General features: G+C 69.4%; 53 protein-coding genes and 1 tRNA gene (1 of these 54 cut by a window edge). 14 read left to right on the top strand and 40 right to left on the bottom strand.

Annotated elements, in window-relative coordinates:
• Positions 1-122: 122 nt before the first annotated feature.
• The 3 genes from DCE93_RS13905 to DCE93_RS13915 all read right to left on the bottom strand — a co-directional run bounded on the left by DCE93_RS13905 (position 123) and on the right by DCE93_RS13915 (position 2,175).
• Positions 123-614 carry a DUF2017 family protein gene (locus DCE93_RS13905; RefSeq protein WP_108596400.1) on the bottom strand — a complete coding sequence of 164 codons (492 nt, stop codon included), beginning with the start codon at positions 612-614 and terminating at the stop codon, positions 123-125.
• Complete coding sequence (gene clpS / locus DCE93_RS13910) at positions 611-901, bottom strand: ATP-dependent Clp protease adapter ClpS (RefSeq protein WP_108596401.1); 291 nt, start codon at positions 899-901, stop codon at positions 611-613. The genes DCE93_RS13905 and clpS overlap by 4 nt, the downstream gene beginning before the upstream one ends.
• Positions 902-1,026: 125 nt before the next feature.
• The gene (locus tag DCE93_RS13915) at positions 1,027-2,175 is read right to left on the bottom strand and encodes a class I SAM-dependent methyltransferase (protein WP_108596402.1); all 1,149 of its coding nucleotides are present in this window, start codon (positions 2,173-2,175) and stop codon (positions 1,027-1,029) included.
• Between the two features lie 158 nt (positions 2,176-2,333).
• Here DCE93_RS13915 and DCE93_RS13920 point away from each other — a divergent pair, with 158 nt between their 5' ends.
• On the top strand, positions 2,334-2,999 hold the full coding sequence (locus DCE93_RS13920; protein ID WP_244284188.1) for a hypothetical protein: 666 nt from the start codon (positions 2,334-2,336) through the stop codon (positions 2,997-2,999).
• Positions 3,000-3,019: 20 nt separating this feature from the next.
• On the opposite strand, the gene DCE93_RS13925 is transcribed toward DCE93_RS13920, so the two are convergent.
• The 5 genes from DCE93_RS13925 to DCE93_RS13945 all read right to left on the bottom strand — a co-directional run bounded on the left by DCE93_RS13925 (position 3,020) and on the right by DCE93_RS13945 (position 8,026).
• A complete protein-coding gene (locus DCE93_RS13925; RefSeq protein ID WP_108596404.1) occupies positions 3,020-3,436 on the bottom strand; it encodes a heat shock protein transcriptional repressor HspR in 417 nt (138 codons plus the stop codon).
• A 9-nt stretch (positions 3,437-3,445) separates the two neighbouring features.
• Positions 3,446-4,441, bottom strand: a complete 996-nt coding sequence (locus DCE93_RS13930; protein ID WP_108596405.1) for a DnaJ C-terminal domain-containing protein — start codon at positions 4,439-4,441, stop codon at positions 3,446-3,448.
• A gap of 109 nt (positions 4,442-4,550) precedes the next feature.
• Positions 4,551-5,183, bottom strand: a complete 633-nt coding sequence (locus tag DCE93_RS13935; protein ID WP_108596406.1) for a nucleotide exchange factor GrpE — start codon at positions 5,181-5,183, stop codon at positions 4,551-4,553.
• Between the two features lie 2 nt (positions 5,184-5,185).
• Positions 5,186-7,054: a molecular chaperone DnaK gene (gene dnaK / locus DCE93_RS13940; RefSeq protein WP_108596407.1), complete on the bottom strand. Its 1,869-nt coding sequence runs from the start codon at positions 7,052-7,054 to the stop codon at positions 5,186-5,188.
• A gap of 297 nt (positions 7,055-7,351) precedes the next feature.
• The gene (locus DCE93_RS13945) at positions 7,352-8,026 is read right to left on the bottom strand and encodes a TetR/AcrR family transcriptional regulator (protein WP_108596408.1); all 675 of its coding nucleotides are present in this window, start codon (positions 8,024-8,026) and stop codon (positions 7,352-7,354) included.
• Between the two features lie 235 nt (positions 8,027-8,261).
• Between DCE93_RS13945 and DCE93_RS13950 the strand changes: the two genes are divergently transcribed.
• Positions 8,262-8,750 (top strand): DUF6326 family protein, encoded by a 489-nt coding sequence (locus DCE93_RS13950; protein WP_108596409.1) that lies wholly within the window; start codon positions 8,262-8,264, stop codon positions 8,748-8,750.
• Between the two features lie 179 nt (positions 8,751-8,929).
• Positions 8,930-9,484 (top strand): hypothetical protein, encoded by a 555-nt coding sequence (locus tag DCE93_RS13955; protein WP_108596410.1) that lies wholly within the window; start codon positions 8,930-8,932, stop codon positions 9,482-9,484.
• Between the two features lie 27 nt (positions 9,485-9,511).
• Here DCE93_RS13955 and DCE93_RS13960 read toward each other — a convergent pair whose 3' ends face one another.
• Complete coding sequence (locus DCE93_RS13960; protein ID WP_108596411.1) at positions 9,512-11,095, bottom strand: MFS transporter; 1,584 nt, start codon at positions 11,093-11,095, stop codon at positions 9,512-9,514.
• Positions 11,096-11,399: 304 nt separating this feature from the next.
• Here DCE93_RS13960 and DCE93_RS13965 point away from each other — a divergent pair, with 304 nt between their 5' ends.
• Together DCE93_RS13965 and DCE93_RS13970 are read left to right on the top strand one after the other, a co-directional pair.
• Positions 11,400-12,305 carry a serine protein kinase RIO gene (locus DCE93_RS13965; protein ID WP_244284189.1) on the top strand — a complete coding sequence of 302 codons (906 nt, stop codon included), beginning with the start codon at positions 11,400-11,402 and terminating at the stop codon, positions 12,303-12,305.
• Positions 12,306-12,406: 101 nt separating this feature from the next.
• Positions 12,407-13,813, top strand: coding sequence for an MFS transporter (locus DCE93_RS13970; protein ID WP_108596412.1), 1,407 nt, complete (start codon positions 12,407-12,409; stop codon positions 13,811-13,813).
• A gap of 30 nt (positions 13,814-13,843) precedes the next feature.
• Here DCE93_RS13970 and dcd read toward each other — a convergent pair whose 3' ends face one another.
• Positions 13,844-14,449 (bottom strand): dCTP deaminase, encoded by a 606-nt coding sequence (gene dcd / locus DCE93_RS13975; protein WP_108596815.1) that lies wholly within the window; start codon positions 14,447-14,449, stop codon positions 13,844-13,846.
• Positions 14,450-14,529: 80 nt separating this feature from the next.
• Here dcd and DCE93_RS13980 point away from each other — a divergent pair.
• Both DCE93_RS13980 and DCE93_RS13985 read left to right on the top strand, forming a co-directional pair.
• Positions 14,530-14,603, top strand: a tRNA-Gly gene (locus DCE93_RS13980).
• A gap of 91 nt (positions 14,604-14,694) precedes the next feature.
• Positions 14,695-15,246: an RNA polymerase sigma factor gene (locus DCE93_RS13985; RefSeq protein ID WP_108596413.1), complete on the top strand. Its 552-nt coding sequence runs from the start codon at positions 14,695-14,697 to the stop codon at positions 15,244-15,246.
• A gap of 46 nt (positions 15,247-15,292) precedes the next feature.
• On the opposite strand, the gene DCE93_RS13990 is transcribed toward DCE93_RS13985, so the two are convergent.
• Complete coding sequence (locus tag DCE93_RS13990; RefSeq protein WP_108596414.1) at positions 15,293-15,673, bottom strand: YybH family protein; 381 nt, start codon at positions 15,671-15,673, stop codon at positions 15,293-15,295.
• Positions 15,674-16,411: 738 nt separating this feature from the next.
• Here DCE93_RS13990 and DCE93_RS14000 point away from each other — a divergent pair.
• On the top strand, positions 16,412-17,116 hold the full coding sequence (locus DCE93_RS14000) for an SOS response-associated peptidase (RefSeq protein ID WP_168186236.1): 705 nt from the start codon (positions 16,412-16,414) through the stop codon (positions 17,114-17,116).
• Positions 17,117-17,142: 26 nt separating this feature from the next.
• Here DCE93_RS14000 and DCE93_RS14005 read toward each other — a convergent pair whose 3' ends face one another.
• The 5 genes from DCE93_RS14005 to DCE93_RS14025 all read right to left on the bottom strand — a co-directional run bounded on the left by DCE93_RS14005 (position 17,143) and on the right by DCE93_RS14025 (position 24,071).
• Positions 17,143-18,591, bottom strand: a complete 1,449-nt coding sequence (locus tag DCE93_RS14005; RefSeq protein WP_108596417.1) for a DUF2252 domain-containing protein — start codon at positions 18,589-18,591, stop codon at positions 17,143-17,145.
• A gap of 35 nt (positions 18,592-18,626) precedes the next feature.
• Entirely contained in the window at positions 18,627-20,249 is a 1,623-nt protein-coding gene (locus DCE93_RS14010; protein WP_108596418.1) for an MFS transporter, read from the bottom strand.
• 169 nt (positions 20,250-20,418) lie between these two features.
• A complete protein-coding gene (locus DCE93_RS14015) occupies positions 20,419-21,267 on the bottom strand; it encodes a class II glutamine amidotransferase (protein WP_108596419.1) in 849 nt (282 codons plus the stop codon).
• Positions 21,268-21,358: 91 nt separating this feature from the next.
• Positions 21,359-22,684 (bottom strand): serine hydrolase domain-containing protein, encoded by a 1,326-nt coding sequence (locus tag DCE93_RS14020; RefSeq protein WP_108596420.1) that lies wholly within the window; start codon positions 22,682-22,684, stop codon positions 21,359-21,361.
• Between the two features lie 79 nt (positions 22,685-22,763).
• On the bottom strand, positions 22,764-24,071 hold the full coding sequence (locus DCE93_RS14025; RefSeq protein ID WP_108596421.1) for an ATP-dependent DNA helicase: 1,308 nt from the start codon (positions 24,069-24,071) through the stop codon (positions 22,764-22,766).
• A 137-nt stretch (positions 24,072-24,208) separates the two neighbouring features.
• Between DCE93_RS14025 and DCE93_RS14030 the strand changes: the two genes are divergently transcribed.
• On the top strand, positions 24,209-25,255 hold the full coding sequence (locus tag DCE93_RS14030; RefSeq protein ID WP_146185014.1) for a hypothetical protein: 1,047 nt from the start codon (positions 24,209-24,211) through the stop codon (positions 25,253-25,255).
• Between the two features lie 31 nt (positions 25,256-25,286).
• On the opposite strand, the gene DCE93_RS14035 is transcribed toward DCE93_RS14030, so the two are convergent.
• From DCE93_RS14035 to DCE93_RS14075, 9 genes are all read right to left on the bottom strand, one after another.
• Positions 25,287-27,272, bottom strand: a complete 1,986-nt coding sequence (locus DCE93_RS14035) for a bifunctional copper resistance protein CopD/cytochrome c oxidase assembly protein (protein ID WP_205647440.1) — start codon at positions 27,270-27,272, stop codon at positions 25,287-25,289.
• Positions 27,273-27,408: 136 nt separating this feature from the next.
• Positions 27,409-27,696 (bottom strand): HU family DNA-binding protein, encoded by a 288-nt coding sequence (locus DCE93_RS14040; protein ID WP_056007305.1) that lies wholly within the window; start codon positions 27,694-27,696, stop codon positions 27,409-27,411.
• A 271-nt stretch (positions 27,697-27,967) separates the two neighbouring features.
• Positions 27,968-28,273, bottom strand: coding sequence for a 30S ribosomal protein S14 (rpsN, locus tag DCE93_RS14045; RefSeq protein WP_108596423.1), 306 nt, complete (start codon positions 28,271-28,273; stop codon positions 27,968-27,970).
• Positions 28,274-28,276: 3 nt separating this feature from the next.
• A complete protein-coding gene (rpmG, locus tag DCE93_RS14050) occupies positions 28,277-28,444 on the bottom strand; it encodes a 50S ribosomal protein L33 (protein WP_022892462.1) in 168 nt (55 codons plus the stop codon).
• Complete coding sequence (gene rpmB, locus DCE93_RS14055) at positions 28,444-28,680, bottom strand: 50S ribosomal protein L28 (RefSeq protein WP_108596424.1); 237 nt, start codon at positions 28,678-28,680, stop codon at positions 28,444-28,446. Before rpmB ends, rpmG begins: the two co-directional genes overlap by 1 nt.
• A gap of 232 nt (positions 28,681-28,912) precedes the next feature.
• Positions 28,913-29,974, bottom strand: coding sequence for a LacI family DNA-binding transcriptional regulator (locus DCE93_RS14060; protein WP_108596425.1), 1,062 nt, complete (start codon positions 29,972-29,974; stop codon positions 28,913-28,915).
• Positions 29,975-30,056: 82 nt separating this feature from the next.
• Complete coding sequence (locus DCE93_RS14950) at positions 30,057-33,503, bottom strand: NPCBM/NEW2 domain-containing protein (protein ID WP_108596426.1); 3,447 nt, start codon at positions 33,501-33,503, stop codon at positions 30,057-30,059.
• Between the two features lie 104 nt (positions 33,504-33,607).
• On the bottom strand, positions 33,608-34,672 hold the full coding sequence (locus DCE93_RS14070; RefSeq protein WP_108596427.1) for a LacI family DNA-binding transcriptional regulator: 1,065 nt from the start codon (positions 34,670-34,672) through the stop codon (positions 33,608-33,610).
• Between the two features lie 64 nt (positions 34,673-34,736).
• Entirely contained in the window at positions 34,737-35,969 is a 1,233-nt protein-coding gene (locus DCE93_RS14075) for a Gfo/Idh/MocA family protein (protein WP_108596428.1), read from the bottom strand.
• Between the two features lie 223 nt (positions 35,970-36,192).
• On the opposite strand from DCE93_RS14075, the gene DCE93_RS14080 reads away from it, so the two are divergent.
• The 3 genes from DCE93_RS14080 to DCE93_RS14090 all read left to right on the top strand — a co-directional run bounded on the left by DCE93_RS14080 (position 36,193) and on the right by DCE93_RS14090 (position 39,364).
• A complete protein-coding gene (locus tag DCE93_RS14080) occupies positions 36,193-37,434 on the top strand; it encodes an ABC transporter substrate-binding protein (protein WP_108596429.1) in 1,242 nt (413 codons plus the stop codon).
• 77 nt (positions 37,435-37,511) lie between these two features.
• On the top strand, positions 37,512-38,447 hold the full coding sequence (locus tag DCE93_RS14085) for a carbohydrate ABC transporter permease (protein WP_108596430.1): 936 nt from the start codon (positions 37,512-37,514) through the stop codon (positions 38,445-38,447).
• The gene (locus DCE93_RS14090) at positions 38,444-39,364 is read left to right on the top strand and encodes a carbohydrate ABC transporter permease (protein ID WP_205647441.1); all 921 of its coding nucleotides are present in this window, start codon (positions 38,444-38,446) and stop codon (positions 39,362-39,364) included. The genes DCE93_RS14085 and DCE93_RS14090 overlap by 4 nt, the downstream gene beginning before the upstream one ends.
• Here the strand turns inward: DCE93_RS14090 and DCE93_RS14955 are convergent.
• From DCE93_RS14955 to DCE93_RS14140, 10 genes are all read right to left on the bottom strand, one after another.
• Positions 39,333-40,205, bottom strand: a complete 873-nt coding sequence (locus DCE93_RS14955) for a YrhK family protein (RefSeq protein WP_276329506.1) — start codon at positions 40,203-40,205, stop codon at positions 39,333-39,335. The genes DCE93_RS14090 and DCE93_RS14955 overlap by 32 nt on opposite strands.
• A gap of 13 nt (positions 40,206-40,218) precedes the next feature.
• Complete coding sequence (gene gad / locus DCE93_RS14100; protein ID WP_108596431.1) at positions 40,219-41,589, bottom strand: glutamate decarboxylase; 1,371 nt, start codon at positions 41,587-41,589, stop codon at positions 40,219-40,221.
• A 221-nt stretch (positions 41,590-41,810) separates the two neighbouring features.
• Complete coding sequence (locus tag DCE93_RS14105; protein WP_108596432.1) at positions 41,811-42,698, bottom strand: glycine betaine ABC transporter substrate-binding protein; 888 nt, start codon at positions 42,696-42,698, stop codon at positions 41,811-41,813.
• Between the two features lie 134 nt (positions 42,699-42,832).
• Positions 42,833-43,756, bottom strand: a complete 924-nt coding sequence (locus DCE93_RS14110; protein WP_108596433.1) for an ABC transporter permease — start codon at positions 43,754-43,756, stop codon at positions 42,833-42,835.
• Positions 43,753-45,228, bottom strand: coding sequence for a quaternary amine ABC transporter ATP-binding protein (locus DCE93_RS14115; RefSeq protein ID WP_108596434.1), 1,476 nt, complete (start codon positions 45,226-45,228; stop codon positions 43,753-43,755). Before DCE93_RS14115 ends, DCE93_RS14110 begins: the two co-directional genes overlap by 4 nt.
• A 336-nt stretch (positions 45,229-45,564) precedes the next feature.
• The gene (locus DCE93_RS14120; protein ID WP_108596435.1) at positions 45,565-45,981 is read right to left on the bottom strand and encodes a Fur family transcriptional regulator; all 417 of its coding nucleotides are present in this window, start codon (positions 45,979-45,981) and stop codon (positions 45,565-45,567) included.
• Positions 45,978-46,820 (bottom strand): metal ABC transporter permease, encoded by an 843-nt coding sequence (locus tag DCE93_RS14125; RefSeq protein ID WP_108596436.1) that lies wholly within the window; start codon positions 46,818-46,820, stop codon positions 45,978-45,980. Before DCE93_RS14125 ends, DCE93_RS14120 begins: the two co-directional genes overlap by 4 nt.
• Complete coding sequence (locus DCE93_RS14130; RefSeq protein WP_244284191.1) at positions 46,820-47,686, bottom strand: metal ABC transporter permease; 867 nt, start codon at positions 47,684-47,686, stop codon at positions 46,820-46,822. The genes DCE93_RS14125 and DCE93_RS14130 overlap by 1 nt, the downstream gene beginning before the upstream one ends.
• A gap of 46 nt (positions 47,687-47,732) precedes the next feature.
• Entirely contained in the window at positions 47,733-48,524 is a 792-nt protein-coding gene (locus DCE93_RS14135) for a metal ABC transporter ATP-binding protein (RefSeq protein ID WP_205647442.1), read from the bottom strand.
• 5 nt (positions 48,525-48,529) lie between these two features.
• The gene (locus DCE93_RS14140; protein ID WP_108596439.1) at positions 48,530-49,570 is read right to left on the bottom strand and encodes a metal ABC transporter substrate-binding protein; all 1,041 of its coding nucleotides are present in this window, start codon (positions 49,568-49,570) and stop codon (positions 48,530-48,532) included.
• A 153-nt stretch (positions 49,571-49,723) separates the two neighbouring features.
• Here DCE93_RS14140 and DCE93_RS14145 point away from each other — a divergent pair, with 153 nt between their 5' ends.
• Positions 49,724-50,209, top strand: a complete 486-nt coding sequence (locus DCE93_RS14145) for a GNAT family N-acetyltransferase (protein WP_168186237.1) — start codon at positions 49,724-49,726, stop codon at positions 50,207-50,209.
• A 55-nt stretch (positions 50,210-50,264) separates the two neighbouring features.
• Here DCE93_RS14145 and DCE93_RS14150 read toward each other — a convergent pair whose 3' ends face one another.
• The 4 genes from DCE93_RS14150 to DCE93_RS14165 form a co-directional block, all read right to left on the bottom strand.
• Positions 50,265-51,743, bottom strand: coding sequence for a dihydrolipoamide acetyltransferase family protein (locus DCE93_RS14150; RefSeq protein ID WP_108596441.1), 1,479 nt, complete (start codon positions 51,741-51,743; stop codon positions 50,265-50,267).
• Positions 51,744-51,806: 63 nt separating this feature from the next.
• Positions 51,807-52,766 (bottom strand): alpha-ketoacid dehydrogenase subunit beta, encoded by a 960-nt coding sequence (locus tag DCE93_RS14155; protein ID WP_235825216.1) that lies wholly within the window; start codon positions 52,764-52,766, stop codon positions 51,807-51,809.
• 98 nt (positions 52,767-52,864) lie between these two features.
• Complete coding sequence (locus tag DCE93_RS14160) at positions 52,865-54,010, bottom strand: thiamine pyrophosphate-dependent dehydrogenase E1 component subunit alpha (protein ID WP_108596443.1); 1,146 nt, start codon at positions 54,008-54,010, stop codon at positions 52,865-52,867.
• 16 nt (positions 54,011-54,026) lie between these two features.
• Positions 54,027-55,151, bottom strand: a complete 1,125-nt coding sequence (locus DCE93_RS14165; RefSeq protein ID WP_420836979.1) for a histidinol-phosphate transaminase — start codon at positions 55,149-55,151, stop codon at positions 54,027-54,029.
• 49 nt (positions 55,152-55,200) lie between these two features.
• Here DCE93_RS14165 and DCE93_RS14170 point away from each other — a divergent pair, with 49 nt between their 5' ends.
• A complete protein-coding gene (locus tag DCE93_RS14170; RefSeq protein WP_108596445.1) occupies positions 55,201-55,587 on the top strand; it encodes a phage holin family protein in 387 nt (128 codons plus the stop codon).
• Here DCE93_RS14170 and DCE93_RS14175 read toward each other — a convergent pair.
• A protein-coding gene (locus DCE93_RS14175; RefSeq protein ID WP_108596446.1) for an alpha/beta fold hydrolase crosses the window boundary here: on the bottom strand, positions 55,550-56,350 show its 3' portion. 741 nt of this gene lie beyond the right edge of the window; only the last 801 of its 1,542 coding nucleotides appear in the window; the start codon falls outside the window, past its right edge — the gene reads right to left on this strand; it ends in the stop codon at positions 55,550-55,552. The genes DCE93_RS14170 and DCE93_RS14175 overlap by 38 nt on opposite strands.

Below are 56,350 nucleotides of genomic sequence, written 5' to 3' on the forward strand. Positions count from 1 at the left end.
CGCCCCCGCCTGGATGCACCGGGCGACGACGGTGACTCGGCATCAGCATGCCAGCGGGGCGCCCGCTTCTCCGGGAGGCGAGCGGTGCGGCGCGGGCCGAGGCTCACCCGGCCGGCCGTGGATCAGCCCTTGATGGGGTCGAGCACCTCGAGCATCGAACCCTGCACGAAGCCGGCCCACTCGTAGGCGGCCCGCAGGTAGTCGTCGCGGGTCTCGTCGGACTCCGTCTCGTCTTCGTCGACGATGCCGACCCGCTCGGCGAGGATGAGGCGCAGGTCGGTGAGGAAGGTCAGCCAGCCCCACGCCTCGGATTGGTCGAGCTCGATCTGCACCACCCCGCCGTGCTCGTCGACGGCGGTCGCATCGCGCACCCGCTGAGCCGCCTGGCGCTTGCCGTCGACGAGGTTGTCGCGGGTGTAGCGGGTGAAGTCGTGGGCGGCGGCCTGATCGTCGGGGTAGGCGTTGGGCAGCAGACGACCGAGCGCCGGGTCGTCGGCTTCGCCGAGCAGCAGCACCGAGTCGACCTGGTCGGCGAGTTCGGAGAGCAGCATCGCCTCTTCGGTCTCGAGCACGATGCGCACGCCTTCGCCGCCGCCGAGCCCCGCGACGATCATGGCTCGTCCCTTGCGACCGTGGCCTGCAGGCCGTAGCCGTGCATCGCCTGCGCGTGTCGCTCCATGGCCTCGCGATTGCCGACGGCCACGATCGCCCGACCCTCGGTGTGCACGAGCAGCATGAGCCGCTCGGCCTCGTCGCGCTGGTAGCCGAAATAGCTGCGGAAGACGTAGCTCACGTAGGTCATGAGGTTCACCGGGTCGTCCCACACGATCGTGCGCCACGGCAGCTCGACCACGGCGCGCAGGTCGCCTTCGGTGTCGAGTTGCTCGAGCGTCGTCGTCATTCCTCAAGCCTGACACGATGTGCCGGTGCCCGCACCCCGCAGGTGGCGTCGAATGGCGACTCGACGCATCGATGTCGCGGTCGTCGGGCTCGCCGCCCCAGATCCTCCGCTGGTCGCGACCGTCGTCAGCCCGCGCGCTGCGACGCCGTGACCGTGAACTTCGCGTTGCGGGCGATCTGCCGGGTCGGGCCGACGCTGCGTTCGAGCAGCGGCCGGTAGCGCAGGTGCGAGTTCCAGACGCACCAGAGCTCACCGCCGGGCGCGAGCACCCGGGCGGCATCGGCGAAGAGATGCGCGGCGATGCCGGTCGAGATCGCCGCGTCGCTGTGGAAGGGCGGGTTCAGCACGATGAGCCGTTCGCTCGCGTCGGCGAGGCTCTCGAGCCCGTCGGCGCGGGCGACCTGCACACCCTCGGCGACGCCGTTCGCCTCGGCGGTCAGCAATGCGGATGCCGCGGCCGACGCCGAGCGATCGGTCGCCGTCACCCGCAGGCCGGGTCGCGCTCGCGCGAGCCACGCTGCCACGACGCCCGTGCCGCAGGCGAGATCGACGGCGGTCGCGGCATCCGGAACCGCATCGCCGAGCTGCGCGAGCAGGAACCGCGTGCCGATGTCGATGCCGGTGCCCGCGAAGACGCCGCCGTGAGCGACGACCGTGAGGCCGAGGTCGTCGTGGCGGGCACTTCGCGGCCACTCGCCGCCGGATGCGATCACGGCACCGGTCGACGAGTGGGCCGCCTGGGGTTCGCGCGCGATGAGCACCCGTGACTTCTGACGCGCGAGGCTCACGTCGAGTCGCTCGAAGCGGCGGCGCAGCACCTCGTTCATCGCGGGCGACATGTGCTTGAGGCGGCCGCCGCCGACCACCACGACATCGGGCCGCGCGTGCGCCGCGATGAGCGCCGACACCTCGTCGAGCCGGTCGAGCGAGCGCGGCAGGCGCAGCAGCACGAGCCGTGCCCCGTCGAAGAGTTCGCCGCCGAGCGGCATCGACGAGACGGCCGCCGCGGGGCCCTGCCGGCCCGCGTTCTCGGCGAGCGCGCGCTCACCGGTGATGAGGTCCTGGTGCACGCGGATGCCCCGTGCGCCGGCATCGGCCGCGGCGAGCGCGAGCGCCCCGTAGGAGTCGTCGACGACGACGATCTCGCCCGGTCGGGCCTCGCCGATGAGCGCGGCGGCCTCGTCGAGGATCAGCCGGTCCGCGGCATCCGATGCCTCGAGCCCGGGCCCCTCGACGTCGGGGTGGCGACGCAGGGCGCCGAGGTCGAGGGTCATGCCCCAAGGCTACGCGGGCACGGGCGCTCGAACCGGCGCTCCTGATCACAGCCGGATTCCTGGATGCGACTCCTGGCGGGGTTTGCTACCCTCGGTGCCGCATGCAGCACGCACAGCCAGGGGGACGGGCGGCGGCGCGACACGGAGTCGCGACGCCCGTGACGCGTACCCCGCGCAGCGCCCCGTCGCGCTCGCCCCGGCACTCCCTCGCTGTCGCCGCGGTGCTCTCGGTCATCGCGCTCCTCGCGGGTCTCGCCGTGGTTCCGCTGCCCCCGTCGGGCGCGGCGCTGCCGCTCGCGGCGGCCGATGCGCCGCACGTCGGCGAGGTGCAGGCCCTCAGTGTCGCGGCGGATGTCGCCGCCCCGGCGGTCTCGCACGAGTCGTATGTCGCGACGACCGGCGAGCAGACCCTCGTCGCCGGCGGCACGAACGTCGACTGGGCCAAGCTCGTGCTCATCGAGGGCGACTGGCCGGTGACCGAGGAGAACATCACCTTCATGCTGCGGTGGATGCGCCAGGAGAACGGCGCCGACAACTGGTGGAACCGCAACAACCCGCTGAACAACGGGCAGGGCTCCGGCGGCGGCTCGGGACTCGGCAGCTACCCGACCCTCATCGAAGCCGCCTTCTACGCGGCCGAGAACCTGCAGTCGGGGCGCTATCCGGCGGTGGATGCGGCGCTCGCCCGCGGCGATTCGGCCGACGCGACGGCGCAGGCGATCTGGGCCTCGGCGTGGGCGTCGAGCCACTACGGCTACGGCACCCACTGGAGTTCGCGCCCGTACGACGTCATCGAGGCGCCGGCCTCAGCGTGGGGTCGCTGACGCCGCTCGCAGCTCGGCCGTCACTCCCGCTCGAGGGGGCGCCAGACGACGACGGCGTTCTCACGGCGCGCGCGGGTGCCCGTGCGAAGCGAGATGACCTCGCCCGCCGACCCGGCGGCGAAGACGCGGCGGCCGGGGCGATTCAGCATCTCGTCGGCGAGTGCGGCTTCGAGTTCGCGCACGCGGGCGCGAAGCACGCTGACCTCGTCTTCGAGCCCGAGCACCCGACGGATGCCTTCGAGGCTCACCCCGTCGCTCGAGAGCTGGGCGATCTCACGCAGCTGCGCGACGTCGCGCATCGAGTAGCGCCGCGACTTGCCGGCGGTGCGGGTGGGTGACACCAGCCCGAGCCGGTCGTACTGGCGCAGCGTCTGCGGGTGCATCCCCGCGAGCTCGGCGGCGACGGAGATGACGAAGAGCGGACTCATCTCGTTCATCTGCGCCGCCTAGCCCCTCGACTTCGCAAGCAGCTCGTCGCGCGGGTTCTCGTCGGGCAGCAGCGCCGCGAACTCCTCGAGCTTCTCCTTCGCCTCTTTCGAGAGGTGCGACGGCACGGCCACCTGCACGATGGCGAGCAGGTCTCCGGTGCCCTTCGACGTCTCGACGCCGCGACCCTTCACGCGCAGCACACGGCCGCTCGGGGTGCCGGGTGCGACGCGCACCTTCACGGGGTCTCCGCCGAGGGTCGGCACCTGGATCGTGGTGCCGAGCGCGGCCTCGGCGAACGTGACGGGCACGTTGACCCGCAGGTTCAGGCCGTCGCGCTCGAAGACGGGATGCTTGCGCACGGTCACGGTGAGCACGATGTCGCCGGGCTCGCCGCCGTCGGGCGAGGGGTGGCCCTTGCCGCGCAGGCGGATCTTCTGCCCATCGGCGACGCCCGCCGGGATGCGCACGGTGATCGGCTTGCCCTCGGAGGTCTGCAGGGTGATCTGGTCGCCCTTGGTCGCGGTGACGAAGTCGAGCGTCGTCGACGCCGAGACATCCCGACCCTTGGTGGGGCCGCCGGTGCCGCGGTAGCCGCCGGTCGTCTGGCCGAACCGGCCGCCGCCGAAGAGGCCGCCGAGCAGGTCGTCGTAGTCGCCGCCCTGCTGGAAGGTGTACGACTGGCTGCGCCCGCCGCCGCCCTGGCCGAACATGCCGCCGAAGACGTCTTCGAAGCCGCCGGCGCCGCCGGCACTGCCGGGCGCGGTGAAGCGTGCGCCCGAGCCCATCGCGCGCACGGCGTCGTACTCCTTGCGCTGCTCGGGATCGGAGAGCACGGAGTGCGCTTCGCTGATCTCCTTGAACTTCGCCTCGGCGGCAGCGTCACCGGGGTTGGAGTCGGGGTGGTACTTGCGGGCGAGCTTGCGGTACGTCTTCTTGAGTTCCGCGTCGCTCACGTCTTTGGAGACGCCGAGCACCTTGTAGAAGTCCTTGTCGAACCAATCCTGACTGGCCACTGGCACCTCCTCTCTCGAGTCTGTCTGAAATCTGTCTTGAGTCTGTCGGATGACCGTGACGGCCGGGCCGCGACATCCGCCGAAGGGATGCCGCGGCCGGCCGAGCCGGTTACTGCGGGGTCTTCACGACGACCTTCGCCGCACGAAGCAGCGTGCCGCCGAGGGTGTACCCGGTCTCGACGACATCGGCGACCGTGTCGGTCTCGACGTCGTCTGCGGGCTGCTGGAAGATCGCCTCGTGCCGCTGCGGGTCGAAGACCTCGCCCACCTCGCCGAACGGGGTGAGGCCGAGCTTCTCAACCGCACCGCGCAGCTTCGCCGCGATCGTCGCGAACGGTGCATCGCTCTCGAGATCGCCGTGCTTCTCGGCCCGGTCGAGGTCGTCGAGCACGGGCAGCAGCGCGGCCACGGCCGCGCCGACGGCGCGCTCGCGCTCGGCCTCGCGGTTCGCCTCGGTGCGCTTGCGGTAGTTGGCGTACTCCGCTGTGACGCGCTTGAGGTCGGCGAGGTGCTCGTCGCTCGGCTCCTGCACTTCGGCGTTCGCCGCGTTCAGGATGTCGTCGACCGTGAGCTCCTCGTCGCCGGCAAGGGATGCCGCGGCATCCGCTGCCTCGGGGGCACCCTGCTCGGGTGCCCCTTCGGCCTCGGCGCCCGGCTTCCGAACCTCACCGGTCTCGGGGTCGATCCTCCGCTTGTCGCGGAAGACCGGCTCGTCGTGGTTCTGGTTCTTGTCGTCGGACATGGTTACTTCTTGTCTTCCTCGTCGTCGATGACCTCGGCGTCGACCACGTCTTCGTCAGACGAAGCCTCGGCGCCGGTGGCCGTCGCGTCTTCGCCGGCGGGGGCGCCCGCGTCGGCCTGCTGGCCCTGCGAGTAGATCGCCTCGCCGAGCTTGCCCTGCGACTGCGAGAGCTTCTCGAAGGCCGACTTCACGGCCTCGTCGTCTTCTCCGGCGAGCGCGGTCTTCAGCGCGTCGACATCGCCCTGCACCTCGGACTTGACGTCGGCGGGAAGCTTGTCGTCGTTGTCCTTGATGAGCTTCTCGACCGAGTAGGCGAGCTGCTCGGCGGAGTTGCGGGTCTCGGCCGACTCGCGGCGGGCCTTGTCTTCGGCGGCGTGCTCTTCGGCCTCGCGCACCATGCGCTCGATGTCGTCCTTCGGGAGGCTCGAACCACCCGAGATCGTCATGCGCTGCTCCTTGCCGGTGCCCTTGTCTTTCGCCGACACGTGCACGATGCCGTTGGCGTCGATGTCGAACGTGACCTCGATCTGCGGGATGCCCCGCGGCGCCGGCGCGATGCCGGTGAGCTCGAAGGTGCCGAGCGGCTTGTTGTCGCGGGTGAACTCGCGCTCGCCCTGGAAGACCTGGATCGCGACCGACGGCTGGTTGTCGTCGGCGGTCGTGAAGGTCTCGCTGCGCTTCGTGGGGATGGCCGTGTTGCGCTCGATGAGCTTCGTCATGATGCCGCCCTTGGTCTCGATGCCGAGGCTGAGGGGGGTGACGTCGATGAGCAGCACATCCTTGCGCTCGCCCTTGAGGACGCCCGCCTGGAGGGCCGCGCCGACGGCGACGACCTCATCGGGGTTGACGCCCTTGTTGGGCTCCTGGCCGGTCTCTTTCTTCACGAGCTCGCTGACCGCGGGCATGCGCGTCGAGCCGCCGACGAGCACGACGTGCGCGATGTCGGAGAGCTTGACGCCGGCCTCGCGGATGACGTCTTCGAACGGCTTCTTGGTGCGGTCGAGCAGGTCGCTCGTCATGTTCTCGAACTCGGCGCGCGTGAGCGTCTCGTCGAGGTTCGCGGGGCCGTTCTCGGTGAGCGAGAGGTAGGGCAGCTGGATGCTGGTCTTCATGTTCGAAGACAGCTCCTTCTTGGCCTGCTCCGCGGCCTCCTTCAGGCGCTGCTTGGCGATCTTGTCGTTCGAGACGTCGACGCCGGTGGTCTCCTTGAACTTCTTGATGAGCCAGTCGACGACGCGCTGGTCCCAGTCGTCGCCGCCGAGGCGGTTGTCGCCGGCGGTCGCCCGCACCTGGATGGTCGAGAAGTCGTCGTCTTTGCCCACCTCGAGGAGGGACACGTCGAAGGTGCCGCCACCGAGGTCGAAGACGAGGATGAGCTCGTCTTCCTTGCCCTTGTCGAGGCCGTACGCGAGTGCGGCCGCGGTGGGCTCGTTGATGATGCGCAGCACGTTGAGGCCTGCGATCTCGCCGGCCTCCTTCGTGGCCTGGCGCTCGGCGTCGTTGAAGTACGCCGGCACGGTGATGACCGCGTCGGTGACCGTGTCGCCGAGGTACTGCTCGGCGTCTCGCTTCAGCTTCTGCAGGATGCGCGCCGAGATCTCCTGCGGCGTGTAGCGCTTGCCGTCGATCTCGGCGGTCTTCCAGTCAGTGCCCATGTGGCGCTTGACCGACGCGATGGTGCGGTCGACGTTGGTGACCGCCTGGCGCTTCGCGGTCTCGCCGACGAGCACCTCGCCGTCTTTCGTGAATGCGACCACCGACGGGGTGGTGCGCAGGCCCTCTGCGTTCGCGATGACCGTGGGCTCGCCGCCCTCGAGGACCGCGACGACCGAGTTGGTGGTGCCGAGGTCGATTCCTACTGCTCGTGACATATGTGTTTCTCCTTCTCCCCGCCCGCCGCCCGAGCCGCACGCGAGTCGCGCACGGTTCGTGTTCAGCAGGGCCGGATACCGGTTCGACCCTTCCTGGCCCGCAACCGAAGTACCTGTGAGCAAGACTTGAGCCTTGCCGACTCAAGCCTCTCAATGCCTCTGAACCCTGTCAAGTCGAGGCGGTGAAACTTGAGTGTACTTGACTCAACTCAGGCCGGGTGCCGGGTATTCCTGCGGGTTGAAACTGGGCGCGTGACGGCGTCGCCTGCGGGCGAGATCGACGGTCCGTGAGCGTCGCTATGCGGAGGCTCTCAGGGGCTCGAGGGCGGCTAGGACGAGGTCGAGGCCGAAGGTGAACTCCTCGGCTGGGTCGTAGCCGGCAGCGACGAGCGCCGCGGCGGACTCGTTGAGGTAGGGGAACTCGTCAGGAGGAAGCTGGGGCAGGTAGACGTCCTCGCCCATGTTCGCGAACTCATCGGCTGTGTCGAACGGCAGGCTGGCTTCCTGCAGGGCGAAACCGTAGACATAGCTGTCGAGCAACCAGTTGGCGTGCGTCGCCATCAAGACCGTGAAGCCGGCCCTCCGCAGGCAGGCGGTGACCGCTTCGTGGTGGCGGAGGTTCGCGGGGCCCGGCGATGTCCGCGACTCCAACAGGCCGATCGCCCACGGGTGGCTTGCGAGAACCTGTCGAGCGGATACTGCCCGACGTCGCATCGCCGACTGCCAGTCGGTCTCTTCGGGCGGGAGCTCGATCTCCTCGAACATGAGGTCGACCATGGCGTCCAGCAGCTCGTCCTTGCTCGCCACGTAGTGGTAGAGCGACATCGCGCCCGCGCCGAGCGCGCCAGCGAGCCGGCGCATGCTCAGCCCGTCGACTCCCTCGCGGTCGGCGAGCCGGACCGCCTCGACCACCACCCGCTGCTTGCTCAGCCCCGCGTCTGACGCGACCTGGCGTTGTTCCTTCGCAGACACGGGTCCCCTCGCTCTCTCGATCGGCTTGACAATCGTACAGCGTACGCGTAATAGTACGGTGTACGCGTACGGTGTACGCGTACGGTGTACGAGCCGGCGAGAGTCGCACACCCGAGGGAAAGTCGTCGTCACCGTCTGACGACCGCACCGACGAGAACGACCCATCCCGTGCGTATGCACGCCCAGACCTGCCGCCACTCCGGCGGACGGACCGCTCCTCTCGAAAGAAGAACCGATGACCATCCGAACGAACACCCCGCACCTGCTCGACAACCCGCCGATCCCCGTGCAGGCCAAGCTTGCCGCCGCATGGACCAGCTTCATGTTCCTCTACATCTACGTCGACTTCTTCAACCTCTACAAGCCAGGCGTCGTCGACGGCATCCTGAATGGCCTCGTCTGGAGGTTCGACGTCAGCTCGACGTTGTTGACCATCATGCTCGCGTCCGTGGCGATCCCCGCCCTGATGGTGGTGCTCTCCATCACGCTGCCCGCCCGGGTGAACCGCGCCACGAACCTCGTCGTGGCATCGCTCTACATCCCATACTCGGTGTTCAATGCGGCAGGGGCGACCTGGGAGTGGGCCTTCTTCTACGGCCTCTCCATCGGAATCGAGGTGCTGCTCCTGGCCTTCATCCTGCGCTCCGCCTGGACCTGGCCTCGAACCCCCGCCGTCCCAGCCGGTTCCGCGACGACCGACCTTCGACAGGACCTTCGACAGTAGGTATCCGTGTGAAGGCCTACGGCGTGATCCCGCCGTCCATCACCCGGCCCATCGGTGGATCCAGGCTTTGCCTGCACTTCCCTCCTCGTGAGGCGGCACGGTCGACGAACCGGCGGGTGCTGCACATCGGGGACTGCCCTGATAGACGGTCGACACGGGGCGACCATAGGCTCTCGATCATGACCCGACGCCCTGCTTTCGGCGGCGCCCTGCTGGCCGCCCTCGCCATCGTTCTCCTCAACGGATGCACGCCCGCCGTCGTCGACGGCACCACGGAGCCGACGCCGTCGTCAACCCCTGCCTCGACGACGGAACCGGCACCATCGGCGACGCCGGGCGCGGCACCCGCTGCGACGTGCGACACCGTGCTCGCAACGGAGGGCTACGCGAAGCTCGCCGACGACGGCCTCCAACCACTCCCCTCGCCCCAGGTCTTCGACGCCCTCGCCGCCCGCATGGTGGAGGCGGGCGGCCTCGCCTGCGCCTGGGGAAAGCCGAACACCGACCTCGTGCTGACGGTGGTGGAGATCGGCATCACCCCCGCCGACGAAGCCGCCTGGTCGGGGGCGCTCGGCGAGACGGGATACGTCCTCACCGACCAACCGACCCCTGGCGCGTACACCGGACCGGTGGAACCGGGCAGCGGCATCAGCCCCGTCGCCGTGCTCGCCGATGGAACGCTGACGTTCGTCAGCGCCCCCGCGTTCGCGACGATGCTCGCCCCGACGGCGTAGCGGGTGCCGTGGGCCGCACGTCGCGACTCAGCCGAGCATCGTCCCCTCGGCCGACGCCGACGGCTTCGGATCCGGCAGCCGGCGCATCCGCAGCGCATTCGCGATGCCGAGGAGCCCCGCGAGGATCGGCACCAGCAGGGCGACCTGCAGTGCGATGAAGCGCGAATCGGTGTTGATGCGGAGGATCTCCTCCTGCACCTCGGGCGTCTGATCGACGAGGAGCTCCTCGAGCCCGGTGTTCGTCATGATCTCGGCGTCCTCCTCGAGCACGGTCGAGACCTGCTGCTGCTGCTCGGAGCTCAGCACCGAGCTCCCGTCGGCACTCGCGGTGAACGTGAAGGCGAGGGTCGCGAGCATGATCGCGCCCGCGAAGGCGAGGCCGAAGGAGAGGCCGAACGATCCCGCGGCCGAGTTCACTCCGGCGGCCTCGCTGACCCGCTCGTCGGTGATCGGCGAGAGGGTGTAGTTGTTCAGTTGCGAGACGAGCAGGCCGAGGCCGCAGCCCGAGATGATGAGCGGCACCGTGAGGTACCACCCCGAGTCGGCGATGGGCACGATCGGCACGAGGATGGCGAGGCCGGCCACGAGGAGCACGAACCCCCACATGATGATGCTCGACGGTCGCCGCTTGAGGCCGCGACCGGCGAGCAGCGCCACGGCGAACATGCTGAGAGACAGCGGCGCGATCGAGAGGCCCGCCTGCAGGGCGTTGTACTCGAAGACCATCTGCAGGTAGATCGGCAGCACGATCATCGTGCCGCCGAGGGCGATCTGCTGCAGCAGCTGCCCGCTCGCGCCCGCGCGGAACATCTTCGACTCGAAGAGCGCGGGGTCGAGCAGGGTGGGCTTGCCGCGACGCTTGCGGCTGCGCAGCCAGAACACGAGGAGGCCGAGGCCGAGCACGCCGATGCCGATGATGAGACCGACGTAGCCGCCGCCCTCCTGCCACACGAGGATGCCGGTCACGACTCCGCCCATGCCGACGATCGACAGCAGTGCGCCGACCAGGTCGATCGAGCGATCGCCGTGGTACGGCACGTCTTTCACGAGGCCGATGCCGGCGAGCACGACCGCGATGATCACGGCCTCGAGCGCGAAGCCGACCCGCCAGGAGAGGAAGGTCGTGATGAACCCGCCGAGGAGCGGCCCGACCGCGGCGGCGATGGCAGCGGATGCCCCGACGAGGGCGTAGACCCGCTTCTGGTGGTCGCCCTCGAAGTTGCCGTGGATGAGCGACTGCATCGCGGGCAGCAGCAGCGACGCCCCGATCCCCCCGATGAACGCCCAGAAGATGATGATCGCGGTGAGGTTCTGCGCGAACACCATCGCGATCGCGCCGACTGCGTAGCCGAGCAGGCCGAGGATGTAGGCGAGCTTGCGCCCGATGAGGTCGCCGGTCTTGCCGCCGATGAGGATGAACGCCGCCGAGACGAGCGCCTCGAGGGCGATCGCCCCCTGCACGCCGCTCACGGTGGTGTCGAGATCGCGCACGACCGCCGAGATCGACACGTTCATGAGCGAGGTGTCGACCACGAGCACGAACATCGCCATCGCGAGCAGGAAGGCCAGTCGGGCGTTGAATCGCCCCCCGGCTGCTCCACGCGGATCCATGGCTCACCCAACCACATCCCCGGCTCCTCCGGAAGAGGACGGATCGCGAACCTGACCCCAATTCTGCGAACGGGAGGAATCTGTCTCGCATCCGGTGGCTCGGCCGAGGCGGACCCTGGACGCGATCGCCCAAACGCCCTAAGCTGCCGAAGCTGCGTCATTCGCGCGGCATCAGGTCCGGTGCATCCGGTGAGGAGAGGAGTCGATCATGGCTGTCGTCGTCGTGAACCTCCACGTTCCCATCACCTGCGAGGCCTCCTCCCGCTAAGGGCCCGGTGGCCTCCGCGATCCTCGGAGATCCACCTTGCACATCACCTCGTCACTCGACGATTCCGCCGTCGTGCGTGCGCACGCGGCATCCCACGCCTTCACGACCCCGCGCTTCGACGCGGGCGACCTCGCCTTCCAGACCGCGGAACCCGGCGAGGACCAACGCTGGTCGACCTGGCCGGCGACCACCCCCTCCGAACGCGGCCCGCAGCCGCGGCCCGATTGGCTCGTCACGGATGCCGCGGCGATCGACACCGAACTCGGCGTCGTGAAGACCGGCAAGGAGGCCGACCTCAACCTCATCGAACGCGCCGTGCCGGGCGCCGAACCCGGCACGCTCGGCCGAAGCGTGCTGCTCGCGGCGAAGCGGTACCGCGGCAGCGACCACAGCGACTTCCACCGCTCCTCGGTGTACACCGAGGGGCGCGGCACCCGTCGGAGCCGCGACGCCCGTGCACTCGCGAAGGGCACGACGTTCGGCCGGGAGGTCGCCCGGGTGCAATGGGCCTACGCCGAGTTCGAGGCGCTGACGCGACTCACCGAACTCGGGGCGTCGGTGCCGTATCCCGTGCAGGTGAACGGCACCGAGGTGCTCATGGAGTTCATCGGCGACGGCCGCGTCGCCGCACCCCGGCTCGCGCAGGTGCGCGCGAAGCCCGACGAGCTGCGCGAGCTGTTCCACCAGATCGTCGAGTTCATGCGCACGCTCGCACGATCGGGTCTCGCGCACGGCGACCTCTCGCCGTACAACCTGCTCGTGCATGACGGCCGCATGGTGGCGATCGACCTGCCGCAGGTCGTCGACGTGGTCTCGAACCCGCAGGGCTTCGACCTGCTGCACCGAGACTGCGTGAACGTCTGCGACTGGTTCACACGGCAGCGCCTCGAGTGCGACGCCGAGCAGCTCTTCGGCGAGCTCGTGGGCGAGGTCGGCTTCTGAGCGCGTACACGGGCGCGTGCGCGTGCCTCGAGCGGCACGGTGCACGTCGGCGATACAGTGCCCACCACCCGCTGTTCATCTGAGAGAACGAGACTGCAGCCATGACCGACCCCGACGCGCCTGGCTCCAACGAGACGCCCCGCAACTTCCCGCCGTCGCACCTCACCCCGCCCGACGGGGCGGCCGCGACGATCGGCGTGGGGACAGCACAGGTCACGGCGGTCACCGAGGCCGGCGCACGCAAGGGGCGCATCCTCGCGTGGGGGCTCTGGGACTGGGGCTCGGCCGCGTTCAACGCGGTCGTCACGACGTTCGTGTTCACGGTGTACCTCACGAGCGAGTCGTTCGGCCCGAAGGGAACCGTCGAAGCGCAGCTCGGCTGGGCCCTCGCGATCGCCGGCCTGCTCATCGCACTGCTCGCGCCGATCACGGGCCAGCGTTCCGACACGAGCGGCCGGCGCAAGCTCTGGCTCGCGGTGAACACCTACATCGTCGTCGCGATGACGGTGGCGATGTTCTTCGTGCTGCCCGCGCCCGAGTACCTGCTGCTCGGCCTCTTCCTGGTGGCCGCCGGCAACGTGTTCTTCGAGTTCGCCGGGGTCAACTACAACGCGATGCTCGTGCAGGTCTCGACGCCGCGCTCGATCGGCAAGGTCTCGGGCTTCGGCTGGGGCATGGGCTACGTCGGCGGCATCGTGCTGCTGCTCATCGTGTACTTCGGCTTCATCCAGCCCGAGGTCGGCCTCTTCGGCGTGACCGGCGAGAACGGCCTCGACGTGCGGGTGACGATGCTCGTCTCCGCGCTGTGGTTCGGCCTCTTCGCCCTGCCAGTGCTCTTCGCGGTGCCCGAGTACCGCAACCCCGCCGCGGTCGACCGCGAGAAGATCGGCTTCTTCGCGTCGTACGCCCGCCTCGGCCGAGACATCAAGCGCCTCTGGAACGAGCAGCGCAACACGGTCTGGTTCCTGCTCGCGAGCGCCGTCTTCCGCGACGGGCTCGCCGGCGTCTTCACGTTCGGCGGAGTCCTCGCGGCATCCGTCTTCGGGTTCTCGGCCGGCGAGGTCATCATCTTCGCGATCGCCGCCAACGTCGTCGCCGGCATCTCGACGATGGCCGTCGGCGCGCTCGACGACCGGCTCGGGGCGAAGCCCGTGATCGTTGCGGCGCTCATCGGCCTCGTCGTGAGCGGGCTCATCGTCTTCTTCATGCACGACGGCGGCCAGATCGTGTTCTGGACCGCGGGCCTGGCGCTCTGCCTCTTCGTCGGCCCGGCGCAGTCGGCGAGCCGCACCTTCCTCGCGCGCCTCATTCCGGCGGGCCGCGAGGGCGAGGTGTTCGGCCTCTACGCGACGACCGGTCGCGCGGTGAGCTTCCTGGCACCGACCGCGTTCGCGCTCTTCGTGACGATAGGCGGCGCACCGTACTTCGGCATCCTCGGCATCGTGCTCGTGATCGCGCTCGGTCTCGCGCTCCTCATCCCCGTGAAGGCGAGCGCGCCCACCCGCTGATTCGCGGGATGCCCACTGGGCCGTACGGCGTCAGTTGCCCTGCGAGCCGGCGTCGGTCACACCGACATCCGTGCGATGGAAGTTGTGGAATGAGCGCGACGCCGTCGGACCGCGCTGCCCCTGGTAGCGCGAGCTGTACTCGGCCGAGCCGTAGGGCCGCTCGCTCGGCGACGACAGCCGGAAGAAGCACATCTGGCCGATCTTCATGCCCGGCCAGAGCTTGATCGGCAGGGTCGCGACGTTCGAGAGTTCGAGCGTGACGTGCCCGGTGAAGCCCGGGTCGATGAAGCCGGCCGTCGAGTGCGTGAGCAGGCCGAGCCGGCCGAGCGAGCTCTTGCCCTCAAGTCGCGCGGCGACGTCGTCGGGCAGCGTCACCGCCTCGTAGGTCGACGCGAGCACGAACTCGCCGGGGTGCAGGATGAACGCCTCGTCGGGCCGCACCTCGATGAGGCGCGTGAGCTCGGGCTGGTCTTCGGCCGGGTCGATGAACGGGTACTTGTGGTTGTCGAAGAGACGGAAGTACCGATCGAGTCGAACGTCGATCGACGACGGCTGGATCATGCCCGGTTCGTAGGGCTCGAGGCCGATGCGGCCCGCGTCGAGTTCGGCCCGGATGTCACGATCTGAGAGCAGCACGCTGCCAGCGTAGCAACGCACTTGCTAGGATGACTGACGTTGCTTCTGCAGCCGTTTCCAACGGCCGGCGGATGCCGCGTGCGGATGTAGTTCAATGGTAGAACTTCAGCTTCCCAAGCTGATAGCGCGGGTTCGATTCCCGTCATCCGCTCCATATACGCAGCCGCAGCCCTCAGGCTCGTGCCAACCACAACTCAGTTCTGCGCGATGTTCGAACGAGCTTGCGCTGTCGGCTCGGGGGAATCATGCACGTCGAGAACTCGGGCGCACACGACGACGGTCGTCGCGCCTCATTCGTCACGATGATCGCCGATGACCCCCAACGTCTGCGCAGGCGCAGCATCTCGCTGGGCGTCGCCCCCGATGACGCGGACGACGTCGCGCAGACCGTTCTGCTTCGGGCGTGGAGGTCGATCGAGCACCTCAACGCACCAGAACGCGGGCAGATGTGTTCCTGGCTGGACACGATCGCCCGGAACGCGGCGACCGATCTCGCCCGACAGCAGTCACGTCGCCGTGCCGTGCCCCTCGATCATGATGTGGCCGATGAGTCGAGCGTGTCCGGAGACGTCGAGATGCGCGTGATCCTCGACGGAGCCCTGCAGGCGATCCACGCCCTCCCCGAAGCCCTGCGCGAGCCGCTGCTCATGAGCGTCGCCGACGAGCTCTCCGCAGCGGAGATCGCCGAGCGGCTCGGGATCACCCCTGCTGCAGCCAGGCAGCGGATCGCCAGGGCACGGAAGGCGCTCGCCGCATGCCGAGACGCCGGGATGTCCGCGTCACCGCGGATGACCTGAAGGCCGGCCGCCGCATCAGGACGCGGCGGCCGACCATCCGGATGCCTCAGGCAGTGCCGAACGGGTTGTCGATCACATAGCGCCATCCGTGCTGCTCGTCGTAGGCGGCGACGTCGGCGGTGGTGCCGGCGAGCGCGACCTCCGAGCCATCGGGGCCGATGCCGCTGATCGTCCAGTCGGCGACGACCAGACCGGTGTCGCCGCTCTGGAAGACGTGACGGACCGTCATGGTGATCGGCAGGTTGAGGCCGAGGAACTGCTCGAGCGCGCCGCGGACGGACGCCTCGCCCTGCACCGGCTGGCCTGGAGCGGGGACGAAGACGACATCGTCGGTGTTCAGTGCAAGCAGACTTTCGAGGTCGCGAGCGTTGAATCGATCGGCGAACGCGAGATTGAGCTGGTCGAGCGCGGCAACAGGGGTGGCCATGGGTGTTCGGTCCTTTCACAGTGGACGGAGGCCGGCCTGTTGCCGACCTCCATTGAGAAAGACGCCGCGCGACGCGAGATGTGACATCCGCTTCGCGTCGGGTTCAACCTGCGATCGAGTTGCGTTCGCAGCATGCCTACTCGGCCGAACCGGCCGAACCGGCCGACCCGGCCGAACCGGCCGACCCGGCCGATCCGGCAGCTCGAAACATACGTCACACATGCGCGGCGGTGCACTTCGGCGACAGCGGCGGATGGTATCCTCGTCGCACTGTCACAGCGGCGGCGGCTGCGATTCGGGTTCGCAGCCTCCTCAGTACCGTTCGTGATAGCCGGACGGAGAGAAGGAGGGGGCCAACCGCTCTTCGCCCTTGAAACGACGCGCACGCACTGCGTGCGCCATCGATGAGACCGCGACCTACCCGCGTCGGTTGTCGATGGCCGGGCCGGTGATCCCCTTCATCGGCCCGGCGGCCCCTCTCCCCGTGCCCTGAAGTGGGGAGTTTCGAGACCCGCGCCCCACCGCGACAATCGTCGTGGTGGCACGCTGCAATCCCGACTGACCGATGCTCGACACCATGGCCCTCGATCGATGGCCCGGCAGGCAGAGTCCATCCAGACTCGTCCTCTCCCGTATGGCAGCCCATGCTCGGGAGGGGGCGAGTCTGGCCGACAGCGACGAGTACCGTGCCATCGCCGCACCGTACCGCCTGTCGGTGGGCGGGTGCAGACTGGGTGCATGTGCGGGCGATTCGCGAACGATGCCAAGATCGACGAGCTCATCCAGGAGTTCGTCGCCGAGGGCAACGACTACCGCGACTGGAGGCCGCAGTACTCCATCGCCCCGACCGAGCTCGTGCCGATCGTGCGAGAGCGACAGCAGAAGCAGACGGGCGAGATCACCCGGTCGATCGACGCCGCGGTGTGGAACTTCCACCCCTCGTTCATGAAGGATTCGAAGCGCCCGCAGTTCAACACGCGCATCGAGACGGTTGCCACCAACGGACTGTGGAAGGGCGCGTTCGCGTCGTCCCGCTGCCTCGTGCCGATGCGCGGCTACTACGAGTGGACGGGTGAGCCCGGGCACAAGCAGGCGTTCTTCCTGCACGGTGAACGGCCCCTGCTCGCTGCCGCGGGCATCTACACGACCCGCAAGGTCGGCGACGAGTGGGAGGTCTCGACCTCGATCATCACTCGAGAGGCGAGGGATGCCTCAGGCGAGGTGCACGACCGCATGCCGGTCTTCCTCGAGCGCGACGTGTGGAACGAGTACCTGGCTCCGGTCAAGCTCTACGACGACGGCAGAGCCGAGATGGTCGCACTGCTCACGAGCGAGTCCGAGCGCGTCGCCTCGACGATCTCGCACTACGAGGTCGACCGGCGGGTCAACAACTCTCGCGCGGTCGATCCCGCCGACCCTACCCTCATCGAGCCGATCGACTGACGCGGGCCGGAAGGCCGACAGGCTGGTCAGGCCGACGCGGCCGCTTCGAGCCGGCCGGAGGCGACGGCCGCGACGAAGGTCTCGTAGTCGCGGTCGTTCTGGTCGGCATACGAGACCGCGAAGTCGGCGATCGCCTCATCGAACCGGTCGCTGCCGCCGAGGTACGCGGCGATCGCCACACGATCGCCCGAGCGGGCATGGGCGCGAGCGAGCGTCTCGCCGCACATCCGCGCGTACAGCTTCGCTCCGGATGGCACGGCGCCCTCGACCTCGAAGGCCCCTTTCCAGTCATGCAACTGCCGCACGTAGAAGTCGCGCTCGCCCCCGTCGGGGAGGCCCACCCGCTGCCAACCGAGGAAGAGGTCGCTGGCGGCCTGCATGAGGCGCTGACCTCGCACGACACGCTCGCCGTGCTCGGCGTACCGGCTCGGCGCGAGGAAGCGCTCGAGCACCGACGCCTGCGCCTCCTTCGCCTGGAGCAGCAGTGGGTCGCCGTTGTCGCGGCCGCGCAGCAGCACGATCCAGACCCGGGTGCCGACACTGCCGACCCCGACGACCTTCCGGGCCATGTGCACGTAGGTGTACTCCTGAAACGGATGCCGGGACAGTGAGAGCGTCGTCTGGAACTCCTTCAGCAGATCCCGCATCCACAGCTCGTCCTGCTCGGGCGCGCGGCCGTCGGGCCAGAGGTCCTCGACGGGCACGATCAACGGCGGGTCGGCCGTGATGCGCAACTCGCCGTCGACGACGTCGACGAGTTTCGAGAACGCGCGCATGCTGTCGCGTGTGCGGGCCTTCGCAAGGATGGCCTCGGTGCGCTTCACCTGCTCCTTCTGCAGGTTGTCCGCCCGCTGCTCCGCCCGCACCCAGTCCGTGATCTGCTCGGCGTCGAGTCGGTCGTACCAGGCGTCGAGCACGCGGGAGGCGGCGGCCCGACGCATCCGCTCTCGATAGCCTCGCACCGCCTCGACGGTGACCTCGCGGCATTCGGCGCCGCTGAAGCCGAGGTGCCGGCCCGCCACCTCGAAGCTCGCGGCGAGCCGCTTGACGTCCCACTCCCACGGGCCTGGCAGCGTCTCGTCGAAGTCGTTGATGTCGAAGACGAGCTTGCGCTCGGGCGTGCCGAAGACGCCGAAGTTCGAGAGGTGGGCGTCGCCGCAGAGCTGCACCGTGATGCCGGAGTCGGCCGTGCCCGCGAGGTCGGCGGCCATGATGAGGGCGGCGCCGCGGTAGAAGGTGAACGGCGAGACCATCATGCGGGCATGACGGATCGGGATGAGCTCGGCGACCCGGCTCGTCGCCTGTTCCTCGAGCAGCGCCACGGGGTCGGGCCGGTCGGCGGCCGGGCTCCAGTCGGCGTGGTCGGTTCGCGGCGAACGCCGCCGCGCCGCGCGTCCCCACTCCTCCCGGGCCGCGAAGTCGGTGGGGTCGGGCAGCGGCTCGACGGCATCGGATGCCTCGTGGTGCGTGTTCATGGTGCTTCCCCGTTCCTCGTCGTCACCGGCCGGTTTCACTTCGCCGCCGGTGCATCCTCTGCCTCCAGGCGCCGGCCGAGCACCTCTGCGGGGATGCCGCGTGAGAACAGCAGTGACGCCAGCGCGATCGCGATGAGCGCGAAGAACGCCGTGCGCAGTGACGAGACCTGCGACTCGGTGTAGACGCGGGAGAGTTCTTCGCCCTCTGCCTCGCTGAGCCCGGCGTCCTCCGCGATTCCCGGCACATCGGCGGCGGGCACGATCGCGACGCCGGCATCCGTGCGCTCCTGCACGATCGATTGCGCTTCGGCGGGCAGTTCGCTCGCGGCCACCCCCGAAGCGAACGAGGTCGCGAGGGCGCCGATCAGCACCGAGCCGATGAGCGCGGTGCCGAGCGACGATCCGAGGTTCTGGAAGACGCCCTGCAGCCCCCCGACCTCGCTCGTCTGCGACTCGGAGACACTCGACATGTTGACATTGCCGAGCTGCGAGGCGAGCAATCCGAGCGCGGCGCCTGCGACGAACATGCCGAAGCCGAACGCGAAGCTCTGCAGCTCCAGATCGACCGACGCGAGCAGCAGGATCGAGCTCAGCACGAGCGCGATCTGACCGACGCGCACGATGCGTCGCGGCGACCAGAGCTGCGCGAGCCGTGTGCCGACGATCGAGAAGAGGATGAGCGAGATCGACAGCGGGAAGATCTTGAGACCCGTCTCGAGCGCGTCGAATCCGAGCGTCATCTGCAGGTACACCGGCACCATGAAGAAGAGGCCAGCCGTGATCGTGTACTGCGCGCCGAGCACTGCGAGGCCACTGCGGAGTCGCGTGATCCCGAAGAGCGCGACATCGACGAGCGGCTGCCGCCCGGCGGCCGAGAGCCGGCGCTGCCGGCGCACGAACAACGCGAGCAGGCCGCCGCCCGCGACGATCAGCCAGGCGCTCAGCGAGATGCCGAGCGGCGCGATCTCGACGCCGGCGATGACCGGCGACTGCAGCGGCGTGATCCAGCCCCAGGTCTTGCTCTGCAGCATGCCGAGCACCACGAAGACGAGCCCGACGGCAGAGAGCAGCACGCTCCAGAGGTCGATGCGCACCGCCTGCCGCGTGGTGCGGTCGGCGATCACCCGAGTGAAGAGCACGACGCCGATCATGATGACGACCTCGCCGATGAACACGTAGCGCCAGCTCGCGTAGGTGGTCAGGAATCCGCCGATGAGCGGCCCGGCCGCGACGGCCGCGCCGGAGACGGCCCCGATGATCGCATAGGCCGTGATGCGGTCGGCGCCTTCGTAGTTGTCGGCGATGAGCGCGGCGACCGCCGGAATCACGAGCACCGCGCCGAGGCCTTCGATGATCGACCAACCGAGGAAGAGGAACTGCACATTCGGGCTCAGCGCGGTGATGAGCGAGCCGACGGCGTAGATGCACGATCCGATGACGAACGCTCGTCGCCGGCCCCACACATCACCGAGCTTCGCACCGAGCAGCATGAGCGCCGCCATGGTGAGCGTGTAGAAGGTGATCGCCGTCTGCATGGCGGTGACCGTCGTATCGAGATCGACGACGACGGTCGAGATCGACACGTTCATGACGGTGCCGTCGAGCACCATGACGAACTGGGCGGACCCGAGGATCGCGACGACCGACCACTTGTTCATGTGACCCCGCTTCCGACGACGACGTGGAATGAGCGGTCGGGCGGGCCGGCTGACCTGGGCGACCTGTGGGGTCAGTATGGCAGTGGATGCCGCGTGGCGGGCGGTTTTCGTTCGCACGCCGAACGCGCAGTGCACGAGTCACCCGCTGCGGCGAACCGGCCGCGTGGGTTCAGCGCACCCCGGCACCCGCCATGAACGGCTCGTAGTGGTATCCCTCCGGCCCGAGGATCGCGACGACCGACTCCGGCACCTCGACGAACGCACCGGGCAGGTCGTTGAGCGGTTCGGAGACCACGACGCGCGCGTTCTCGCCGAAGAGTTTCAAGCGCGGGACATCCGGATACATCTCCTGCAGCGTCGGGATGTCGACGGAGTGGAAGAGGGTGCGCGACCGACCCTCCGACGAGTAGCGGAACGCCCAGATCGTGGCGCCGTCGGCGAGCGCGATCGTGCCCTGCATCGGGTAGCCGATGCCGTGCTCGCGGCCGGTCTGCTCCACGAACTGCACCGCCCTCGTCATGCCCGCGATCGGATCGTCGAGGAGGCCGAAGGTGAGGGCGAGGTGGAACAGCACCTCCGAGTCGGTCGTGCCCTGGATGTCGGGGTAGAGCGAGGGGTCGACTGCGAAGGTGAGATCGCGCTTCATCGCGTGGAAGCCGTGGATCACCCCGTTGTGCATGAAGAGCCAGTTGTGATGGCGGAACGGATGGCAGTTGGTGCGCTGGATCGGCGGCCCGGCGGCCGCGCGCACATGGCTGAGGAAGAGCGGGCTCTCGATCGCGTCGGTGATCTCGCGCAGGTTCTCGTCGTTCCATGCCGGTTCGACGCTGTGGAAGGTCGACGGGTGGCTTCCCGCCGTCGAGCCGACGGGATACCAGCCGAAACCGAAGCCGTCGCCGTTCACCGTCTCGGCGCCGAGCGGCGAATCGAGCGACTGCGCGACGAGCGAATGCTGCGCGTCGAGGATCACGAGAGAAGGTTGCAGCGGTTCTCCCGAGTATGCGAGCCAGCGGCACATACGCCTCATCTCCTTGGTCGGCATCGGCGTGAGGATGCGGTCAGCCTAGTGCCCGTGCGAGCATTCCTCACCTCATTGCCCCGAATGGAGGTCAGCCGGCGGGCGCCGGCTCCGCCTGGGTGGCCGGTTGCGCCGCGGGATCCGGCAGCGGGCACTTCGCCAGCTCGCGCATCTTCGTCGTTGCCTGCTCGAACGACCACGGCAGTTCGACCAGTGGCTGATCGTGGTCGGCCGCGGGGCTCGCCTTCGAGGCGAGCGATGCGAGCGCGAATGCGGTCTCCCGCGCGAAGTCGGCGCCCGAGGTCGAGTTGTTCAGGGCCACGACGACGGTGAGGCCGCTCTTCGGATCGGTGAACGCCGCCGTCAGCGCTCCGGTCGACTCGCCGGCCAACCCGCGCATCGGTCCGTACTCGGCTCCGCCGAGACCATGGCTCTGCCACGCGGGCGCGTCGCCGCCGAACGGGATCGAGGTCCACTGCTTCCGCGCGGTGCCCTCGTCGAGCAGTGCGCCGCTCGCGAAGGCCGCATTCAGGCGGCGAACGTCTTCGAGGCTCGACACCGCCCCGGCCGCGGCCCCGCCCATGGAACTCGACTGCGAGGTGTCGTCGCGACGCACGGCGCAATCGATCGCGCCGTCGGGCGCGATCGCGGCGGAGTACCCACCCAGCACACCGTCGAGTTCGGTGTCGCTCGGCGCCGGCAGTGACGTGTCTTCGAGCCCGAGCGGCTCGAAGACGTACCGCTCGGCGAGCTCGTTCCACGACGTGCCCGTGCGTCGCTCGAGGGCCATCGCGAGCAGCAGCACGCCGGTCCGGGAGTGCGACCAGTGCTCGCCGGGGGCGCCCGTGCGCGGCAGCGCCATGCCGCTCGAGATCAGCTCGTTGGCGGGCCAGATGCGCTCAGGGTTGGCGACGAAGTGGCTGCGCAGTCCGGGGTAGTAATCCGCGATCCCCGACGTGTGCCGGCAGAGCTGGTCGAAGGTGATGCCGTCGAGGCCGGGCATCCAGTCGACCGTGGCGGCGACCTCGTCGTCGAGCTTCAGCTGCCCCTCGTCGACGAGGCGCAAGAGAACCGTGCAGGTCACCTCGGTGGTGAGCGGCCCCATCCGGAACCCGGTGTCGACGCCGACCGGCACGGCCTGCTCATCGAAGTCGACGGTGCCCGATGCACCGGTCCACTCCCCCGACCATGGCGACCAGGCTCCCGCGACTCCGCCGCTCGATCCGCTCAGCGCCACGGCCTCGTCGAGCACCCCCTGCAACTGGCCGGCGAGATCCTCGCCGAAGGCTGCGTCGACCGGGTCGAGATCTGCCAGCGGGTCGACTGTTCCGCCGGTGCACCCCGAGAGCCCGAGCGCGCCGACGAGGACGACAGCGAGAAACCCGTGCCGTAAATTGACGCTCGTCTTGCTAGCCACCAAGCTCCCCTCAGCCTTGTGTCCGCTGAAATTGTAACCCGACCGCGCGGCGAATCCCGCTACGACCGTTCGACTGTCGTCAACCCTGGGGTGACGTGACCTCGCGGTTCGCGCCCATCATGAAGCGTTCGACGTTGCGGTCGACGATGATGTCGCTCGGCCGCAACGGGCGCGCGAGGTAGAGGCCGTCGAGCGAAGTGAGCCGGCTGAGCGCAACGTAGGTCTGCCCGGGGCTGAAGACGCGCTGCCCGAGATCGACGATCGCGGTGTCGTAACTCGCACCCTGCGACTTGTGGATCGTCACCGCCCAAGCCAGTTTCAGCGGGAATTGCGTGAACTCGGCGACGATCTGCTTCTCGAGCTTCTTGCGCACCGGATCCCACGTGTACTTGTACTTCTCCCAGGTGACCTGCTCGACCTCATGCTCCTCGCCGTCGACGTCGACGCGAACCGCCCGATCGAGCGAGGTGACCGTGCCGATCGTGCCGTTCACCCAGCGCTGGCCGTCGGGGCCGATCGCCGTGTCGTTCCGCAGGAACATCACCTGTGCGCCGATCTTCAGCTCGAGGTTCTCGTCGGCCGGATACGCCCGGCCGCCGAAGTCGCCGGCCACCTCGGCCTCGTTGCCCTGCGAATGCCCGGGCAGCCGGTGGAGCTGCGTGCGGTTGATGCGGTTGACCGTGTCGTTGCGGGTCGCGAGGGTGATGGCGCCCTGCTCGGGCAGCGGCCGCCGAGCACCGACGCTGTTGAGCACCCCGGCGATCTCGGCCGTGACCCGGCCGTGACGAACGGCGTTCAGCATGAGCTTGAACTCGTCGTCGTGCTGGCGGTGGATCTCGCCGAGCTCGAAGATGCGCAGCTCGGCCTCGCGCCACACCCTCGCATCGAAGAACCACATCGACTCGTAGGTGTCGGCGAAATACGCGCGTTCGTCGCCGTCGCCCGGCACCGGCGCGAGCTGGTACGGGTCGCCGAAGAGCACGACCTGCGCACCGCCGAACGGCTCGAGCGGCCGCTGCCTGGCCTGCCGCAGCGAGCGGTCCATCGCATCCAGGAGGTCGGCGTTGACCATCGACACCTCGTCGATGACGAGTGTGTCCATCGCGTTCAGGATCTTGCGCACCGTGTCGTTCTGCTCGATCTCATGGTCGGCGATGACCCCGATCGGCAGACGGAACAACGAGTGGATGGTCTGGCCGCCGACGTTCAGCGCTGCGACGCCCGTGGGAGCGCAGATGACGATCTGCTTCTGCGTGTTCCAGTTGAGGTGGTTCAGCAGGGTCGACTTGCCGGTACCGGCGCGGCCGGTGACGAAGACGTGCTCGCGAGTGCCCTCGATCGCTTGGAACACCGCGGCCTGTTCACGGCTGAGGGTCACGTTCTGCACGGTGCGCTTTCGATTCGGCGAGGATGCCGCGTGGCGGGCGCCGGCGGCGCTCCAACTGTAACCGCCTCGCCGAAGACCCGTGCGGGCGCTGGGGATATCCTCAGTTCCCGTTGCCGTCGCCCCGTACACTTGGGCGGATGGGGAGTTCCGGGGTGCGCGACAGTCGAGTTTCGCCGTTGTCGGTCGCCGGTTGGGCCGGACTCGCGGTGCTCGTGGTCGGCGCGTTCTTCGCCGCCCTCGGCGCACTGAACCAGACGGTCTACGGCGCGTCGAGCTTCATCGAACGCTATCTCTCGGCCATCGCTGCAGACGACATCGCGACCGCGTCGACGACCCCCGGCGTCGCACTCGACGCGACCGAACTCGAAGCGCTGGGGCTCCCGGCCGATGTGTCGACGGCCATGCTCCGCACGGGCGTCGTCGACTCCGGCCCCGAAGACGTGCGCATCATGAGCGACATCGCGCACGACGACGGCACGCACACCGTCACGGCCAGTTACCGGCTCGACGCCGCGATCGTGCAATCCTCCTTCGACGTGCGCCCCATCGAACCGCTCTACGGCGTGTTGAACCGGTGGGAGTTCGCCGTCAGCCCGCTCGCGGTGGTCGACGTGACCGCTGCGCACAATCCGTTGTTCACGGTGGGCGCGCTCACGCTCGACGCTCGCGCCACGAAGTCGGGTGACGAGCTCGCCGCGTTCACCCAGGTCACGCCGTACCTGGCCATCGCCCCGGCGGTCTACGAGTTCTCGTACAGCTCGGGGCTGCTCGAAGCGGTGCCGGTGACCCTCCAGGCGGATGCCGCGGCGCGCGCCGCGGTGACCGTCGACGCCCAGCCGACCGCGGCGTTCGTCGAACGCGTGCAGGTGAACGTCGACGAGTTCCTCGCGGAGTGCGCCACCCAGACGGTGCTGCAGCCCGCGGAGTGCCCCTTCGGCATCGAGATCGACGACCGGGTGGTCGGCCCGCCGCAGTGGAGCATCGTGACCGAGCCGCAAGTGACGCTCACCCCCGGCGAGTCCTCCTTCGACATGCCCCCGACCGAGGGCGTCGCCCACATCTCGGTCGAGGTGCAGTCGCTCTTCGACGGGGACCGCTTCACGCTCGAAGAAGACCGTCCGTTCACGTTGGCGCTCTCGGCGACGATCAAGCCCGACGACAGCATCTCGATCCAGCTGAAGTAGGCGGCGGCGCGACGGGTCGGGCAGCGGCGGGTTACTGCCGGCGTCCGTCGCGCTCGGCGATCGCGGCGAGCTGCGCGTTGTACGCGTCGAGTTCGGCATCCCCCGTGCGGTCGGCGTGCCGGTCGCGGCGCTTCGACTCCTTCTCGTCGCTTCGCGCCCACTGCACGGCGACGGTGATCGCGAGCGCGACCGTCGGGATCTCGCCGATGGACCACGCGATGCCGCCGCCGAGCTGCTGGTCGACGAGCGCATCGGTGCCCCAGCCCATCGCTCCGTACCAGTCGGCGAGCAGCAGGCCCGTGCTCGACATGATCGCGAGGCCGAAGAACGCGTGGAACGCCATCGTGCCGAGCAGGAGCAGCAGCCGGAACGCGTACGGCAGCCGGTAGGGCACCGGGTCGATGCCGATGAGCGACTGCACGAACAGGTACCCGGTGATGAGGAAGTGCACGATCATCCACTCGTGCCCGATGTGGTCGAGCATCGTCCAGCGGAAGAGCGGTGAGTAGTAGAAGACCCAGAGAGAGCCGGCGAAGAGCACGGCGGCCACGATCGGGTTGGCGATGATCGACGCGAACTTCGAGTGCACGGCGAGCAGGATCCACTCGCGGCCGCCGCGACTGCCGTCTTTGCGGGCACGGATGGCGCGGGCCGCGAGCGTCACCGGCGCACCCGGCACGAGCAGCACCGGCACCGCCATCGTGAGCACCATGTGCGCGAGCATGTGCGCTGAGAACAGGTACTGCTCGTAGACGTTCACCCCGCCGTTGGTGACGTAGGCGAGCAGCAGCAGGCCGGCGACCCAGAGCACCGTGCGATAGATCGGCCAGTGGTCGCCGCGTTTGCGCAGACGACGCACGCCGGCCACGTAGAAGAAGATGCCGAAGCCGCAGGCGAGGAGCCAGATGAGGTCGGGGTTCCACTCGGTGAAGAAGCGCGTCCACTCGGGCCACGGCGGCAGCGGTTCGCCCGTGAGGATCTCCGCGGGCGTGCGCGCGAGCGAACCGGCCTGCTCCTCGGAGACCGGAGTCGCCGTGCGCGCGAGCGCGGCGGCGACACCCGACGCGAGGCCCATGAACGCGAGCTCGGCGACGACGAGCCACCAGAACGCGCCCGCGCCGGAGCCCGGTTCGCCCGCACCACGCGACATCCGCCCGATCAGGAACCGGCGCTGGGCCGCACCGAACAGCCCGAGCGCGATGAGCGCCGCGACCTTGACGACGACCAGCAACCCGTACGGCGTGCCGAGTTGATCCCAGTCGCCGATGCGCAGCGCCGCGCTCGCGTAGCCCGAGAGCGCCACGACGATGAAGCAGACGAGCGCGACCGTCGAGTATCGGGCGAGCACGACGGGCAGTCGCTTCGCGCCGAGCTCGCGCTTCAGCAGCACGATCGTGACGAGTCCGCCGAGCCACACGCACACGAAGACGATGTGGAGGCCGAGCGCGGTGATCGCGGCGGCATGCCCGGCCGCCCCGGCCGCGTGGCCCTGCTGTGCGAGCGGCACGAGCGAGGCGGCGGCGAGCACGGTCACGAAGACGAGCGCCGTCTGGTTGCGCACGGCGAAGCACAGCACCGTGACAGCGGCGGCCACGAGCGTCGTGGTGAGCCACGCCTGACCGAGCTCGATCGTCGTGACGAACTGCCCGAGCTTCTGCCCGAACGCGTCGCTCAGGTCGAACGGCACGGCCGTGACGAGCAGGAAGGTGAAGAGCCCGGTCGCGGCGCTCGCGACGGTCATGATGGCAGCGGATGCCGCGGCCACATCGAGCGCCAGATCGAACTCGCGTCGCTTCGGGCTGAGCGCCCAGACGGCGAGCACGAGTGCGCCGATCATGCCGGCCGCGCCGAGGTTGACGAAGAGCTTGGCGAGCGGCACGCCGTAGCGGGCGATCGGGCCGGGATCCTGGATCAGCTGCTCGGCCGCTCCCCCGCCGAAGGCGAGGCCGGCGAATGTCGCGGCGAGGGCGACGGCGATGAGTGCGGCTGGGCCGAGCACTCGCACGGAGCGGGGCACCGAACCAGCCTAGACGCCGTCACCCGAACGCCGGCCCAGAGCGACCCGCCCGCGGCATCCACTCGCCCAGTCGCCGCCTGCACCGACGACGAAGGGGCGCGCGGCTCACGCCGCACGCCCCTTCGGGAAGTCGTGGTTACTTCGCAGCAGCCTTGAGCTTCGAGCCGGCCGAGACCTTGACCGAGTAGCCGGCCGGGATCTGGATCTCGGCGCCGGTCTGGGGGTTGCGGCCGGTGCGCGCAGCACGGTGCGTGCGCTCGACGGCGAGCCAACCCGGGATGGAGACCTTGGTGCCCGAGCCCACGGACTCGGCGAGCGCCTCGAAGAGGCCGCCGAGCACGGCGTCGACGGTAGCCTGGCTCTGTCCGGTCGACGCTGCGACCTTCGCGACGAGCTCGGTCTTGTTGAGCGACTTGTCAGCCATTGAATGTCCTCCTCGGACCTTCGCTGTTCGGTACAGCAGTTGTGAGTTCTCGGGAACGATCGTTCAACCGCCCCCGTGGCCGATCAGGCCGCCTTGAATGTAGCAGAGTTCCGCGGAATCTCGCGGATTTCCGGGACTTTCGGACACCTTCGCCCCGGCGTGTCGCCCCTGCCGCGACCGATTTCGGCCCGCGTCCGCTCGGCGGGGACGCCGAAAGGGGGCGCCCCGGAGATCCGGGACGCCCCCTTCGGTGAAGCGTGAAGCCTGGTGCTTACCAGCTCGACTTGGTGATGCCGGGCAGCTCGCCACGGTGCGCCATGTCGCGGAAGCGAACACGCGAGACACCGAACTTGGTGAGCACGCCACGGGGGCGGCCGTCGATGGCGTCGCGCGAACGCAGGCGAACCGGCGACGCGTTGCGGGGAAGCTTCTGCAGGCCACGACGAGCGGCCTCACGGCTCTCGTCGGTGCCGTTGGGGTCGACGAGCGCCTTCTTCAGCTCGAGACGCTTCGCGGCGTACCGCTCGACGATCACTTCGCGCTGCTTGTTGCGTGCGATCTTGCTCTTCTTCGCCATGTCTTAGCGCTCCTCTCGGAAGTCGACGTGCTTGCGCACTACAGGGTCGTACTTCTTGAGCACGAGGCGGTCGGGGTTGTTGCGGCGGTTCTTGCGGGTCACGTAGGTGTACCCGGTGCCGGCGGTCGACCGAAGCTTGATGATCGGCCGGATGTCTTGTGCCTTCGCCATTAGAGCTTCACCCCACGTGCCTGCATGTCCTTGACCACTGCCTCAATGCCACGAGCGTCGATCACCTTGATGCCCTTGGCGGACACGTTGATGGTGATGCTGCGACGCAGCGACGGCACGAAATAGGTCTTCCGCTGCACGTTCGGGTCGAAGCGGCGCTTCGTCCGGCGGTGCGAGTGCGAGATGTTGTGTCCGAAGCCGGGAACGGCTCCGGTCACCTGGCACACTGCTGCCATTGGTTTCCTCCAATACCGAGGGGCGGATGCCCCTCCCAAGGTCTCTTGTCTGCTGACGTTCCCCATGCGGATGCCCGCGATTTCTCGCGTGGATTCGAAGGGGAGTGTCGCGGCATGGGCAGTGGAAGTGCCCAGCCAACGAGCTAGCTTACCAGACGGAGGCACCGGCGACCGAACCGAGCGGATGCCGCGGCTCGCGTCGCTGCGACGCAGCCGACGGTGCGCGACTCGTTCAGGCACGCCCGCGCGAGCGAACGGGCCCGGTCGACGCGCGCAGCCGCAACTCGGGTTCGAGGTACTCCTCGTCGGTGGGCACGTCGCGATCGCCGATGAGGGCGACGATGCCGCGGGCGGTGTGCTCGGCGAGCCGGTCGACGGGTTGACGCACGGTCGTGAGCGGCGGATTCGTGAAATCGAGCAGCGGCGAGTCGTCGTAGCCGATGACCGAGATGTCGCCGGGCACCGAGAGGCCGCGCCGCTGGATCGCCCGCACGGCGCCGAGCGCCATCTCGTCGCTGCCGGCGACGATCGCGGTGACCCCCGCCGGAATCAGCTCCTCGGCCGCGTACCGACCGCCCTCGACGTTGTAGTGGTGGCGCACGACGAAGTCTTCGGGGTCGGGCAGCCCGAGTCGGTCCATCACCTGCACGAAGCCCTCGACCCGCCGGTCGGCCGGCGTGTTGCCGACCGGGCCGGCGCACATGCCGATGCGGCGGTGCCCGAGGTCGAAGAGGTGCAGCACGGCGAGCTCGGCGGCGCGCCAGTCGTCCGACGAGAATGCGGGCGCCGCGGCATCCGAGAACCCGCCGTTGACGCTGACGTAGGGGATGCCGCGGGATTCGAGCATCTCGCGAGCGCCGGGGTCGGTGTTGCGCAGCGTGTTCATCGAGGAGAGGAAGACGACACCGGCGATGCCGGTGTCGGCGAGCGAGGCGACGTAGTCGCGCTCCTGCACTGTGCCGGGGTGCACCGGGCAGAGCACCGTGCGCAGCCCATGCGGCGAGAGCTCGGACTCGATCGCGTTGCAGAGCTGGGCGAAGATCGGGTTCACGAGGTCGGGCACGAGCAGCAGCACGAGCTCGCCACGCACCTCGCGGGCGAACCCGAGGCTGCGCATCGAACGCTCGACGGCCTCACGGGTCGACACCGACACCCCGTACTTGCGGTTGATCACCCGACTGACCGTGGCCTCGCTGACGCCCGCGTGCGCGGCCACCTCTGCGAGGCCGACCCCGCCCGAGAGTGCGCGCTGGCGGGGCTTCGCGCTGCCCGCGGCATCCGCTGTTCGTGGCATCCGGTACCTCCTCGGCCCACCCTATCGGCGGGGCCGGCGGCGGCCCGGGCGAGGGGAATCGACACCCCGCCCGGGCGACCGGTCAGCTGCCGGGCAGACGCACGACCTTCGCGTCGGCCCAGTCGGCGTGATCACTGTTGTTGGTGTTGCCGGCGTCGGTGACCTTCAGCACCAGGCGTTGCACGCCGAGCACGTCGAGATCGATCACCTTCGGCGGCGAGTACGGCTGCGCCCGCATGAGGCCGCTGTCGAACACGACCTCGCCGTCGGCGATCACCTGGAACACCACCGACGCGTTCGGCGAGGTGCGCTGCGCGTCGTCGATGCCGACGACGGCGTGGAACTTGGCATCGGCCGGTTCGAGGTCGTAGACGATCTCGGAGTTCGCGTGCGTGCCGAGCCCCTTGGCGTACGTCGTGCCGTTGATGCGCAGCGGGTTGCCCGAGACCGCGAGGTCCTTCAGCACCGTGCGCCAGCCCGAGCTCGCCGAGACCCACGGGCGGTCGCTGAGGTGGGCGACCGGTCCGTCGGCGGGCGCCGGCTGCTCTTCGGCGTTCGTGCCTGGGCCCTCGCCGAGCTCGTTCGACGAGGTCAGCCGGTAGCGGTAGGTGCCACCGGATGCCTCGCGGTCGAGGTACGACGTGCCGGTGAGGTCGGTCGCGAGCACCGTGAAGTCCTCGGTTCCGGCGGGGGCCCGGTACAGCGTGGCGGTCAGCGCCCGCGTCGACGTGGTCCACGTGACACCGACGACGTCGCCGTTGCGGTACGCGTTCACGGCGCTCGGCGCGGGGGGAACGGCCGCCGGCATGGTGCGGAAGCGCCATTCGCCGGCCGGGACGACGAGCCGCTGCCCGGTGCGGTCGTTGATCGCGGCGACCTCCCAGAAGTACGTGTGCCCGGGCTCGAGTTCGTCGACGATCGCCCTCGTGTGCTTCGTCGTCAGCTCGGCGACGAGGTCGGTCATGGCCGCGTCGCGTGCAACCGTCACGCGGTACGAGGTGGCCTTCGGCGAGGCGTTCCACGTCAGCTCGGCCCCGTCGGCGTCGACGCCGGTGGCATCGGCCGTCGGCGACAGGAGGGTGAAGTCACCGGGGTGGGTGACGATCGTGTCGTCGAGCTTGTTGTCGCCGCCACTCGGCGCCACGGTGATCGAACCGCCGACCGGAACGGTGACGGTGACGACGGAGACCGCTTGGCCGTTGACGTGCGTGTACGTCGGCTTCATCGGCTTGCCGTCGACCTTGAGCTTCGTCCATCCGCCGGGGAACTCGACCGTCACGGTGAGCGGCTGCGACCCGGAGTTGTGGTTCACCACGGTCTTGCTCGTGCCGTCGTGACGCACCCCGAAGTCGTGGTCGCCGACCTGGATGTGGTCGAGGTCGAGCCATCCGATCTCGGAGGGCAGGTGCGAGCGCACCGACACCGCGTGCTCGGGCGCGTTGGGACGCACCCCGGCGAGGCCCTCGACGGTCTGCGACACGAGCGTGTAGCTCAACTCGGGGTAGTCACCGTTGACGCCCTGCGTGCGCACCTCGTGCGGCAGGTGGAGCTTGGAGATGATGTCCTTCATCCACGCCCACGCCTGCTCGTCGTGCCCGTAGTTGAAGAGCGCGTCGGGCACGTAGGTCGTCGCCTCGATGTTCGGCGGCCGGTCCTCCTTGTACATGCGGTCGAGGTAGTCAATGTAGTCCCACGTGCGCTTGTCGTCGGGGTCGAGGATCTCCTTCAGTGCGAAGAAGACGGAGTTCTCGCGGCCGAATCCGGCGTAGGGCTCGTTCGACGGACCGCGTCCGCGGACGAACTCCCACGCATCGCGCGTGATGCCCCAGTCTTCGGTGAAGAACTGCTGCAGCTCCTCGGCCTTCGCGCGGAAAGCCTCAGCGGTCGCGGTGTCGCCCTTCGCCTCGGCGAGGTCGGCGTACGCGACGTAGCCGCGGTACTGCGAGGCGAGACCGTCACCGGCCTCGATGACGGCGTGGTCGCTGCGCTCGTTGTAGCTCGCGGCGCCCTGGAAGATGCCCCGTCCGGTTCCCTCGGCGACGCCGTTCGGGATCTGGGTGTCGTGCAGCGCGACGAAGTCGGTGACCGCCTTCGTGTAGTACTGCCAGAGCACCGGGTCGTTCAGGTAGTCGGCGTCGCCGGTCCAGCGGTACTGGTCGTCGGCCTCCTGCACGAGCTCGAAGACGGCCGGCACCTCGCGCACGAAGTTCGTGTCGCTCTTGTAGTCGATCGTGTAGGGGCTGCCGTCGAAGTTCAGGGCCCACAGCGGGTACCACTTGCGCGACTGGTTCGCGGTGCCCGCGAACGCCTTCAGCATCGACTTGTTCTCGGCCTCGAGGCCGAGCAGGTGTCCGCCGGCGGCCTGGTGCACGAAGTCGCGCGAGTAGAACGCGGTGCGGTGCGCGTAGCCGGCCCAGTACGAGGGCAGGTAGTCGACGATCTTCGGCCCGGGGGTGCCGCCGTTGACGTTGACAGGGCCGCTCTTGCCGGTCTGCACGTGCAGACGTGCGCGCCACTTGGCCCAGTTCACGGCGTCCACGAGCTCTTGCGAGGAGCTCGCGATGGTGACGGTCTCGGCTTCCTCGGTCACGGTGACGGTCCATTCCGTCTCAGTGCCGGATGCTTCGGTGACGGTGAACGCGACGGGCTGCGTGTAGTTCTGCACCGCCGCCGGGTCGGGTGAGATCGTGGCGCCGCGGGGGATGCCGGCCGCGCCGGTGAGCGCCGAGACATCCGTCTCGAACGGCACCTGGAGCGTGACGGTCTTCGCCGTCTGGTCGATCTTGGCCGGGCCCTGCTGACCGGAGAGGTCGAAGCCGAAGAGGGAGCGGGTGTCGAGGGGCAGCGCGACGTCGTCGAGGTTGGTCCACCCGGTGCCGCCCGTGAAGAAGACCTCGACCACATCGCCGGCGTCGAGGCCGACTGGCGCGAGGGTGTACAGGCGGTAGGCGGTCTGCTGCGGCAGCGGCACCGAGGCGAGCACCTCGCCGCCGACCGTGCGGAGCCCGAACACTCCCCCGGTGCGCTGCGAGGCGACCCACGCCTCACCGGTGTAGGTGCCCGTCTGTGCGACCGTCACGCGCTGCGAGAGCGTGTTCGCGGCGCCGGCGTTCACGAAGGCGAGGCGCGTGCCCGACTTCGGGTTGTTCGTGGCGATGCCGGTGCCTGCGCCGAACTGCCACCCCTCCGTGCCGGACTCGAAGCCGCCGTTCACGACGAGCGGCCCGGCAGCGGCAGCCTGCAGCGTGGCGGGTTCGGGCGTCTCGGTGACGTCATCGCCCGTGGATGTCGGCGCCTCGGGAGCCGGCGACTTGGAAGCCGGCGCCTCGGGGGCCGGTGTCCCGGTGGCCGGCGGCGTCGTCGGCTCGGTGGTCGGCGCCGCGGGCTGCACGGTCGGCTCGGGACTCGGTTCGACGGCGTTGGCCGCGGGGGCGGTGACCGTTGCGACGGCGAGCGACGCCAGCAGGGCGATCGCAATGCCGGCGGTGGGACGTCGCCGCCTGAATCGTAGGTGGGGTGTGGTGCGCATGGCTCTCCTCCTCGAGAACTCGGCGAGCGCGGACTCCCCCACCGCTCACTCGGTCGACGGAGAAGCCGGCACGAAAACGTGCCTTGCAAGAGATTATTGCAAATTTACAACGAGAGGTCGAGATGTGACGTCGAATCGACCTCGACCAGGCCCGCGCCGACACCGGAGACCCCGGCGGCGCACCCGCACGACTCCCGCACGACGAGCTCGGTCGGGAAGGTCGTGAGCCCCGGCGTGAGCACGCCGGTCACCAGTTGGCGGATCGCCTCGTCGGCCATCGCCGCGATCGGCTGGGCGACCGTGGTCAGCGGCGGCCAGGTGTAGGCGGACTCCATCGTGCCGTCGAAGGAGACCACCGCGATGTCGTCGGGCACGCGCAAGCCGGCCCGGTGCAGCGCGGCGAGCAGGCCGACCGCGATCTGATCGGATGCCGCGAACACGGCCCGCGGCCGGCGCTCCGACTCGGCGAGCGCGAGGCCCGCCTCGTACCCGCCGGCGTACGAGAACGGCGCGTGCAGGCGCGGTCCGAGCGGCAGCCCGGCCTCGCTGAGCGCGTCGGACCAGCCGCGTTCGCGTCGATCGATCGCGAGCGCACTGCCGACGAACGCGATGTCGCGATAGCCGTGCTCGATGAGGTGCTCCACCGCCGACTTCGCTCCGGCGCGGAAGTCCACGCCGATCGCCGGGGTCTTGCTCGCCCCCGTGTACTGGTTGATGAGCACCACCGGGATGTCGAGCGATTCGATGATCGCCTGCTCCACCGCGGTGAGCACGTCGGCGATGATGAGCCCGCCGATCTGGCGTGCCGCGAGATCGTGGATCTGATCGGCCGCAGCGACGTGCTCACGATCGGAGTTGGCGATGAGCAACGAGCGATCGCGCCGCACGGTCGCACGGTCGAGCGCGTGGCAGAGCTGCGCGAAGAACGGGTTGCGGCTGTCGACCACGATCATGCCGATCATGTCGGCCGACCCCGTCGACAGGGCCCGCGCCGCGGCGTTCGGCCGGTAGCCGAGCACGCGCACCGCCTCGAGCACCCGTTCACGAGTGAGCGGGGCGACCGGCTTCGGCCCGTTGTTGAGCACGTAGCTCACGACCGCGGTGCTCACGCCGCTGTAGCGGGCCACGTCGGCTCGCGTGACCTTCCTGTTCTTGGGCAGCTCGCTCATCTCAGATCCCCTCGTTCAGCGGCGGACCGGGCGCAGGAGCTGCCGGGGTCGCGCGAGTGCAAGGCTAGCGACTGAGTGCCGCCGTCGGCGTCAGGCGAGCGGATGCCTCGGGCTCGCCCATGTCGGGAATGACGAGGCGTTCGCCGCCGCGGCGGGCCGATTCGTGTGCGATCACGCCCGGAAGCGTGAACCGTGCCGCCGTCCAGGCGTTCACCGGCGGCAGCGTGCCGTGTTCGACGGCATGCACGAAGTCGTCGACGAGGAAGTGGTGGCTGCCCTCGTGCCCGTTGTGGAGCCCCCGCAGTTCTTCGGGGATGCGCGACCGGTCGTGGATCGGGGCGTAGCCCGACACGAACGCGTCGCGCAGCGCCGGCGCGACGTGCGCGAGCGACGGGTCGTCGGCATCGAGCGACGGGTGGGTGTCGATGAGCTCGGAGACATCCTCGACCCCCTCTCTCGTCTGCCAGTACGAGGCGGTAGTGACCTGCTCGAAGGTGCCGTCGGTGCCGAACCACCGGAATCGCGACTCCCGGCGGTGCGAGGGGAACCCGACGCGGCGGAACTCGTTGATGCGCATGGAGCCGCCCGCGGCGAGCTCGAAGAGCGCGGTGACGTTGGAGAAGTCGTTGTCGAACTGGCTGACCTCGCGGTCGAACACGCCGTCGCCGCGGTCGTCGACGACACCGACCGCCGAGACGGCCGTCGCGAAGGTCGGCCAGGCCCCGAGCACACCGCCGATGGAGTGCGTGGGATAGAGCATGGGCGGGTAGCTCGCCGTGGCCTTCCAGTTCTCGCCGCCGCTGTAGCGGTAGGCGTCGTAGAAGCCGAGGTCCATGTCGTGCACGTAGTCGCCCTCGGCGTAGAAGAGGCGGCCGAATGCACCGGCTGCGAGCTTCTCACGGGCGAAGACCGTCGCGGGGTTGTAGAAGCTCGTCTCGCCCATCATGTAGGTGAGCCCGGTCTCGCGCACGGCCTCGATGATCGCAGCGATCTCGTCGACGGTGATCGCCATCGGCACGGCGGAGTACACGTGCTTGCCGGCCCGGAGCGCGCGCACGACGAGCGGGCCGTGGGTCCACCGCTGGGTGAAGATCGCGATGGCGTCGACCGGGGAGGCGAGCATCTCGTCGAAGCTCGCCATCGTGCCCGCGAGCCCTGCTGCCGCGACGAGCTCGTCGGCCCGCTCGGGGATCGTGTCGGTCACGTACACCTCGGAGACGCCCGGGTGGTGGTGGAAGAGAGTCGCGAACTGGCCCGAGAATTGGCCAGCGCCGACGATGCCCAACGAGAACGCCATGGTGTTTCCTTCGCCTTTGCACGCGTCGCCGAATTGCTCGCGTGTGAAGGCAGTCTCGCACTGCGTTCTACGCGTGTCAACAAGGATTCCTTCCTTGGAATCCTTTGATTCACTGGGACGAACTCACTCTTGCGATTAATTATCTACGCGGGTAACCTCTGAGCAACCCGCCCCGGCGACGTCGAAGTCCGGAGCGGATGTCCCCAAGTGTTAGGAACAGACGATGAAGTCCACTCTTCCCGGTCTCGCCGCCGTTGCGGTGCTCGCCGTCGCGCTGACGGGTTGCTCCGCCGGCGACGACGGCGGCACGACGATCGAGGTGCAGACCAACCTCGGCGCGACCGACCCGATCCTCGAAGTGCTCGCCGAAGTCACCGAGGCGTACACCGACGACCACCCCGACATCGAGATCGATCTCGTGCCGGCCACCGACACGTACGAGGCCGACATGAAGGTCCGCCTCGCCTCGGGCGACGTGCCCGACATCTGGGCGACGCACGGCTGGTCGCTGCTGCGCTACAGCGAGTTCCTCGAGCCCCTGAACGACCAGCCCTGGGCGAAGAACTTCAACCCCGCGCTCGCTCCCGCGATGGAGAACGCCGAAGGCGAGTTCTTCGCGCTCCCGCTCGACACCGACGTCGCCGGCATCGTCTACAACCGGGCCGTGCTCGACGCCGCGGGCATCGACCCGGCGAGCCTCACCGACTGGGCGAAGTTCGACGCGGCGTTGAAGACCCTCGCCGACGCCGGCGTCACGCCGATCGCCTCGTCGGGCAAAGACAGCTGGTTCGCCGGCAACATCCCCGACTTCATGGGTTCGGGCGGGTTCACCGACGAGGAGTTCCAGGGCTTCCTCGACGGCGAGTTCCAGGCCGACGGCTACGCGTCGCTCCTCGACGAGGTCGCGAAGTGGCAGGCCGCGGGGTACTTCAACCCCGACTACTCCTCGGCCACGACCGACGACCTCGGGCGGGCCCTCGCCGAGGGCAAGACCGGGTTCATCATGGTGCAGAACTACATCGTCGGCACCGCACTCGGCTTCGACCCCGACGCCGAGCTCGGCTACTTCCCGATCCCGTCCGACGCCGGCTCGCCGTTCCTCGTCGGCGGCGAGGGTCGCGCCTACGGCGTGTCCCGCACCTCCGAGCACAAGCAGGAGGCCCTCGACTACCTCGCGTTCCTCGCCGAGCCCGAGAACCTCTCCCAGCTCGCGAGCGCGATCGGCGGCATCCCCGGCCTCACCGACGCCACGAGCGACCTCGGCGTGCTGCAGGCCAGCTACGACGAGTTCGTTGCGCCAGGTGACGTTCCGTTGCTGCCCTACTTCGACCGGGTTTACCTGCCGAACGGCATCTGGGACACCATGGTCTCGACGACCGACAGCATCATCACCGGCCAAGCGGATGTCCCGACCGCCGTCGACCAGATGACGACGAGCTTCGACAGCCTCCACGGCCAGGAGTGACCCCCGATGGTGGGGCGGCCCTGCCGCCCCACCATCCACTCCCCCGGTTCCACCGCACCTCCCGAAAGGCCACTGCGTTGACAGCGACGTCATCCCTCACCCTCCCGCAGCGTCGACGCGGTTCCCGCTCATCCGCGAGCCCTCGATTCGCGCGCCGCAGCCTCAACCTCTTCTACGTGCCGGCCCTCGCCGTGCTCGCGCTGTTCACGATCTGGCCGCTCCTCAACGGCATCGTGCTCTCGTTCACGAACTGGAACGGCTACAGCCCGGGCCGCAGCTTCATCGGCCTCGAGAACTACGGCCGACTGTTCGCCGACCCGATCTTCCACACGGCCCTCTTCAACACCTTCATCTACGGGTTCGGTTCCACGCTCATCCAGCAGGTCGTCGGCCTGGCCCTCGCGCTCGCGCTCGACCGTGCGATGCGCGGCCGCAACGTCGCCCGCGCGATCATCTACCTTCCCGTGCTCGTCTCCCCCGTCGTCATGGGCACGATGTACTACCTCTTCTTCTCCTACAACTCGGGCGGGTTGAACGATCTCGTCGTCGCCCTCGGCGGCGAGCGCACGGCCTGGCTCAGCGACTCGAACACGGCCATCGCGCTCATCGTGCTCGTCAACTCCCTGCAGTTCGTCGGCATCTCGATGGTCATCTACCTCGCCGGACTCCAATCGATCCCGGTCATGTACTACGAGGCCGCCCGACTCGACGGCGCCGGCGCGTTGCAGCAGTTCATGAACGTCACCGTGCCGCTGCTGCAGCCCGCCTTCGCCACGAGCATCGTGTTGAACCTCATCGGCGGGCTCAAGCTCTTCGACGTCATCCAGGTGCTCACCGGCGGCGGGCCCGGCTACTCCACCAACTCGGTCTCGACCCTCATCAGCACGGCGTACTTCGACAACCAGACCGCCGGATACGCCTCCGCGATGGGCGTCGCCCTCTTCATCCTCATCGCCGTGTTCACCCTCTTCGCGAACACGATGCTGAACCGCAAGCGTCTGGAGCTGCAGTGACCACGACGATCACCGAACCCGCCGGAGCGACGGCCGAACGCGGCATCCGCTTCACCGACGACCGACGCCCCCCTGCCCGCCCGCGTGCCGGTCGTGCCGGTCGTGCCGTCGGGAGCATCGCGATCGGCTTCGGGCTGCTCGTCGCGATCGTGCTGCAGCTGCTGCCCTTCTACATCACCGTCACCACGGCGCTGAAGCCGCGCAGCGACCTCTCCTCGCAGTGGGTGCTCCCGGGCGACGAGTGGTATTGGCAGAACTTCACCACGGCCGTCGACCGCGGCCACATCCTCGGCGCGATCGGCAACAGCGCGCTCGTCACCCTCGTGAGCACGCTGCTCGTGTGCGCGCTCGGCGCCCTCGCCGCCTACCCGCTCGCTCGCCGCACGAGCGTGACGAACCGGCTCGTGATGGTCGGCATCGTGGGCCTCATCATGGTTCCGCCGCTGTCGATCCTCGTGCCGCTCTACACGATGATGAACCAACTGCAGGCGGTCAACACCTACTGGGGCACCATCCTCGTCATGGTCGCCACGCAATTGCCACTCGCGATCTTCCTCTACGCCTCCTTCATGCGCGGGCTGCCGCTCTCCATCGAGGAGGCCGCAGCGGTCGACGGCGCGAGCCCCGTGCAAATCCTCTTCCGGGTGGTCTTCCCGATGCTGAAGCCGGTCACCGCGACCGTCGTCATCCTCACGAGCGTCGCGGTGTGGAACGAGTACGCGCTGAGCGTCTACCTCATGCGCAGCCCCGACATGCGCACGATCGCCCCGGCGATCGGCACGTTCTTCGCCAGTTCGGGCAGCGACCTCGGTGCGGCAGCGGCCGCGTCGCTCATGTCGGTCGTGCCGGTGCTCGCGGTCTACCTCGTGCTGCAGCGCTACTTCATCAAGGGCATGGTGGCCGGCGCCGAGAAGTAGGGCCGGTGCCCGACTCAGGTTCGGGCTCGGCGTCGGATTCGGGTCCGGCGCCGGGCTCGACGCCGGGTCCGGGCTCGGCGTCGGGTTCGGGTCCGGCGCCGGGTTCGGGCTCGGGGTCGGCGTCGGGTTCGGGTTCGGCCTCAGGGCCGGGCCCGGGCCCGGCGTCGATCGTTCGCCGCGAGAGCAGCGCGGCCACGAGAAAGCACGCCGCCCCGATCAGGGTGCCGAGGTTCGCCCAGAACTCGCTCACGAGCGAGCCGGTCTCGGGCACGACGTAGGCGCCGAACGCCGAGGCGCCGAACGCGATCGACCCGACGAGGTTCAACCAGGTGCCGTGCCACGAGCGGGCGTCCGCGTCCCAGAGCTCGCCCCGGCGCTTCGTCGCGACCACCGCGAGCCCACTCGAGACGAGGAACGCCGCCGAACCCCACGCGTCTGGTCGCCAGCCCGCCCCGAGGCGGGTGGGGTCGGCGATCGCGGCGGCGAGCGCGGCAGCGGTGCTGAGGTTGAAGAACAGCGTGCCGCCGAACTGGATCGCGGCCGCCCACCAGTCGGCACGGTCTGCCCGGTTCGTGCCGATCCGCGGCGGGCGACGGCCACTGAGGCTCAGCTGGATGAACGCGGCGAGCGTGAAGAGGATCGAGCCCGCGAAGAAGGTGACGCCCACCCCGACCGGGCCCGCCCACTCGGCGTAGAACGGGATCGCGCCGACGAGGAAGCAGAGCGATCCGATCGCGAACCCCCACGACTCACGGCGGAGGCGGCGCCGTCGCCCACCGGCGCCACCGGTCGACGGACTCGGCGTCGCGGCATCCGCTCGCATTCGGTCCGTTCCGCTCAAGACCGCGACCCGCTCAGTGGTGGAACCCGGGCTTCTGCCCCTCAACGGGCATGGGCGAGGTGAGCGCGTCGAGCCACGCGGTCTCGACCCGGATGTCTTCGAGCAGCTCGTCGCCGAGGTCGCGGCTGAGGCCGTTGCGCACGACGATGCGCTGCACCGTGAGGTCGTTCAGGTTGTCGGGCATCGGGTACGCCGGCACGAGCCACCCCTTCATCCGCAGCCGGTCCGAGAGGTGGTAGAGATTCCACTTGTCGGTGTAGCCGGCCTTCAGCCGCCAGGCGAACACCGGGATGTCCGACCCGTCGTTCCAGAGCTCGAAGGCGCCGATGTCCGAGATCCCCTTCGCGAGGTACTTCGCGACGTCCTGGCACTCCTGCTGGATGGCCGTGTACCCCTCATGCCCGAGGCGGAGGAACTGGTAGTACTGCAGCAGCACCTGGGCGCCCGGCCGCGAGAAGTTCAACGCGAGGGTCGGCATGTCGCCGCCGAGGTAGCTCACCCGGAAGATCAGCTCCTCGGGCAGCGCGTCGAGCGTGCGCCACACGACCCAGCCGACGCCCGGGTAGACGAGACCGTACTTGTGCCCCGAGGTGCTGATCGAGTGCACCCGCTCGAGGCGGAAGTCCCACTCGATCGCGGGCTGCAGGAACGGGGCGATCATGGCGCCGGATGCCCCGTCGACATGAATGGGCACATCGAGGCCCGTCTTCTCCTGCAGGGCGTCGAGGGCCTCGGCGATCTCCTTCACCGGCTCGTACATGCCGGTGTACGTCACACCCATGATGGCGACGACGCCGATGGTGTTCTCGTCGACGTACTGCTCGATCTGCGCCCCATCGAGGGTGGGGTGCTCTTCGGTGATGGGCACGAGGCGCATCTCCACCTCGAAGTAGTTGCAGAACTTCTCCCAGCACACCTGCACGGCCGAGCTCATCACCAGGTTCGGCTTCTCGGTCGACTTGCCGGCCGCACGGCGCGCGATCTGCCAACGCCGCTTGAACGCGAGGCCGCCGAGCATGCACGCCTCAGAGGAGCCGATCGTCGAGGTGCCGATCGAGTCGGTGACGTCGGGCACGTTCCAGAGCGACGCGAGGATGCGCCAGCAGTTCTCCTCGATGGCGGCGGTGCGCGGGTACTCGTCTTTGTCGACCATGTTCTTGTCGAACGACTCCGCGTACAGCCGGTCGGCTTCGTCGCCCATCCAGGTCGCGACGAAGGTCGCGAGGTTCAAGCGCGCGTTGCCGTCGAGCATCGTCTCGTCGTGCACGATCTGGTACGCCGACGACGGGTCCATCTCGCCGTCGGGCATCGTGTTCCGCGGCGCGACTCCGCGCACCGCCGTCCTCGTGAATGTCGGTGCGAGCACACTCGGGTCGTGAGTCATCGTCGGTCCCTCCAGTCAGGCCGGCCCCCGGGCCGACGCCGTACGCGGGCCCGCCGGAAGGCGGTCGGACTGAAGTGCCGGGCCCCCCGGGCCGGATCACACCATCTCCTCGCCGACCCTACGCCAGCGCCGCCCGCGGCGGTACCCCGCACAGATGACGAAGGCGGGTGAGGGATGCCGCTGCATCCCTCACCCGCCCTGGTCCGTTTCGCGGTGGCGCGCTACTTCGTCAGCGTGTCGACGTAGTCGCGGTTGTCGGCGATCCACTGCTCGACGACCGGCGCGTAGTCGTCGGAGCCCGACTCGTTGAACATCACGTTCTCGAGCGAGAAGAGCAGCTCGGAGTCCATCGTGAAGCCCTCGAGCCAGCCGGCGAGGGTCGGGTGGGTCGTCGCGAAGTTCTTGCCGCCGAAGGAGTGGATGCCCTCGGCGTCGCCGAGCGCGCCCTCGGGGTCTTCGAGGTCCTTGAGCGGGAACGCGTCGTAGGCCCAGTGCGGGCGCCAGAGCGTCACGGCGACGTTCTCGCCGTTCTCGGTCGCGGCGGTCAGCTCGGCGAGCATCGCGGGCGTCGAGCTCGTCAGGTACTCCAGGTCGCCCAGGCCATACGTCGGAATGACCTCGTCGGTTGTGACGCGGTTGAGGCCCGATCCGGGCTCGATGCCGATGAGCCGGTCGCCGAAGAGGTCGGCGTTCGCCGCCAGTTCGGCGAGCGAGTCGACCGGGGCATCCTCGTTCACCGCGATGGTGAGCTTCGCGTCCTCGTTCCAGGCGCCGAGGTCGACGAGGTCGTCGCCGTACTGCTCGATGTAGTCGGCGTGGGTGATCGGCAGCCAGGTGTCGAGGGTGACGTCGTAGTCGTCGGTCGTCAGGCCCGAGTAGACGGGCGCGGGGTCGGCGTACTCGAGGGTCACGTCGTAGCCCTGCTCGGTGAGCACGGCCTTCCAGAGCTCGCTCGCGGCGATGCCCTCGTCCCAGCCGTTGAACACGGCGATCGTGACGTTCTTCTCGTCGCCGTTCTCGAGGGTCTCGGCCTCGGCCTCGGCGGCACAGCCGCTGAGTGCCAGGGCGGCGACCGCCCCGAGGGCCAGTGCTCCAGTGAGGGTGCGCATGTTCTTCTTTTCCTTTCCTCCCGTGTGCTGTGTCACGGGTGCTGGGGAGGGCGCCGCGCGATTCCGCGCGGCGAGTGCGTGCGCCGGTCGGCTCAGGGCCGGTCGGCTCGGCGGGTCGCGTCGAGTGGGCCGGCTCAGGCGGTGGCGGATGCCGCGGGGATGCGTTCGGCCTCGGGGCCGAGCGGCTCCGGGGCATCCGTCGCCGGCGCAGCCTTCCTGCGACTGCTCCGCGTGCGCGGAACGCCGAGCGCCCCGGTGACCCGGTCGAGGATGATCGCGAGGATCACGACCGAGAGCCCGGCCTCGAAACCGAGGCCGACGTCGATGCGGGTGAGCGACTGCACGACCTCGCCGCCGAGCCCGCCGGCGCCGACCATGCCGGCGATGACGACCATCGAGAGCGAGAGCATGATGACCTGGTTGACCCCGGCCATGATGCTCGGCATCGCGAGCGGCAACTGGATCTGGCGGAGGATGCGCCACGGCGAGGCGCCGAAGGCCTGGCCGGCCTCGACGACCTCCGTGTCGACGCCGCGGATGCCGAGCTCGGTGAGCCTGACGCCGGGAGCCATCGCGAAGATGATCGTCGCGACGATGCCCGGCACGACGCCGACCCGAAAGAGGATGAGTGCCGGGATCAGGTAGACCATCGCGGGCATCGTCTGCATGAAGTCGAGGACCGGCCGGATCACCTTCGACGCCACGTCGGAGCGGGCGGCGAGCACGCCGAGCGGCACCGCGATCGCGACCGCGATGAGCGAGGCGACCAGCACGAGGGCGAGCGTCGACATGGCGTTGTCCCACTGGTCGACGCCCACGATCACGAGGAGGCCGAGCGCGGTGCCGAGCGCGAGCTTCCAACCCTTCGCGAGCCAGGCGACGGCCGCGAGCACGATCACGACGATCCAGAACGGCGGGGACTGCAGCACGAGGTCGACGAGGTCGTAGAAGCCGGCGAAGACGTTGCGCACGACGGTGAAGAAGCCGCCGAACACGTCGGTGATGAAGGCGATGAACGCGGCGGCCCAGTCGCCGAGCGGAAGTCGGATGTCGGTCATGCCGGGCTCCTCTCCCCCGCGGCATCCGCTCGCGTCGCGTCGGTCTCCTGGCTGAGCGCTTCGGCGTCGCGGCTGAGCGCCTCGGCGTCGCGGCTGAATGCTTCGGTCTCCTTGCTGAGCGCTTCGGCACGGATGTCGGCGGCCTCCGCGGCCGCGGCGGCGACGGCGGATGCGTCGGCGGCATCGGCGAGCGCGGTGTCGGGTCGCGCGGTGCGATGCAGGGTGGCGGTGATCACGTCGACCGGGATCGTCGCGGGCGTCTCGATGATCGCCTGCTCTGCGGTGTTCGCCGAGACGTTGCCGAGGGCGGCGAGCAGGGTCACGCGCGGCACGGCGCCGAGCAGGCGACCCTGCTCGTCGACGACGGCGAGCGGGAGCTGGCTCTCGACGGCGCTCTCGAAGAGCTCAGAGAGGTGCTCGTCGGCACCGACCACGGGGTGATCGTCGCTGATCGCCGACTCGAGGGAACGCTCGCCTCGCTGCACGAGTCGCAGCACGTCACGATCGTGTGCAACGCCGAGCAGTCGCCGCCCGCTGCCGACCACGAAGACCATCGAGGTCTGCAGGTCGCGCATCGAGCGCAGCGCGGCCCGAGGGCCCGCCGAGGCGGTGACCACGGCGCGGGGCGCCTCCATCACGTTGCCCGCGGTGAGCACCCGGGAGCGGTCGACGTCTTGCACGAACTGGGCGACGTAGCCGTCGGCGGGGTCGGTGAGGATCTCCTCGGCGGTGCCGAGCTGCACGATGCGCCCGTCGCGCATCACGGCGATGCGATCGCCGAGGAACATCGCCTCGTTCAGATCGTGCGTGATGAAGACGATGGTCTTGCCGAGCTCGTGCTGCAGCTCGACGAGCTGCTCCTGCATCTCCTTGCGGATCAGGGGGTCGAGGGCCGAGAAGGCTTCGTCCATGAGGAGGATGTCGGTGTCCGACGCCAGCGCCCGGGCGAGACCCACGCGCTGCTGCATGCCGCCCGAGAGCTCAGCCGGCATCTTGTCGCCCCATCCGCCGAGACCGACCCGCTCGAGGATGTGCTCTGCGCGGGCCCGGCGCTCGGCCGGCGACACGCCCTGGATCTCGAGACCGTACGCGGCGTTCTCGAGCACGGTGCGGTGCGGCAGCAGCGCGAAGTGCTGGAACACCATCGAGACGTGACGCCGGCGCACCTCGCGCAGCCGCTTCCGCGACATGCCCGTGATGGTCTCCCCCATCACCGTCACGGTTCCGTCGCTCGGCTCGAGCAGGCCGTTCAGGGTGCGGATCAGCGTCGACTTCCCGGATCCCGACAGCCCCATCACGACGAAGATCTCGCCGCGGTGCACCTCGAAGTCGGCGTCGATGACGGCGGCCGTGCCGAGCGGTGCGAGTTCGGTGCGGCTCGCGCCGGCGCGCAGGCGCTCGATCGCCTCTCGCGGCTTGCGGCCGAAGAACTTCGTGAGGCGGCGCACCTCGAGTGCTGGCGTTTCGGTCATCTACGGGCTCCCGGAGCGCACGCCGAAGACCGCGCACGAAGGGCGCGCGGTCGCAGCTCGGTGCTGGCTCGTGGGTCACGGCCGGGTTGACGGCGACTCGGAGCAAACGAACTCGAGCCTGCGACCTGTGGTGCGCGGGCGAATCGGGTCTCCGTCGCATTCGGCCATGGGGGCCGGATGCCACGCCGCCGAACCGTACGCTTCTGCATGCCGATTTCGGAATGCAGAAGCGCGGACTGGGCGATCGGTCTTTCAGACCGCTGTCCACCGTATCGAGGTCAGTGGCACATCCCAAATCGAATCGAATGAATTTGGTTCTGACCTGGGAGTTTCAGTCTAAGAGTGTTCGCGCTGCTCCCCTGCGGACTGCAGCCTGGTGCAGTTCTCGCACAGCCCGAAGACGTCGACGACGTGCGCGGCACCGGTGAATCCGTGTTCGGCTGCGACGCTCTTGGCCCACGCCTCGACCTCGTCGGCGGCGATCTCGACCGTCAGACCGCAGTTGCGGCAGATCAGGTGATGGTGGTGGCCGGTCGTGCTGCAGGCACGGTACAGCGCCTCGCCGTCGGGCGACTGGAGCGAGTCGGCGTCGCCGCTCGAGGCGAGATCGCCGAGCGCGCGGTACACGGTGGCGAGGCCGATCGGCGAGCCGCTCGCGTGCAGCGTCGAGTGCAGTGCCTGCGCACTGATGAACCCCTCGGTGTCGTCGAGGGCTTCGCGAACGGCTTCTCGCTGCCAGGTGTTGCGCTTCATGCGATGCGTGCATCCTCTGCGGTCTCGACGGGTGTCGCGACCCGGTTCAACGGTACCGCCCGCAGCTTCGAGACGCCGAGTGCGAGCAGGAAGAATCCGGTCGCCGCGAGGGCGATGGCCGGGCCCGCCGCGACGGCGAATCCACGTGACGCGATGACGCCCAGCACCCCCGATGCCGCTCCGATCACGGGTGCGACGACCAGCAGCGCGCGGAACGAGCGCACCACGAGCCGTGCCGCAGCGGCAGGGGCCGCGATGAGCGCGATCGCGAGGATCGCACCGACGGCGGGCAGCGAGCTGACGACGGAGGCCGCCGTCAGACCCAGCACGAGCAGCTCAACCGGCCACTCGCGGTAGCCGGCCGCTCGAAAACCCTGCGGGTCGAAGGTCGAGAACGCGATCTCCTTGCCGAACAGCACGACGCACACGACGGCGAGCAGCGCAACGGATGCCGCGAGCAGTATATCTCCGTCGCTCACCGTGAGGATCGAGCCGACGAGCAGTGATTCGGCGCGCACTGGAAGCCCGGGGATCGCCGCCTGCAGCAGCGCCCCCGCCGCGAAGCCGCCGGTGAGCACGATGCCGGCCGCGACCTGCGCACCTTGCCGACGTACCCGGGCGATGCCCGCCATCACCGCGACGAGAACCACGGATGCCACGGCCGCTCCGGCCGGCACGCTCACGCCGAGCGCCGCGGCGGCGACCGCCCCGGGGTAGGTGCCGTGCGTGAGCGCCTGCGCGAAGAAGGTGCGCCGCCGCACGACGATGAGCGAGCCGACGAATCCGGCCCCGGCACCGATGACGATCGCCGCGACGAGGGCGCGCTCGAAGTAGCCCATCAGCGCCGCTCCCCCGTGCGGCCCCGCCCGAACGTGCGGTACACGAGGAGCACCAGTGCGTACCCCACCACGAAGACCGCCACGACCGTGCTGCCCGCCGGCAGGTCGACCCCTGCGCCTACGGAGGCCGCGAAGCCGAGTGCCAGGCCGAGCCAGGCCGCGATGGCGGCGAACGCCGCCGCGACCGGGAAGAGCCACCAGAGCCGAGCCGTCACGAGCCGGGCCACCGCCCCCGGCACGATCAGCAGTGCCAGCACGAGCAGTGTGCCGATGGTGCTCGCCGCCGCGACGACGACCAGGGCGATCGCCGAGTTCAGCACGAGGTCGAGGGTGAGGGGAGAGTCGCCGGCCGCGCGACTGCCCTTCGCGTCGAATGCGCGATAGAGCTGTTGCTTCAACGTGAGCAGCACCATGCCGAGGGCGATGAGGGCGACCACGATGAGCGGCAGCACCTCGGCGGGCGGGATGGTCAGCACCCGGCCGAACAGGAGCGCCTCGAGTTCGCCCGCGTAGTTCTCACTCCGCGACACGACGATGACGCCGACGCTGAACGTCGCCGTCAGCACGATCGCGATCGCGGCGTCGGCGGTGACACCCGCTCGGTCGAGCCAGGTGAGCGCGAGGGCGCCCGCGAGGGCGGCGATGGCGGCGCCCGGCAGGAGTCCGGCACTGCCGCCGACGGCGAGTCCGATCGCGAGGCCGGGGAAGACCGCGTGGGTCAGCCCGTCGCTGATGAACTCGAGGCTGCGGAGGTTGACGAGCACGCCGACGAAGCCGGCGACCACGGCCAGCACGAGCATGACGAGCAGCGCCCGCCCCATGAAGGGGATGGCGAACGCCCCGAAGAGCGCATCAGTCAGCGACACGGGCCGCCGCCTGCTCGCCGGGTCTCGCATATGTCGGTCGAGGCATTCAGTGGCCCTCGTGACCGGGCACGACGAGGGTGTGCTCGTCGATCTCGACGCCGACTCCGTCGAAGCACTCCTGCACGTTGCGCAACGTGAGCACCTCGTCGACGGGACCGCTCGCGAGTTGCGTGCCGTTCACGAGCACCACGGAGTCGCAGACGAGGCGTGCCAGTTCGAGGTCATGGGTCGAGACGAGCACCGCGACGCCGCTCGCCTTCAGTGAGCGGATGGTCTCGACGAGTGCATCGCGGTTGGCCTGATCGAGACCGTTGAACGGCTCGTCGAGCAAGAGCAGAGCGGGGTCGGAGGCGAGGGCACGAGCGAGCAGGCCCCGTTGACGCTGCCCGCCCGAGAGCGCCCCGAACGGGCGCTTGGCGAGCTCGGCGAGCCCCACCGTCTCGAGTGCTCGGCGCACTGCGGCGCGATCGGCACGGCCCGGCCAGCGGAAGAGCCCGAGCCCGCGGTAGCGCCCCTGCATCACGACCTGCTCGAGGCTGATCGGAAAATCGGGATCGAGCTCGGCGGATTGCGGAAGGAAGGCGACCATTCCGTTTGCGGCATGCGAGGTGCGAGCTGCCTCGCCAGACGTTGCTGCTGAGCGGAGCTCGATGGTTCCCGCAGTGCGCGGCACGAGTCCGAGGATCCCCTTCAGCAGCGTCGACTTGCCGGCGCCGTTCGGCCCGATGAGCGCGACGGCCTCACCCTGCAGGATGTCGAGATCGAGTTCGCCGACGCCGCCGCCGCCGGGGTGCGTGAACGCGGCGCCGCGGAGGCGCAGCACGGGGGAGTCGGTCATGATCGTCATCCTTGCAGTGCCGCCGGCACCTCGGTCGGAGTCACGCCCCACGACTCGAGGATCAGTCGGGCGTTGTGCAACTGGCTGCCGAGGTAGGTCTGGCCCTCGCTGCCTTCGACGCCGAGCGAGTCGCCGTAGAGCGCGTCGGGCCCGGAGTACACGGTCGCCCCGGCCTCCGAACCGATGGTCTCGGCGGCCTTCGCTGAGATCGATGCCTCGGAGAAGACCGCCTCGACACCGGTCGCGCGGATCCGCTCGACGAGGGCGTCGATCTCGGCCGCACTCGGCTCGGCGTTGTCGTCGAAGCTCGGAATGATGCTGCCGACGAAGGTGAGTTCGTAGGCGTCGATGAAGTACGTGAAGGCGTCGTGGTTCGTCACGAGCAGCCGATCGGCCACCGGAACCGCCGCGATGTTCTGCTCGATCCACTGGTCGAGCGCGTCGAGCTTCGCCACGTAGTCGGCCTCGTTCTGCTCGAGCACGACTGCGTCGACGCCCGGCACCTCGGAGAGCCCGGCCGCGATGTTCTCGACCATGCGCTCGGCGAGCTCGGGATCGGTCCAGATGTGGGGGTTGCCGGCGTCGTGATCGTGCGCGCCGCCGGTCGCCTCAGCTTCGACCCCGTGACCGTGGTCGTCGGTGCCGTAGAGCTCGATGCCGGTGCTCGCGTCGATCAACTCGCCGTCGAAGCCGGATGCCTGCACCGCGTCGTCGATCCAGCTCTCGAGCCCGCCGCCGTTGACGACGAGCGCGTCGGCGTTCGACAGGGCGAGCAGCTGCGCGGCAGAGGGGTCGAAGCTGTGGGCGCTCTGGCCGGGGGGGAGCAGCTGGGTGATCTCGGCGGTGTCGCCGAGGAGCTCGCGGGTGAAGTCGCCCACCTGGGTCGTCGTCGCGACGATCGCGGGGCCGCCCGCAGCATCGTCGGATGCCGCGGGTGACGCGCATGCCGTGAGCGCGAGCGCCGACGCGGCGAGCATCGCCCCGGCGGCGACGACCGGCAGCCGACGCGTGGCCCGCGCGGCGTGGGCGTCGGAACGAGTGGGCATGCGTCAACCGTAGGCTTATTGATAATGATTGTCAAAACCATGAGGCGCCGTGAACGCCCCTTCGGTGAACATCCGGATGCGGGCGGCGCATTCCCGGAGGAGAACTGTGGACAGATCTGGCGAGTGTCGCTTCGACATGGGAGAGTGAATCACGTGGATACGACGACGACCCCCCTCACGTTGCATCCGTTCACCGTCGCCGATGCCGAGCGCCTGCTCTCCGGCGAGGTCGACCCGCACGACGGATGGGAAGGCGCGTACGCCTTCACCGACGAACCCGAACTGCTCTCCGAGTACCTGCTCGCGGTGCAAGAGAACGGCGACCCCAGGCCCTTCGGCCCCTACCTCGTGCGCCGCGGCGAAGACGGGCCGGCCATCGGGGGAGTGAATCTGTTCGGCCCGCCCGACGACGACGGCGCGGTCGACTTCGTGTTCGGCCTCGTGCCGGCGGTGCGCGGGCACGGCCTGGCAGCTCACACGGTCACGGCCGTCGTCGAGCTCTCGCGGGCCGCCGGGGTCTCGGTGCTGCGCGCCGAGGCCGAGGTCGGCAACCTGCCCGCGCGGCAGACGCTCGAGAAGATCGGATTCGCGCAGGTCGCCCGCACGCCTGAAGAGATCATCTACGAACTGCGCCTGTAACCCCGCAAGCGGGTTATCGGGCGCAGCGTACGCGGCGCGCGAGCCTCGAGGTCGGCTACTCCAGCAGCAGTGCGGGTTCCTCGATGATCGAGGCGACGTCGGCGAGGAACCTCGACGCCACGTCGCCGTCGACCACGCGGTGATCGAACGAGGCCCCGATCGTCGTCACGAAGCGCGGGCGCACCTCACCGTCGACGACCCATGGCTTCTGCTTGATCGTGCCGAGGGCGACGATGGCGACCTCGCCCGGATTCAAGATCGGCGTTCCGGTGTCCATGCCGAACACGCCGATGTTCGTGATCGTGATCGTGCCGCCCTGCATCTCCGCCGGCTGGGTCTTGCCCTCGCGCGCCGTCAGGGTGAGCTGCTCGAGCGCCGTCGCGAGCTCGACCATCGTCATCGCCTGCGCCTCTTTGACGTTCGGCACGATGAGGCCCCGCGGCGTCGCCGCGGCGATGCCGAGATTCACGTAGTGCTTGACGACGATCTCGGAATCGGTCCACTGGGCGTTCACCGTGGGGTTGCGGCGCACCGCCCAGATCATCGCCTTCGCCATGATCAGCAGCGGCGAGATGCGCACGCCCGCGTAGTCGGGTGAGGCCTTCAGCCGCTTCAGGTACTCCATCGTGCGAGTGGCGTCGACGTCGACGAACACGCTCACGTGCGGAGCCTGGAACGCGCTCTGCACCATGGCGTTCGCGATGACCTTGCGCACGCCCTTGACGGGGATGCGCTCCTCGCGACCCTCGGGCCGCTCGGGCGTCTGGATGTTGCGGAAGACGCTCGCCTGGCTCGCCTCGCGGATCACGTCGTCGCGAGTGATGTCGCCGATCGGCCCGGTCGGCGCGACGCGGGAGAGATCGACGCCCAGGTCTTTCGCGAGCTTGCGAATCGGTGGCTTCGCGATCACCGGCACGCGCGCGGCCGGGCGCGTCGTCACGGCGGCGGCAGCGGATGTCGCGGCCGACCCGGTCGCCGGGCCCGACGAGCGCGTCGGCGCGGGCGGAGCCGGCGGGGTGGGAGCCGGGGCCGCGAGGTGGCCGTGTGCACCATCGGGCGTGGGGTGACGTCGGCGACGGGTCGCCGCCGGTCCGGAGCTGCCGTGCCCGACGAGCACCGCGCCGCCTCCTTCATCGGCCGACGCCGCAACCGTGGGCGCGGCAACGGCCGCTGAAGCCTGCACCGGCGTCGAGACCGGGGGAGCGGTGGAGGCCGGAGGAGCGGGCTGGGCCGGGGCCGCCACGGCGCCCGCGCCGGCACCGCCGCCCGGCGTCCCGGAGGCGAGCCCCGCGGCATCCGTCTGGATCACCAGGATCGGGGTGCCGACGTCGACGGTGGCGCCCTCGGCGACGAGCAGTTCGGCGACGACGCCCTCGAACGCGCTGGGCAGCTCGACGAGCGACTTCGCCGTCTCGATCTCGACGAAGACCTGGTCGAGGCTGATGCGATCACCGGGCGCGACATGCCACTGCACGATCTCGGCCTCGGTGAGCCCCTCGCCCACGTCGGGGAGGGGGAATCGGATCTCGCTCATGTTCTTACCCTCGCAGTCGATCTATGCCTTGGTCGTCATGTCAGCGCGCGTGGCGCGCCGTCGTCAGTACGCCAGGGCGCGATCGACGGCTTCGAGCACTCGGTCGGGGCTCGGCAGGTACTCGGTCTCGAGCGCCGCGGGCGGGAATGGCGTGTCGAAGCCCGACACCCGCAGCACCGGGGCCTCGAGCGAGTAGAAGGCCCGCTCGGCGACGGTCGCGGCGATCTCCGAGCCGACCGAGACGTTGCCGTAGGCCTCTTGCGCGACGACGAGCCGCCCGGTGCGATGCACGGAGTCGAGCAGCGGCCCGTAGTCGATCGGGGAGAGCGAGCGGAGGTCGACGACCTCGAGGCTGCGCCCCTCGTTGGCCGCGATGTCTGCGGCCTGCAGCAGCGTCGCGACCATCGCGCCGTGGCCGACGACCGTGACGTCGGTGCCCGGCCGCATGACGCGGCTCGCGTGCAGCGGCAGCCCGGCGTGGTCGAGGTCGACCGGTCCCTTCGGCCAGTACCGGCTCTTCGGCTCGAAGAACAGCACGGGGTCGTCGGACTGGATCGCCTCCTGGATCATCCAGTAGGCGTCGTGCGGGTTCGACGGGCTCACGACGCGCAGGCCCGGCGTGTGCGCGAAGTACGCCTCGGGGCTCTCTTGATGGTGCTCGATCGAGCCGATGTGCCCGCCATAGGGCACGCGGATCACGATCGGCATCGAGACCGTGCCGTCGTGGCGCACCGTCTGGCGCGCGAGCTGGGTGGTGATCTGGTCGAACGCGGGGAAGATGAAGCCGTCGAACTGGATCTCGATGACCGCCCGGTACCCGCGCATCGCGAGACCGATCGCCGTGCCGACGATGCCGGACTCGGCGAGCGGGGTGTCGAGCACTCGCTTGTCGCCGAACTCCGCCGAGAGTCCCTCGGTCACGCGGAAGACGCCGCCGAGGGGGCCGATGTCCTCACCCATGAGCAGCACCTTCTCGTCGGCGCGCAGGGCTTCGCGGAGGCCCGCGGTGATGGCCTTCGCCATCGAGAGCGTCTGCACGCCGCGCACACCCGACGTCTCGGCGGCCGACACCGCATCGATCGCGACATCCGTCACGTGGGTCTCCTCTTCGGTGCGGGCGCTCATGCGGCGCCCTCGTCGGCCGAGTTGTCGAACGAGGTCTCGAAGGTCTCGAGCCACTCGGCCTGCTCGACCATGAGCGGGTGCGGCTCGCTGTAGACGTGCTCGAAGATGACCTCGCGAGTGGGTGCCGTGAGCTCGAGCGCGCGGTGACGAAGGTCGGCGGCGATGTCGTTCGCCTCGGCGTCGACACCGGCGAAGAAGGCAGCGGATGCCCCGCGGCCCTCGAGCCACGTGCGGTACCTCGTGATCGGGTCGCGCGCCCCCCAGTACGCCACCTCGTCGTCGCTGCGGTACTTCGTGGGGTCGTCGGCGGTGGTGTGCGCCCCCATGCGGTACGTCAGGGCTTCGATGAGGCTGGGGCCGTCGCCGGCGCGAGCCTCTTCGAGCGACTGCCGGGTGACGGCGTAGCTCGCGAGCACGTCGTTGCCGTCGACGCGCACGCCCGGCATGCCGAAGCCGCCGCCGCGCAGCGACAGCGGGCTGCGCGACTGCCGCTCGACGGGCACCGAGATCGCCCACTGGTTGTTCTGGATGAAGAAGACCTGCGGCGTCTGGTAGCTCGACGCGAACACGAGCGCCTCGCTCGCATCGCCCTGCGAGGTGGAGCCGTCGCCGTAGTACACGAGCACCGCGGCATCCGTCTCGGGGTCGCCCGTCGCGGTCGCGCCGTCGAACTGGAGGCCCATCGCGTACCCCGTCGCGTGCAGCGTCTGCGAGGCGAGCACGAGCGTGTAGAGGTGGAAGTTGCCGTTCTCCTCGGGATTCCAGCCGCCGAGCGTCGCGCCGCGCAGCAGCGCGAGGATGCGCACCGGGTCGAGACCGCGGATGATGCCGACGATGTGCTCGCGGTAGGAGGGGAACAGGTGGTCTTGCGGGCGCGCCGCGTGCGCGGAGCCGACCTGCGCGGCCTCCTGCCCGTGACTCGGCACCCACAGCGCGAGCTGGCCCTGCCGCTGCAGGTTCGCGCCGGCGACGTCGATGCGGCGGGAAACCGCCATGTCGCGGTAGAAGCGCTCGAGCTCGCCATCGGTCAACGCCTCGACGAGCGGAAGGTAGGCCTCGGCCTCGGGGGAGGGACGAAGATCGCCCTCGGGGGTCAGGAGCTGGACCGTCGGCGCGGTGAACTCTCTTTCGCGGGCTGCCACCGTTCCACGCTACCCGCTACGCGGGACGCCCTTCTTGTGAGCCCGGCACAAGCTCACTGAGAATCCTGAGGAGGGTGTCCACAGATTCCTCTTCGCCGATCGACACCCGGATGCCCTCTGGAGGGAACGCGCGCGTCACGAGCCCGGCCTCGAAGAGGCGGTCGGCGACCGCGGTTGTCGCGTCGCGGGTCGGCAGCCAGACGAAGTTGCCCATGGCGGCCGGCACCGGCCAGCCCTGATCGATGAGCGCGGTGCGCAGGCGATCGCGCCGCTCGGCGATCACGGCGACGCGATCGAGCAGTTCGGCCTCGGCGGCCGGCTCGAGCGAGGCGAGGGCGGCGGATGCCGCGGCAGCCGTGACCCCGAGCGGAATCGCCGTCGCGCGCGCCGCTTCGAGCAGTTCGACGGGCCCGACGGCGTAGCCCACTCGGAGACCGGCGAGCCCGTAGGCCTTTGAGAAGGTGCGCAGCACGACGAGGTTCGGGTGGCGCCCGACGAGCGTGCGGCCGTCGACCGCGCCGCCCGCTGCCCCCTCGCCCTGCACGAACTCGATGTAGGCCTCGTCGAGCAGCACGAGACGGTCGGCGGGCACCTTCGCCATGAACGCGTCGAACTCGGCCGCGGTCACGACGACGCCCGTGGGGTTGTTGGGCGAGCACACGATGACGACGCGGGTGCGGTCAGTGATCGCCTCGGCCATCGCGTCGAGGTCGTGGCCGTGGTCGGCCCGGTTCGGCACGGCGACGCTCGTCGCACCGGCGACGGTGACGAGGCCGGGGTAGGCCTCGAACGAGCGCCAGGAGTAGACGACCTCGTCGCCGGGGGCGGCGGCCGCGAGGATGAACTGGGCGAGGAGCGAGACCGAGCCGGCGCCGATGAGCACCTCGTCGGCCGAGACCCCGAACCGTTCGGCGAGCCGCTCGCGAAGGGCGAGTGCCGTGGCGTCGGGATAGCGGTTGATGTGGTGCGCCGTCGCAGCGACGACCTCGACGACCGACGGCAGCGGGCCCGACGGGTTCTCGTTGCTCGAGAGCTTGAACCCGTCGGCGGGCGCAGGGCGCCCCTGACGGTACGGCGGAAGGGCGGCGATCTCAGGGCGCAGGCGTACGCGCGCCCCTGCGGGCTCCGGTGCGGTCACGATTTCCACCGTACTCCTTCGTCCGTCGTGCACCGTCTGCCAGAGTGGAGCAATGCGGTTCATCGTCAAGGTCATCGTCGTCGCATTCGCCCTCTGGCTGACGACTCTCATCGTCGCCGGTGTGAACGTGGTGCCATTTGCAGACACCGAGATCGCCACGGTGCTCACCTACCTCCTCGTAGCGCTCATCTTCGGGCTCGTGAACGCCGTCATCGGCAATCTGATCAGGATCGTCGCCTTTCCGCTCTACGTGCTGACGCTCGGGCTCATCTCGTTCATCGTCAACGGCCTGCTGCTGCTGCTCGTCGACTGGATCAGCGAGCTCATGGGCTTCGGCCTCGTGGTCGACAGCTTCTGGTGGGGCGTGCTCGGCGCACTCGTGCTCGGACTCATCAGCTGGCTCATCGGCCTCGTGGTTCGTCCGTCGTCGAACGACTGACCTCGCGGAGCCCGATCCATCGGGTCATCTCACCGGTTCCATCGCCGGCTCCATCGCCGGTGAAGTCCGCGACCCGCTCGCGGAACGCGACGAGCCGTTCCTCCTCTGCCGAGTCGATCAGCTTCGCGGTCTCCCGGTAGCGCACGAGTTCGTGCGCGGGCAGGGCCGAGGCGTAATCCTCACCTGACTCGAGCACGCTTCGCGAGACGGTGAGGCGGTCGGCCGACGGATGCCCCCAGCCACCGGTCGCCGGCACGAGGTCCTCCTCGTGCTCGACCGAGAGCAGGGGCACTCCCTCGCGGAGTTCCGCCGAGGCGACCGGGCCGCCCACGCTCACGGCCGCGACCACGTTGAGCGCGGGATCCCCGGCGAGCCCGGCAGCGACGATGCCGCCGCCGGAGTGCCCGACCGGGATGATCGGGTCGCCGGGGCGCGCCCCCGCCTCGGCGAGGGCGAGCCGCACGGCCCGCTCGCCGGCGCCCGATTCCGCGCCGGTGATGCGCAGCTCGTCGAGCGCCGAGTCATCCGCGATGCCGTGCAGGTTGTTGGTCATGTCGTTGGTCTCGACACCCGCCGTGAGGCCGAGATCGACCGTGCCGCCGATGTAGACGATCCACCTGGGGTCGGCGGCGTCGCCGTAGCGCTCCACGCGGATCTGCGCTCCGGCGTCGGCGGTGGGGATGCGCTCGACCAGTTCGCCGATGCCGCGCGGCGCGGTGACCGGGCCCTCGACCGGATGCTCCGGGGCGCGGGCCGACCTCGG

Origin of the sequence: Agromyces badenianii, assembly GCF_003070885.1 — a bacterium.
In the GTDB taxonomy this organism is placed as follows: Bacteria; Actinomycetota; Actinomycetes; order Actinomycetales; family Microbacteriaceae; genus Agromyces; species Agromyces badenianii.

Coding starts and splice junctions, on each gene's coding strand:
- DCE93_RS13905 (WP_108596400.1), bottom strand. CDS start 614: ATGATCGTCGCGGGGCTCGGCGGCGGCGAAGGCGTGCGCATCGTGCTC.
- clpS (WP_108596401.1), bottom strand. CDS start 901: ATGACGACGACGCTCGAGCAACTCGACACCGAAGGCGACCTGCGCGCC.
- DCE93_RS13915 (WP_108596402.1), bottom strand. CDS start 2,175: ATGACCCTCGACCTCGGCGCCCTGCGTCGCCACCCCGACGTCGAGGGG.
- DCE93_RS13925 (WP_108596404.1), bottom strand. CDS start 3,436: ATGAACGAGATGAGTCCGCTCTTCGTCATCTCCGTCGCCGCCGAGCTC.
- DCE93_RS13935 (WP_108596406.1), bottom strand. CDS start 5,183: ATGTCCGACGACAAGAACCAGAACCACGACGAGCCGGTCTTCCGCGAC.
- dnaK (WP_108596407.1), bottom strand. CDS start 7,054: ATGTCACGAGCAGTAGGAATCGACCTCGGCACCACCAACTCGGTCGTC.
- DCE93_RS13950 (WP_108596409.1), top strand. CDS start 8,262: ATGACCATCCGAACGAACACCCCGCACCTGCTCGACAACCCGCCGATC.
- DCE93_RS13955 (WP_108596410.1), top strand. CDS start 8,930: ATGACCCGACGCCCTGCTTTCGGCGGCGCCCTGCTGGCCGCCCTCGCC.
- DCE93_RS13960 (WP_108596411.1), bottom strand. CDS start 11,095: ATGGATCCGCGTGGAGCAGCCGGGGGGCGATTCAACGCCCGACTGGCC.
- DCE93_RS13970 (WP_108596412.1), top strand. CDS start 12,407: ATGACCGACCCCGACGCGCCTGGCTCCAACGAGACGCCCCGCAACTTC.
- DCE93_RS13985 (WP_108596413.1), top strand. CDS start 14,695: ATGCACGTCGAGAACTCGGGCGCACACGACGACGGTCGTCGCGCCTCA.
- DCE93_RS13990 (WP_108596414.1), bottom strand. CDS start 15,673: ATGGCCACCCCTGTTGCCGCGCTCGACCAGCTCAATCTCGCGTTCGCC.
- DCE93_RS14000 (WP_168186236.1), top strand. CDS start 16,412: ATGTGCGGGCGATTCGCGAACGATGCCAAGATCGACGAGCTCATCCAG.
- DCE93_RS14005 (WP_108596417.1), bottom strand. CDS start 18,591: ATGAACACGCACCACGAGGCATCCGATGCCGTCGAGCCGCTGCCCGAC.
- DCE93_RS14010 (WP_108596418.1), bottom strand. CDS start 20,249: ATGAACAAGTGGTCGGTCGTCGCGATCCTCGGGTCCGCCCAGTTCGTC.
- DCE93_RS14015 (WP_108596419.1), bottom strand. CDS start 21,267: ATGTGCCGCTGGCTCGCATACTCGGGAGAACCGCTGCAACCTTCTCTC.
- DCE93_RS14030 (WP_146185014.1), top strand. CDS start 24,209: ATGGGGAGTTCCGGGGTGCGCGACAGTCGAGTTTCGCCGTTGTCGGTC.
- DCE93_RS14040 (WP_056007305.1), bottom strand. CDS start 27,696: ATGGCTGACAAGTCGCTCAACAAGACCGAGCTCGTCGCGAAGGTCGCA.
- rpsN (WP_108596423.1), bottom strand. CDS start 28,273: ATGGCGAAGAAGAGCAAGATCGCACGCAACAAGCAGCGCGAAGTGATC.
- rpmG (WP_022892462.1), bottom strand. CDS start 28,444: ATGGCGAAGGCACAAGACATCCGGCCGATCATCAAGCTTCGGTCGACC.
- rpmB (WP_108596424.1), bottom strand. CDS start 28,680: ATGGCAGCAGTGTGCCAGGTGACCGGAGCCGTTCCCGGCTTCGGACAC.
- DCE93_RS14060 (WP_108596425.1), bottom strand. CDS start 29,974: ATGCCACGAACAGCGGATGCCGCGGGCAGCGCGAAGCCCCGCCAGCGC.
- DCE93_RS14950 (WP_108596426.1), bottom strand. CDS start 33,503: ATGCGCACCACACCCCACCTACGATTCAGGCGGCGACGTCCCACCGCC.
- DCE93_RS14070 (WP_108596427.1), bottom strand. CDS start 34,672: ATGAGCGAGCTGCCCAAGAACAGGAAGGTCACGCGAGCCGACGTGGCC.
- DCE93_RS14075 (WP_108596428.1), bottom strand. CDS start 35,969: ATGGCGTTCTCGTTGGGCATCGTCGGCGCTGGCCAATTCTCGGGCCAG.
- DCE93_RS14080 (WP_108596429.1), top strand. CDS start 36,193: ATGAAGTCCACTCTTCCCGGTCTCGCCGCCGTTGCGGTGCTCGCCGTC.
- gad (WP_108596431.1), bottom strand. CDS start 41,589: ATGACTCACGACCCGAGTGTGCTCGCACCGACATTCACGAGGACGGCG.
- DCE93_RS14105 (WP_108596432.1), bottom strand. CDS start 42,698: ATGCGCACCCTCACTGGAGCACTGGCCCTCGGGGCGGTCGCCGCCCTG.
- DCE93_RS14110 (WP_108596433.1), bottom strand. CDS start 43,756: ATGACCGACATCCGACTTCCGCTCGGCGACTGGGCCGCCGCGTTCATC.
- DCE93_RS14115 (WP_108596434.1), bottom strand. CDS start 45,228: ATGACCGAAACGCCAGCACTCGAGGTGCGCCGCCTCACGAAGTTCTTC.
- DCE93_RS14120 (WP_108596435.1), bottom strand. CDS start 45,981: ATGAAGCGCAACACCTGGCAGCGAGAAGCCGTTCGCGAAGCCCTCGAC.
- DCE93_RS14125 (WP_108596436.1), bottom strand. CDS start 46,820: ATGGGCTACTTCGAGCGCGCCCTCGTCGCGGCGATCGTCATCGGTGCC.
- DCE93_RS14135 (WP_205647442.1), bottom strand. CDS start 48,524: ATGACCGACTCCCCCGTGCTGCGCCTCCGCGGCGCCGCGTTCACGCAC.
- DCE93_RS14140 (WP_108596439.1), bottom strand. CDS start 49,570: ATGCCCACTCGTTCCGACGCCCACGCCGCGCGGGCCACGCGTCGGCTG.
- DCE93_RS14150 (WP_108596441.1), bottom strand. CDS start 51,743: ATGAGCGAGATCCGATTCCCCCTCCCCGACGTGGGCGAGGGGCTCACC.
- DCE93_RS14155 (WP_235825216.1), bottom strand. CDS start 52,766: ATGGCGAAGGCCATCACCGCGGGCCTCCGCGAAGCCCTGCGCGCCGAC.
- DCE93_RS14170 (WP_108596445.1), top strand. CDS start 55,201: ATGCGGTTCATCGTCAAGGTCATCGTCGTCGCATTCGCCCTCTGGCTG.